Source organism: Mesorhizobium sp. B2-4-1 (assembly GCF_006442185.1).
GTDB lineage: Bacteria > Pseudomonadota > Alphaproteobacteria > Rhizobiales > Rhizobiaceae > Mesorhizobium.
On sequence record NZ_VFVN01000006.1, the window covers coordinates 1 to 56658 of the forward strand.

Below are 56658 nucleotides of genomic sequence, written 5' to 3' on the forward strand. Positions count from 1 at the left end.
GTGGTCGCCGTCTCGTCAAGCGCTACCGTAACGCCGGTGGCGGCGACAGCCGTCACCTTCGGCCCGTCATCGTCGAAACTGATCTGGCCCGAGACGTCGGCGCTGGCGCTGGCGGAGTCGCCATCGCTATCCGTGATCGTGACCTTCACGGCCAGCGAGCCGGAGGTGAGTGCAACCGTGTCGTCGGGATTACCGGTGTCGGAATGGTGGAGCGACAGATATTGCTCGACGGTCACCTTGCCGGTGGCCGGATCGATCGACAGCGCGAACGCGGCCTCGCCCTTGAACGCGCCGCCCTGCACGACTCCGACAACCACTCCGTTCGCAAGCGTCTGCAAGGTGATCGTTGAGCCGTCGGTGACGGTCAGGCCGGAAACGGCGTTCGTGACGCTCAGCTGATAGACGGTGGCGGTGCTTGCCGCCGGGCCGTCGCCGCCGAACAGCGCCGTCACATTGACCAGGGCGCCGTTGCTGGTGCCGGAGGTGATCGCCCCGGTACCGCCGATATCGGGATCATCGCCCTTGACGATGGTTCCTGTGTTGATCGCAGCCGCCATGCTCAAGGCCTGCGTTTCGTCGAGTGAGACCACGGCGCCGGCGTCGGCGACGACTGTCACCAAAGGTCCATCGTCGTGGAACTGGATCGCGCCGCCGATCTGGGCACCGCCGAATGCGCTGTCGCCATCGAAGTCGGTGACGGTCACCGAGGCTGTGATCTTGCCCGAGAGGGTCAGCACGTCGTCATGGGCAGCAGCGCTCGATCCATCGACAGTGTGCTCCAGCGGAGCGTATTGGGTGACCGTAAGCGTGCCATTGCCGTTGATGACGATGGTAAAGGCGGTGTGGGTGCCGCCGTTCTGATAAGTGCCGGTGACCGTCGTCGCATTGGTCTGCTGCAGCGTGATCGCAAAATCGCCAATGGCCGTCTTCAGGCCCGAATCGAGCGATGCGACATTGCCGGTCAGGCCCAGCGCATAGGCGATGCCGCCGCCGGCGGCGGCCCCGTCGGCACCGAAATTGGATGCAACGGAAATAATCGGGTTGGCGCTCGTCACATCGATCGGAAAGCCAGCCGGCGAACCGGCATTGGTTTCATCGAGCACCGCGGAACTGGCTGCCGTGTTGCCCACCGTCAGGGCAGGGCTGTCGTCCTCGACGATCACGGTCATGTTGGCCGTTGCCGAGCCGCCGAACGGATCCTGCACGGTAACCGGGACGACGATGGAGAGGTCATCCTCGAAGCCGGCCAGCGGGTGGTCGAGGGGACCGAGCAGGGCGATCTGGAAGGTTCCCGTGCTCGCATCCGTGATGGTGACGCTGATCACGACGTCCGATCCGACCCTGCCGACGAGATGCGTCGAATCGACCAGTTCCCACACGACGTCGGTGCCGTGCGAGGTAAGTGTCGTGGCAGGCACTCCGAGGCCGTAGGTCAGCGGATCGCCATTGGGATCCGTAGCGCCGAAGCTGCCGTTGATCACCGAAAGATTCGATTCGTCGAAGGGTGAGCCGGGATCGCCGTCCGGGTTTGCGCCGGAAAGCCCTTCTTCCGACACGCGGACGGTGAGATCGCCAAATTCCGGGTTCGCATTGGGAAGGAACAGTTCCCGCCTCTCGGCCTGCCCGAACTGCAGATCGGTCGGCGGCAAGAGCGTCGAAAGATCAAACCCATCGCCGATGCCGCCAGGAGGAATTTCAAAATTTCCACCGGCGCTCGAGGTCGAACCTCCAGGGCCAGCCGACATCGAACCATCGGCGCCGAAGGCGACATCCACATGGCTCGCCTCGAGCGCGGCGATCAAGGCGACGCGCGGTACCTCGACATCGCCAAGGACGAAGGTCGGCACGTTGAGCGCGCCGTCCTTGATCACGATAACCGAGCCGTCGGCCTGTTCGAGCACGAGATTGTGGCCGTCGACCTTGATGTTGTCGATAGAGACGTTCGCCGGAAGCTTCACGACGTTGCCGGCGTCGGCGACGTATTCGTGCGGCGCGGCTGCCGCCTGGGCCTTCGCCTCCGCGGGTGCTTCCGCCGGCGCGCCACTGCCCACATCGACCGGCACTGGTTCGGCCGCTGCCGGCGCGGCCTGTTGCGTCGAAGCCGCCTGTGCGACCTGGAACTCTGCCGGCGAGGTCTGGTCGTGACGTTCACTGGCCATGGAATGCTCGTCCCACGAACCCGAAACGGCGTCCAATTCGTTATTGATGGTCATTGCTTGTACCCCTCCGGCATTTCCCCGAAAGAGACAGCCGCAACCATTACTTTGCAACCGTCCGTCAATCTACTTTATATACCATTATATGCCTACAATGGCATTTTTTACGCGTGGTAAACTGGGAGCATATATTCTGTTATATAAGTCGATATGTGCCGGTGCGGATGAGGCCTCGCCCCCGGTTGCATGGTAAATAGAAGTATAAATTCAAATAAAATTTTACGAAAAATAGAGGAAACAAGTTTCGTCGCCATTATCTACCTTCATTGCCAATAATTTGAGACAAGATCGATACCGTCCACAGTCAAAAGGTGGGCGTTATGAAAAAAGAAAAAACCGCGCCGGGAACAGCCGGCCTCAAGCTACTCTTGCTGACGATCAGCCTCGCAGGCCTGCCGCAGCCATCGCTCGCGAGCGTCCATTTAGAGGACACCGCTTCGGTCGGCGGGCTTGTTGAAGACGTGCGGATGCCGCCCAGCCTGGGCGGCGTTTCCCTGGAAAGATTCCAGCCTTGGCGACCGGCGGTAGGATACCAGCCCGACCTGGTTTCCATGAGTTACACGATCGACGATGCCCAAGCGGGCGTTGCGCCGGCGCCTGCGAATGTCGGAATTGATCCCATCAAGACGGCAACGATTATCCCCGGCGTGTTCGGCTCGGTCGCGTTGTCCATGCATAACTTTCCCGTCGCCGCGCGGTGGGCACCGGTCTACCAGGCAATTGTCGGCTGCTCGGCGGGCAGTGCCTGCGAGCAGAAGAGCGCGGCTTTTGCCAGGCTGATCTCGTCGGCACAGGGCAAAGGGTTCAGCGAGAAACTGTCATTCGTCAACAGCGGCATCAATCACCTGATCGCCTACAGGAAGGACAGCGTCATCTATGGCAAGCTCGATTACTGGGCAAAGCCCACCGAGGTGCTCGATAAGCGCGCCGGCGACTGCGAGGATTTCGTCATACTGAAGATGACGGCGCTGCTGAGGGCCGGCATCCCCGCGCAAAGCATGGCGTTGGTTGTTCTCCAGGATCGCAGGCGGGGATTCTTCCATGCGGTCCTGTCGGTAAGCACGGCAAGTGGCGTGTTCATTCTCGACAGCCTCAACAACACCGTGCTGCGCGACAGCGATCTCCCCGATTATGTGCCGCTTTATTCCTTCAGCACGGACCGAGCCTGGATCCATGGTTCGAGATCGGGCAGCGCGCAGGTCGCGGAGATCAAGGGCGGTTTTGCAGGCGTCGCGCCCGGCGAGGGATTGCAGCCCGACACGGCTTCTGGAGCGCTTGCCCGTCGGTGAGCAACCGCGGTTCGCCGGCTTTTATGGAAAACGCCGAACCGCTCTATCTCTTTGTTTTGCGCAATTCCCAAGGGAAAGCGCTACACGCTTTTCCCGGGAAGCGTTTCGCACTTTTCCTGGAACTGCTGCTAGCCGCTGACGAATGCCATCAGCAGGTCCTGCCCGACCAGCGGTGCTCGCACGGCATTCAATTGGCCACGATATCGGCGTTCGCCGGCGCCGATGACGAACCCGCTGGCGACCGGAATCTCGCCATTGGCATCCAGCCGCGCGAAGATGTCCGCCACGTTGAGATCGAGCGCCAGCCTGAGATCCTGACGCCCGTCATCGCTCGGCGCCGTCGGCAATTGGCGCTTTACCAATTGTTGGAACGGAGCGTTGAAGGTCAGGATCTTTTTCGACGATGAAAGGGCGAAGGCGGGCGAGGGGCAGGCGACCAGTATCGCGGTGATCGTCCTGATCGACGCAAGCCTCTTCAACGTCAGGTTTTCTTCCGTCAAGCCACGAATGCAGGCAACCCTGATCGCCGATGTCAGATTGCCGGCCGGAGGCTGGCTCTCGGCGATCTCATCGACAAGCATGCCGATCGTGCATTTGCGGCTTTCCGCCATCTGCCTGAGCGACGTCCAGAACGTCCGCTCCAGGCGGATGCCGCGGCGGATGCCGCGGCGCGCGACAACCCGGAACTCCATGCCGAGGTCTTCCGTGGCCATCGGCACGAGCAACCGCTCAAGGACAGCGGGAGGCGTGGCGCTATCGTTCACTCATCGCCTCCTCTCGTGCCTTGTTTATGGGTTTCAGCAGGTAGGTCAGGATCGTCTTGCGGCCGGTCTTGATGTCGACGGAGCAGATCATGCCCGGGATGATCGAATAGGTCTTGCCATCCCGCGTCAGCGTCGACCTGTCGGTCGCGACGCGCACCTGATAATAGGGCTCGCCTGTCTTCTGGTCGACGAGACTGTCGGCGGTGATGTTCGAGACCTTGCCTTCGATGCCGCCGAAGATCGAGAAATCATAGGCGGTGACCTTGATCAGCGCCTCCTGGTCCGGCCGGATGAAGGCAACGTCGCGGGGCGAAACCCGCGCTTCGACCAGCAAGGTCTCCGAAGTCGGAACGATGCCGGCGACCACCGCGCCGGGCTGCACGAACGCGCCAACCGTATTGATGTCAAGCGTGTTGACGATACCGTCGACTGGAGAACGGATGTCGGTGCGGGCCACCTTGTCGGTCGCGCCGCGAATGGTTTCATCGACCACCGAGAGGTCAGCCAGCGCCTGCGTGAGGTCGCTCAGCGCCTCCTGTTGCAGCTGCAGGCCGAGCTCGTCGACCTGAAGCTGGGCCTCGGTGATAGCCGATTTGGCTTTCTTGGTGGTTTCTCCAGCAAGCGTCAGCTGCCCATTGAGCTCGGTCTGCTCGCGTTCGACCCGGAGTTGCTCGGTTCGCGCCATCAGGCCTTTCTTGACCATGGCTTCGACCAGCTTTGCCTCCTGGTCGCTGACGACCAGATTCTTCGTGAGGCGATCGGAATTGGCGGTCGCCTCGTCCAATTCCTTCTCGCGCTGATCGAGGCGCGACTTGAGAACCGACAGCTTGACTTCGAAGTTGTCGCGGCGGGCGACGAGCAGCTTCTGCTCGTTGTCGCAGATTTCCGGGGCGACCTTCTGGATTTCGGCCGGACATGGAAATTCGCCTTGCAGATCGCCGCTCTGCTCGAACTTCAGCCGTGCAATGCGGGTCTGTAATGCCCGTGCCTTGGCCTGTTGCTCGCCAAGGCTGGAGGTGTTGAACGTATTGTCGAGGCGGATGATGAGGTCGTTCTTCTTCACGACCTGCCCGATCTTGACGGCAATTTCCTGGACGACGCCCGGCTCGCTGGCCTGGATGATCTGCGTTTTGGAAGCAGGTATGACCTTGCCGTCGCCGCGTGCGATTTCATCCACCTCGGCAAAGGACGCCCAAGCAACGGAAGACACGAAGAGTGCACCTATGATAAATATGGACGCCGACGCAAAGAGCGGCGGCCGGTCTTCCCTTGCAAGCATTTCCCACGGCCCCAACGCATTGAATACTTTGATAGTTTTCGTTCTTCAGGTGCTTTTTTTCTGCAGCGCCTGTATCACTTGGTCCTTTGGTCCATCGGCAACGATCCTGCCTTGCTCGATGACGATAAGCCGGTCGGCAAGTTCGAGCATGCTGAAGCGGTGCGTCGAGACGATCAGCGTGGTGTTTCGATCGAAAGCCACTTTGAGCTGCTTGATCAGTTGACGCTCGGAAGCCAGATCCATCGAGCCGGACGGCTCGTCCAGGAAGACGACTTTCGGTTTCGTCAGCAACAGCCGGGCGATCGCCATCGTCTGTCTCTGGCCGCCCGAGAGATTGGTGCCGCGCTCGCCGACATTCATGTCATAGCCACGCGGGTGGCGGGAGACGAAATCGTCGACGCCGGCGGCCTTGGCCGCTTCGACGATCTGCTCATCGGTCGCCTCCGGACAGGCCATCAAAAGATTTTCCTTGATGGTGCCTGAAAACAGATCGTTCGCCTGCGCGACGATGCCGACGGCGGCGCGAACCTCGGAGGGGTGGTATTGACGGATGTCGATGCCGTCCAGCAGCAGTTCGCCGGAACTCGGCAAGAAAAGCCTGCCGATCAGCCGCCCCATCGTCGTCTTTCCCGATCCTATGCGGCCGATGATGCCGATCCGCTCCCCCGGCTTCACGGAGAAATTCAGGCCGGTCAGGACTTCGTTATCGGAGCCGGGATAGGTAAAGCCGACGTTCCGGAACACCATGGCGCCGTTGCGGATGGGCCGGTTGACGAAGCCCACAGTGTCCGGACGATCCTCCGGCTGAGCCATGATCGAATTCACCATCCGCAAAGAGAGCATGGCCTGGCGCAATCTGGACAAGGTGATGGCGATCTGCCCGAGCGGGGCCACAGCCCGGCTGGCCAGCATGACGGTGCCGATGATGGCTCCGGTGGAGACATGTCCTTCGGAGAAGGCGTAGGCGCCGGCCACCACCAGCGCGACGGTGACCAGCTGCTGGATGGCCTGCGTTATATTGCCGGCGGCGGCCGAAAGCTGCTTGATCTTCTCGGAGGTGTTGGAGGCGTTTTTGGAATGCTCTCCCCATTTTCGCAACAGGTAGGCTTCGGCGCGCAGCGACTTGATCGTCTCCAGCGTGGAAATGGATTCGACCAGCAGCGCCTGGCGCTGCGAGGCCTCGTTCATGGAGGCCGCCACACGCTTGCCGATGCGCCGCTGCGTGACCAGTCCGACGATCACCGACGCGACGAAGGCCAGCGCGGGTATCATGACCAGCCAGCCGCCTATCGCATAGATGACGAGGAGAAAAACAAACACGAAAGCCGTGTCGATGAACACGCTGATGGTGTTGGACGTGAAGAATTCGCGCACGAATTCATATTGGGTCACGCGATTTGCGTATTCGCCCGTCGAGCCCGGCCGTGCCGCCAGAGACGAGTTCAGCACCTTCTCGAACAGCATGTATGAAATGCGCAGATCCGCCTTGCGCCCGGCATAGTCGATGAGCGATGCCCGGGAGGTCTTTAGCAGCAGGTCGAACAGGATGACCGCGCCGATGCCGATGGCCAGCACCCAGAGCGTCGATATCGCTTTGTTCGGCAGGATCCTGTCGTACACGTTCATGGTGAAGATCGGCGAGGCGATGGCGAGCAGATTGATGAACACCGCCGACAGGACAACCTTCGAATAGGTGCGCCAGAACGGCCCCATCGTTCCCGTCAGCCAATGTCGCCGCTCGATTTTCGGCGCCGAGCCGACGCTCATGGCCTCCGTCGCGTTGGCGTAGGTGATCGAGAAGGACGCACCGCCGCTGATATAGCTGTTGGCCAGTTCCGACCGGCTGATCGTGGTGCGCCCGTCCTCCTGGGGAGCGGTGAAATATTCGCCGGCTTCACCATCGGCCAGCAGCGCGACCGGCAGCTGGCTGACGCGAAAGACGATCGCGGGGAGGTCGATGCGCCCCCGAACAAAGTCGCGATGGCTGAACTCGGTTATTTCAAGGCCGACGCGCTCGGCAAGATGCCGGATCGCGTCGATGTCGATGCGCGTTTCCGCCAGCGGCACGCCGGCAAAGAGCACGGTTTCGGCGCTGGGGCGGCCGAGATATGCGGCGACGGCCGAAAAGCAGGCCTTGAAAGCCTCTTTCGGTGACAGAATGTTGGGTTGCTGGTTCACGATCCGCCCGCGGGGACTCTCGATCGATCCTTAGGCCCGCCTATTTTTTCCTGACCGGTGCCAGAATATCGAACGGCACGTCGTTTTTCTGTTCCGAGGGCGTGCGCGCATAGGTTTCGGTGTCGGCCGTTTCCGGCGCGGCGAACTCGGTCCGCGCGTATGCCGTAGCCTGTTTTGGCGGGTGGACGTCCATCGTTTTCAGCAACTGCCCGGTCGCCGCCAGAAGCCGATATTGCGCGAAAAGGGATGCGTAGGACGCGGTGTCGGCCAGTGTCGCGGTGTTGAATCGCGTGTTCTGCGCATCGAGCACGTCGAGCAACGAGCGCTGACCGACCTTAAACTGTTCGCGATAGGACGCGACCAGCTTTTCGTTGGAGACTGCTTGTAGCTTCAGGGTCTTGGCCAGATCGGCCTGCCGGAAGCGACGATCCCATGACGTGCGAACGGCTTCCTCGATCTCTCGGAGAACCTGGTGCATCGCGAGCCGCTGCTCGCTGGTGCGGCGGATCTGCTCCTGCTCATTGGCCTTGTCGATGCCGCCCCGATAGAGATTCCAGCGCAACACCAGACGTGCCTGCAGATCGGATGCGTCTCCATTGTCGCCGTCAATGTCGTAGCCCGCCCGGGCAGAGCCTTCGGCAATGATCGAAGGGCCGTATTTCGCGCGCGCCGCGTCCACCAGCGAGGCCGCCGCGGCAATATCGCTGTTGGCCATGTGGACGCGCGGGTTGCTCTCGCGCGCAAGGCCCAGCGCATCGTCCAGCGACCTTGGCAGCGTGCCGGACACGTCGGCCGGCCTCGCTGCATTGGTCAGCGGCTTGCCGACGGTCTGGAAAAACCGTATCCGCGCGGCCTCCAGTTCCTCCGACGCTTCCTGCATGCGGGCCTTGGCCGCGAACAGCCGCTCCTCGGCCTGTTGCCGGTCGGCTTCGTTCAACCCGCCGCCGGCAATGCCTTCCTGGATGTCGTGGAGGATTGCTTGATGGAAGCCCAGGTTTTTCTTTGCCTCGGCAACAATCGAAGCCTGGAGCATGTATTCGAGGTAGTCCTGGACAACAGAGAGACCGATGAATTCCGACCGTTCCAGCACCCGAAACGACGCGCCATCGACGCGGGAGGCCTGGCGGTTCAATTCTGCGCGCCTTGCGCCGCTGTCATAGAGCGTCTGCGAAACGGTCAGGTCTGTTTCTGCCGGGTAAAGCGCGTCGTCCTCTATCGAGAGTGCGCGCCGTGATGAATTGTCGAGACGACGAGCGCCAGCCGACGCCTGCAGGTCGACGCTGGGCAAATAGAGGCCCTTTGCCTGACGCAATTCGAACTCGATCGCTTCGCGATTTTCTATGGCCTGGCCGATCTCCGGATTGGATTCGACCGCTACCGCCACCGCCTCCTTGAGCGTGAGGGCGTTCGCCCCCCCGCAAGTCAGCATCGTAGCCGCCATCAAAAGACCAAGGCGCTTGCCTATGGCCGACATGCCAGTTCTGTTCATTTAGCCCACCCGTTTCCCCAACGCCTTCCTCAAGGCGCTTAAGCGGGCCAACCCCAGGCCCACCATTGCCGAATTACCCGATATATTCAGAAAATACGTGAGCGAATATTAATTTAGGCGACTCTAAATGGGTTTTCCCAGTCATGAGCAGCGACATGTAGCAAAAATAACACATAACAACGGGGCCGATGGGGGTGGGAGAATGCCGATCGGCTGCAACGAAAAATGCCTTGGTTGGAGCGGTGAGGGCACTTTTTGAAAAATCGCGCAGTGGTTCCCAACAGTTGGACACGCTTGCCCGGGCCGAGACGGTGGCGCTGTTGCCGAACGGGGATGCCGGACGCGGACTATAAAACGGATGTAGCCTCCGATAAGTGCCGATAACGCGTCAATGGAATGCTGCCCATCCAGTCACAAGGATAAGGGCAAGCGTAACCAGCGCTCCCGAAACGTACAGAACCGTCCTGACACTGCCTCCCTTTGCGGCGTTTCCGCCACGTAGGTAGATTCCCAGATGAATCAGGCGTATCGCCAGGTGCAGCCCCACAAGCGCTGCCAAAGTGGTCGGTCCAACACCAACCATCATCGCCAGCACCGCGGGCACGACAAAGGGCGCCAGCGCCTCAACCGAGTTCATGTGGACGCGGTCGATCCTGTAGAGCCTGTTGTGGTCGTCCGCCGGGACTACCGGTCCTGAAAGTACCCCTGCAAATCCCTTGGACGAACCGGAATAGACCGCCAACACCACCGACAGTAAACAAAGCGTAAGCACGCCGAGGATGCTTAACCAATAGACTTCCATGTTGTCTCTGCTCCTGGAATCTCAGTGGGCGATACGGTGCTTGCGAGTCATACCCCATGAACTGCAACGCGGTTGTCAGGCTGTCCGATGGTTGAACAAGTCGTGGAACCGTTGCAGGTAGAGCGGCCAGCCCTGATCGCTATCAACTGCACCCCTCACGCCTACCCAGCCTTCCCCATGGCGCTCGAAATGCCGGTGCTCGATCTCAACCCGGGTTCTGTTCTCGGTCTCGGCCGTGAACCGGACCTCCCATTCGCTCGTCTTGTTCGGGTCGGTCTCGATCTGCCACCGAGGGCTGATGTCCCAGCTCAGAACCAGCCGGCTGGGCGGATCGTAGGCCAACACACGAGCCCAGCGGCACTCGCTGCCATCCACACCTCGGTCGTAAACGTGCCCTCCGACCCGGGGTTCGAAGATCGTTTCTGCGATCGGAACGGCAAGAAGATTGTGCTCTCGAGGTTTGAATCTCCCGAAATCCTCGGTGAAAACCTTGAAGGCACGCGCAATGGATGCCTCGACAACGACGAAATGCCTTACGGGCGCGAGTGCAGGGTCCTTACTCATGCTTGGTCCTTTTTTGGATACTCGACGGCTAATTTGTAGCCCGCCAGGGTCTTGCTCCAGAACTGGTCGATTTCCGCGCGCAGGCCTGCCAGCCCATCCTGATCGATACGGTATATGCGTTCCTTGCCCGAGCGCGTGTCGGCCACAAGCCCGGCAGCCTTGAGTATCTTCAAGTGCTGAGAGACGGCCGGCCGGGTTACAGGCAGGGCACGAGCAAGTCCGCTGACCGAACAGGGCTGTTCGACCAGCAGTTCGAAGATCGTGCGCCTTGTCGGATCTCCGAGCGCTGTCCAGTAGTTCGCGTTAGTGGCCACTAACGCGAACTTAAATCGATGGCCGCGACCTGTCAATATCGGGAGGTCAACGATGCGTCGTCCAAGCCCCCGTCCGGCTCCGCGGGATTAAAGGAAACCATTCAGCGACCTGCGCCGTCTCGTGGCGTGAACCATGCGGCCGTCGCAGGGAGTGCCCGTTGCGCTTTGACGGTATCGGCATACCGAATTGCATTTTTTGAATTGGTCTTTGCCGACCTGCCTTGGCATTTATCGAGCAGTCAGTTGATGCTGGGATCGAGGATGGCCAAAGTGGCGCAAGTCTATTGCAATCGGCGTTACATGCCCGAAGACGAGGCGCGCATCGGTCTCTTCGATCGGGGGTTCCTCTTTGCAGACGCGGTCTACGAGGTGACCGCCGTGATGGGCGGCAGGCTGATAGACAATGATTTCCATCTCAATCGTCTCCAGCGGTCGCTTGCCGAGATATGTATTCCCATGCCCGTGACGCTGCCTGAGATAGAAGCCATTCAATTGGAACTGATCTCGCTCAACGGATTGGATGAAGGAACGGTCTATCTCCAGATTTCGCGCGGCGAAGCCAAGCGCAATTTCCTGTTTCCCGATGATCTTGAGCCGACCATGGTCGCCTTCACAAGCGCCCGCAAACTCGTAGGAACCAAGGCTCAGGCCGAAGGCGTCGCCGTCGACCTGGCGCCTGATCCGCGCTGGGCGCGGCGCGACATAAAGACCGTCATGCTGCTGGGGCAGGTTCTGGCAAAGCATGCTGCAAGCGAGAAAGGCTTCGATGATGTCTGGTTTGTCGAGGGTGGACAGGTGACCGAGGGCGCATCGGCGACGGCTTTCATCGTTACGCACGACGGCCGTGTCATCACTCGCGCCAATTCTCAAGCCATCCTGCCCGGCTGCACGCGGCGAGCAGTGGCGCGTCTATGTGAAGACCAGGGCATTTTGTTTGAAGAGCGTGCGTTCTCGCCAGAGGAGGCGTTTTCGGCGGCGGAAGCGTTCCTGACCTCCGCCTCCAGCCTGGTCACCCCCGTCATCCGTATTGCCGGCCACAGGATCGGAAACGGCCAACCTGGTCCATTGACACGCCGCCTGCAGGAAATTTACGTCCAGACAGCTTTTGCAGAGATGAACGGGCATGCGGCCGGAAGAGCGGCCCTTGCTTGATGAGTGGGATGTGAAAATGGGCGCGGCACGGCGTTTAGGCCTTTGCATGGGGCGGCTGCCGCCCGGCCCGAACAATGCGATCACGGACGTGCCGGGTGTCCTGGTCGGCCATAAGACGATCATCGCCGACGGACTTGCGACAGGCGTCACCGCCGTCTTGCCCCATGGCGGCGACCTGTTCAGATCCAAGGTCAGGGCGGCGGTCGATATCATCAACGGTTTCGGCAAGTCCGTCGGGCTCATGCAATTGTCCGAACTGTGCACGATCGAAACGCCGATCCTTCTGACCAACACGTTCTCGGTCGCACCATGTGCGGAGGCGCTGATCAAGCGTGCCATTGCCGCCAACCCGGAGATCGGGCGCAAGACCAGCACGGTCAACCCCGTCGTTTGCGAATGCAACGACGGCGGCATCAATGATATTCAGGCAATGGCGGTCACCCGGCATGACGCCGAAGCGGCGCTGGATGCCGCGAGCGCCGGTCCGGTCGAACAGGGCAGCATCGGCGCCGGCACCGGAATGACGTCGTTTGGCTTCAAGGCGGGTATCGGCAGCGCGTCCAGGTCTGTCGAGATCGGGTCTCGCGCCTTCACGCTTGGCGCTCTGGTGTTGTCCAACTTCGGCAGGGCAGGGGATCTTGTCCTCCCGGATGGCCGCAGTGCCGATCCCAAAGGGCTCGGCGAGCCTGAAAGCGGGTCGATCATCATCATTCTCGGCACGGATATTCCTCTTGACGACCGGCAATTGAACCGTGCCGCCAGCCGGGCCGGCGCCGGCATTGCCCGCCTCGGTTCGTATTGGGGACACGGCAGTGGCGATATCGCCATCGCCTTCACGACCGCCGATCCTCTGCCGCACGTCTCGCCTTCACCGTTCATTTCGATTTCGCGTGTCGATGACAGATACATCGACCTCGTTTTCGAAGCGGTTGTGGAAACCACGGTCGAGGCCGTTCTGAACGCCCTGTGCGCCGCGCAAGGCGTGGCTGGACGAAATAGACGCAGGATTCCGGCGTTGACCGACTGGCTGAAGGAGCCCCTTTGAGCATGAAGATTTTCATTTCGGCCGATATCGAAGGCACCTCGGGCATTCAATCCTGGGACGAGGCGGAAAGAACGCATGCCGACCACAGGGAATTCCGCGAACTGATGACCGGGGAGGTCCTGGCCGCCTGCGAAGGAGCGCGAGCCGCTGGCGCCACCGAAATCATGATCAAGGATGCGCATGACAGCGGGCGCAACCTTATTCTCGAACGCATGCCGCCTTTCGCGCGCATCGTGAGGGGCTGGTCGGGACATCCGGACGCAATGATGTTCGGGATCGATGAAAGCTTCGATGCCGCGCTTTATACCGGCTACCATTCCAAGGCCGGCGTCGAGGACAACCCGCTTGCACACACATCGACATTGCGAATATCGCGGCTGATCCTGAATGGCGAAACAGCGTCCGAATTCACATTGAATGCGTTGTGCGCCGCGCGCTATGGCGTGCGCTCGGTATTTCTTTCCGGCGACGAAGGCATTTGCGCCGACGCCAGAGCCCTCGTCCCGGGGATAGCCACTGTCGAAACCCTCAAAGGCATCGGCGCGGCCACCATCTCCCTGGCGCCTGCGTCGGCGCGCGGCGCAATATGCGAGGGCGTTGAAAGGGCGTTGCGCGACAGGGCGCGGCAAGCTTTGCCGTCAATGCCGGAAAGGGTCGAGATCATCATCGAATTCAGCAATCCCGTCGATGCCTATCGCGCTTCCTGGTATCCCGGAGTGCGCCGGCACGGGCCACGTGCCGTCGCCTTTGCATCGAACGACTATTTCGAGGTGCTGCGCGCCTTCCGCTTCATGAAGAGCTGAAGGTCGCCGTGCCCGCGGCTGGCGCGGCGGGCTTCAACGTTTGCGCCAGCGCCTTGGATGATTGCCAAAGAGCCTCTACCATGGTGCTTCGCGTCTTCTCCGAGCTGCGATACAATCGTATCTCGAGATCGAGCGTCCATGTGCTGTCATTCGAACAGATGACAAGGGCTCCATTGGAGATGTCGTTCTCGACGAGGCTTTCTGGCAGCCAGCAGATGCCCGCGCCGGTCAGCGCAAGTTCCTTGAGTCCGGCGCTTATTGTGCTTTCATGCACTGTCTGACGCCGGAACGGCGAGTGCTTCGAGAACAGTTTTCCGAGGGCGACACCAAAGAAAGAGCTGTAACCATAGCCCAGATAGGGCAAAGCTCGCTTTGCCGTTTCCGGACTGTCCAGAATGCCCGCCGCGGGCACGGTCGACTTGTCGAAGCGCAGTTCCGGCGCCGCGACCGGGATGAGCCGATCCGATCCGATAGCCAGATGAGAAAACTTGTCGCGATCCAGGTGAAACGGCACTTCACGGTGCGCATAGGTCAGGAAGAAGTCGGTTTCGCCATCGGTCAGTGCAGCCAGGTTCGCCTCGATGCCACCCCTGTCAGCCATGAAGGATGTGCCGAAGGTGCGAGTGTTCCGCTGCACCTCCCGCAGCCAAACCGGAAAGAACGTGATGGTCAATGTGTGAAGGGCCGCAAAGCGTACAAGCCCCTGTTCCGCAGGCGGGCGCAGAGACTCGCGCACCGAATAGAACATCCTGATGGCGTCTTGCGCCATCGGAAGAAAATTGCGTCCGGCCGATGTCAGTTCGGCCGGCATGGTGGCGCGACTGATGAGCGGTGCTCCGAGCCACGTCTCAAGCTGCTTGATGCGCCGACTGAAGGCCGACTGGGTGACATTGCGGATTTCGGCTGCCCGCGAAAAGCTCGAGGTTTCTGCAAGCGTCACGAAATCTTCGAGCCATTTGATTTCCACGCGGCCTCTCCTCCACTGCGTTCGAGCATTGATCCAGCCGCAATGGGAGCATATTTCATTATAATTGCAATGTTATGCAAATTTTGCATGCTTGATTGCGAAAACCGAATTGGCCTTGTGATCGCCGACGCCCCAACGTCTGCAAAACGAAAAAGCTGGCAACTGGAGCCGGTGGCAGGGGAACGTGACGTCGAGCGCGGGAGAAGAATCTGACCGCACACGAAACGGAATGCCACTCAAAGTCAAATCTATGTCGGCGACGTCCGTGAACGCCGGGGGAGAAGAAAAGGCAGCATGAATTCGCAGAACCAAGCCGATCTCGTTTTGCATGGCGGCAAGATTTGGACCGGTTACGGAAATCCGATCGCGGAGGCGATTGCGGTCTTGGGCAACCAGGTCGTGGCCAGTGGCTCCAACGCCGATATCAAGCCCCTGATCGGAAAGGGCACGAGGGTCGTGGATCTGGCCGGGCGCTTCGCAATGCCCGGTTTGAACGATGCGCACCTGCATCTGATCTCGACGGGGCTCCTGCGTGGCAAGGTCGATGCGACGCCCGATGCCGCGCCGACCCGCGGCGCGCTGATGGCTGCGCTGCGGGCACGGGCCGCCGAAACGCCCAAAGGCGCATGGGTGACCGCGCGCGGTTTTGACCAGACCCGATATCCGGACGCACTGATGCCGACCGTGAAGGAGCTGGACGCCGCCCTGCCGGATCATCCCGTTTCGGTCACGCGCGCCTGCGGCCATGTCACTGTCGTGAATTCGCTGGCGCTGGCGCTGGCGGGAATCGATATCGACACGCCCGATCCGGATGGTGGCGTCATTGGGCGCGAGGCCGGGCAACTGACCGGAATGCTGGCTGAGAACGCCCAGAACCTCGTCTACGACGTCCAGCCGACACCCTCTTTCGCCGAGATACTCGATGCTATCGAAGCGGGGGGCCGTGACCTCCTACGGTTCGGCATAACGTCCTGCATGGACGCGGCCACTGGCCAGATCGACGGTATGACCGAGATCGAGGCTTATCATGAGGCCGAGCGCAGCGGCCGGCTCCCGGTACGGGTCTGGGCAACACTTCTGGGCGACCCCGGTTCGTCCATCGTCGAGCCTTGCCATGCCGCGGGTCTCGTTACCGGGGTCGGCAGCGACATGTTCCGCATAGGCGGCGTGAAGATATTCACGGACGGCTCGGCCGGCGGACGCACGGCCTGGATGCGCCAGCCATATATTGGCCAGCCTGACAATTTCGGTGTCCGGATGCTGCCAGACGCTCAATTGTTCGAACTGGTCGACCGCTACACCGCAATGGGCTACACCATGGTCTGCCATGGCATTGGCGATGCCGCCATCGACCAGCTCGTGCGCGCTTATGAACGTGTGCGCGCCGCCAGGCCGGATCACAAGCACCGGCACCGGATCGAGCATTGCGGTTATGTCGATGGTGCCATCAATCAGCGGATGTTGAAGGCAGGCATCCTGCCTGCGCCGCAGCAGGCCTTCATCTATGATTTCGGCGACGCCTACGTCTCGGTTCTCGGGCCGGAGCGCGGGTTGCGCTCCTATCCGATCGGAACCTGGGATCGCCTCGGCATGAAGCCGTCCACCGGCAGCGACTCGCCGGTCTGTTCGCCCAATCCCTTCCCGGACCTCTACGCCATGCTGACGCGCAAGACGCACAAGGGCACGGTAATGGACGCTTCCGAAAAACTGACGTCCGAACAGGCGTTGCGCGCCTATACCGAACACGGTGCCTACTCCCAGGGCGCGGAAATGGTGAAGGGCCGGCTGGAGCCTGGAATGCTCGCGGACATCGCCGTGTTCTCCAACGACCTCCTGACGGCCACACCGGAGACAATCCTGCGTGAAACGCGCTGTGAGATGACAATTCTGGATGGGCGCATCGTCCATGAAGGAAGTTGAGGCGGGATGCCGGCTGGGCCCGTCTCTGACAGGAAATCAACAACGAACCACAGGGAGGAATTGAGGGATGTTGAACAGACTTGGCTTGATCGCGGCGCTTGCGCTTGGAACGGCGACCGCCGCGCTGGCGCAGGACGCCACACCGAAGGATGGGGGGAAATTGGTGTTCACCGCGCCCTATGGCAACTCCATCACATCGCTGGACATCACGGCGACACCGCATACGCAAGACGAGATCGTGGCCAAAGCGATCAACCGCTCCCTCTACAAATGGAACCCGGAAAGCGGCAAGCCTGAGCTCGACCTCGCCGAAACGGTAGAGAAGTCGGCGGATGGCAAGACCTATACCTACAAGCTCCGGGAAGCGACCTTTCACAATGGCGACAAGCTCGACGCCGATGACGTGATCTGGTCCTACAACCGTCTTGCCGATCCCAAGAAGGCCCTGCCGGGCGCCGAGCAGATGTTGCAGATCGCCGGCGTCGCCGAATTTCAGGCAGGCAAGGCCGATCATATTTCCGGGTTGAGGAAGATCGACGACAGGACCATCGAAATCACCTTCATCAACCTGGCCGATCCGGGCTGGAACCTGATGTCCAACTATGCGCCGATCTACTCCAAGGACTATCCGGAGGATCAGCTGGCCTCCAAGCCGAACGGCCTTGGCCCGTTCAAGCTCGCCAATTACGTTGCGGGCTCGAAGGTCGAACTGGAGAAGTTCGACGGCTATTATGAGAAGGGCAAGCCGCATCTCGACAAGCTCGACATCATGCTGATGGGCGAAGCTTCGGCTCGCGACGTCGCCTTCCGCAACGCGGAGATCGATACCAACGTTCTCGGCCCTGTGCAGTATGAGGCCTACAGCCAGGATCCGGCGCTGAAGGATCACATCCTTGAGGTGGCCGAAGTCTACACCCGCAATATCGGCTTCAATCCGAAGGTCGAGGCATTCAAGGACAAGCGCGTCCGGCAGGCGATCAATTATGCGATCAACAAGGACCTGATTGTCGAGAAGCTCTTGAAGAACAAGGCTTATCCCGCGGTCTCCTGGCTGCCGATTTCATCGCCGGCCTTCGACAAGGACGCCAAGCCCTATGCCTATGATCCGGAAAAGGCCAAGGAACTGCTGAAGGAGGCAGGGTTCGAGACCGGTCTGAAGTTCTCGGTCACCGCGACCTCGAACGAAAGCTGGGGCCTGCCGATCGTCGAGGCGATCATCCCGATGCTGGCCAAGGTGGGCGTCACCGTGACGACCGACCCGGTGGAAAGCTCGGTCCTGTCCGACAAGATCCTGTCCGACAATTTTGATGCCTTTATCTGGTCGAACTCGTCGGGCCCGGATCCGCTGAAATATCTGAACTGCTTCTATTCGAAGACATCGCAAACCGCCTGCAACTACGTCAAGTTCAACAATGCCGACTTCGACAAGCTGATCGAGCAGGCAGGCAACGAAACCGATCCGGCCAAACAGAACGATCTTCTGAGGCAAGCCAACAACCTGCTGCAGGACGAGGCTCCGGTCTGGTTCTTCAATTACAACAAGGCCGTCATGGCCTACCAGCCATGGGTCCACGGGCTGAAGCCGAACGGCGCGGAACTGGCTATCCAGGATTACGAGGACATCTGGATCGACGACAGCGCACCCGCATCACGCAAGTAGCGCGATGGCATAGCTGGCGGGCGGGACCGGTTTGTACGGCCCCGCCCACCGCATGGCGCCCACTCCTCGCCCGCCGCATGGCGCCCAGTTGTTGAAAGGCAGGATTCGCGGATGTCGCGCTTCATCTTTCGTCGCACGCTGCAGATGATCCCGACCCTGCTGGCGGTCGTGCTGATCATTTTCGTGATATTCAGCGTCGTCCCCGGCAGCTTCATATCGAGCCTGATGTCGGAGGGGCGCAACGCCACGAATGCCGATGTGATGGCGCATCTGAACGAGCAGTTCGGGCTGGACAAGCCTCTGCCGGTCCGCCTGTGGGACTATCTGTGGGGGCTGGCGCATTTCGACCTTGGAATTTCCTACCGCACCCGCGAACCGGTGTGGAACGTGATCGAGCCGCGGCTCTGGCCTTCGATCAAACTGGCGCTGGCGGCGATGGGCTTTGCCGCGGCAGTCGGTATTCCTCTGGGATTTCTGGCCGCGCTGAAGCCCGGCAGCGTGTTGGACACCGGCACGATGATGCTGGCGGTTTCCGGCCTGTCGGTTCCCGAATTCTGGCTAGGTTTGCTGCTAATGTACGTCTTTGCGCTGCAGCTCGGTCTGCTGCCGAGCTTCGGCTACCAGCCCGGCGGCATCCGCTACATCATATTGCCTGCCATCGCGCTCGGCGTATCGCCGATGGCGCTCCTGGCGCGAACCACCCGCGCTGGCGTTCTGGACGTGATGAACGCGGATTTCGTGCGAACGGCGCGAGCCAAAGGGTTGACCGAACCGCGTCTGGTGCGCAGTCACGTCACCCGCAACGTGCTGGTGTTGATCCTGACCACGCTTGGCCTTCAGATCGGTTCGCTCATGGGGCAGGCGATCGTGATCGAGAAACTGTTTTCCTGGCCAGGGATCGGGTCGCTTCTGGTCGACAGCGTGTCGGCACGCGACATTCCCGTGGTTCAGGGTACGGTCATCGTGATCGTGTTGTGGTTCCTTGTCATCAACATGCTGGTCGATATCGCCTATGCCATGATCGACCCGCGCATCAAGGTGGCCTGATCCATGCGGTTGCGTTTCAATTTCGCCCTTGGCCTGGCGCTGGCGTTGCTCGTGGTCGCCGCAGCCGTCAGCGCCGGCTGGATTGCCCCGTACAACCCGATATTCGACGCCGACCTGATGAATTCTGAAATGCCGCCGAGCTGGGACCATCTTTTGGGCACGGACGGGCAGGGTCGCGACGTCTTTTCCCGTATCCTCTACGGCGCCAGGGTGTCGCTGACCGTCGGCCTCGTTTCGCAGTTGATCAACTCGTGCATCGGTATGGCGCTTGGGGTTTCGGCCGGTTATTTCGGAGGCTGGTGGGACGACCTGGTGAACGGGCTGACCAACGTCATGCTGGCGATCCCATCCCTGGTCTTCGCGCTCGCCATCATGGCGGTGTTGGGACCCGGCTTGCCAAGTCTCCTGATCGCATTGGGCCTGACCAACTGGTCCTGGACCTGCCGCATCGCCCGCAGCTCCACCTTGTCGCTCAAGAATCAGGGCTTCGTGCAGGCCGCCAGGGCGGCCGGCTTCAGCGACGCCAACATCATGCGCACGCAGATACTGCCGAATATCGTCGGTCCGGTGCTGGTCATCGCGACACTTGGCATCGGCGGCGCGGTTCTGGCGGAAGCTGCACTGTCTTTCCTCGGCGTCGGCATCCGGCCACCACAGCCGAGCTGGGGGAACATGCTGACCGACGCGCGCGAACTGATCCGCACCGCCCCCTGGGCCTCGCTGTTCCCCGGCCTCGCAATCTTCGCCACGGTCCTTGGCTTCAATCTGCTCGGTGACGGGCTGCGCGACATGCTGGATCCGCATATGAGGATAAGGCAGGCATGAGCGGCATTCTTCCCGACCCTGTTCTGTCCATCCGCGACTTGCGCATCGGCGTCGGCAAGCGGAACGAAATCCTTCACGGCGTGTCTTTCGATATCCTGCCTGGGGAAACTTACGGACTTGTCGGCGAATCCGGTTCGGGCAAAAGCATCACCGGCCTTTCGGTGATGGGGTTGCTTAAACGCCCGCTGGAGGTGACCGGCGGCTCGATCTTCTTCCGGAGCCAGGACGTGTTGAAGCTTGGCAGCCGCGCCAGGCGCCGTCTGCGCGGCGACCGTATGGCGATGGTGTTTCAAGAGCCCATGACGGCGCTCAATCCGCTGATGGCGATTGGCCGTCAGATCGCGGAAATGTTCGTCGTTCACAGGGGCTTCGGGTGGTCGGATGCGCGCAGGAAAGCCGTCGAGGCACTGGAAAGTGTTCGTGTGCCGGCGCCCGAGGAACGCGCCCTGTCCTACCCCCATCAACTGTCGGGAGGGATGCGCCAGCGCGTCATGGTCGCCATTGCACTGGCCTGCCGTCCCGACCTGCTGATTGCGGACGAGCCGACCACCGCACTTGATGTGACGGTCCAGGCAGGCGTCCTGGAATTGCTTGCCGAGCTTTGCACGGCTGAAGGAACGGCCGTGCTGCTGGTCAGTCACGATTTGGGCGTGATCGCCAATATGTGCCGGCGCGTCGGGGTCATGGACCGGGGGCGGCTCGTCGAGGAGCAGGACACCAAGGCTCTGTTCGAAAATCCGCTGCATCCCTATACCCGAGGCCTGCTCGCGGCACGCCCTCGCCTGGGGTCGCGAACGCTGGTTGGACGCGCCCGCCTGACCGAACTGGACCAGGTCGTGGGCAGCGAGGAGCGTGGACGCGACGCACCGACGCTGACCACGCCGCGCGGCCTTGGTCTGGAGGCGACCGCATGAACCAGCCTCTTCTGGAAATCCGCGACCTCAACGTCCATTTCCCGCTGCCGCGTCGCTCGCTGTTGGGGCCAAAGCGGACGCTTCGTGCCGTTCAGGGCGTGAATCTGACCCTGAACGACGGAGAGTGCCTGTCCATCGTCGGTGAATCCGGCTGCGGAAAATCCACCACCGCGCTGACCGTGATGGGTCTGCAGGAGCCGACTTCGGGAAGAATCCTGTTCCAGGGCAAGCCGTTGACAGGCCCTGGCGCTCCCGCCCGCAAGGAGCGCGCGCGCATCGCTCAGATGGTGTTTCAGGACCCGTATGCGTCGCTGAATCCGCGCCAGACCATCGGCCGCATGCTGTCCTCGCAGCTTTCCCTGCATGGAATTGCCAAGGGAAGCGAGGCCAGCCACCGCGTCGCCGAGATGCTGACCCGCGTCGGCCTGACGCCCGATCACGCCGACCGTTATCCGCATGAATTCTCCGGTGGGCAGCGCCAGCGGATCGGCATCGCGCGGGCGTTGATGCTTGATCCGAAGATCCTGGTGCTGGACGAGCCGGTGTCGGCATTGGACGTGTCCATCCAGGCGCAGATCATCAACCTGCTGATGGACCTGCAGGAAACGCTGGGCTTGAGCTACATCATGATCTCCCACGATCTGAGCGTGGTCGAGCATGTCAGCGACAGGGTTGCCGTCATGTATTTCGGCCGCGTGGTGGAAGAGGGTGACTGGCATTCGATTTTTAGTCGCCCGACGCATCCCTACACGCGTCGCCTGATCGGTTCGGTTCCCGATCCCGACGCGATCCTGACCGGGGCACGCGCCTTGCCGGATGCTGCCTTCGTCCCAGACGCCGCCCGCTTTTCGCCCGACATTTCGCGCCGTCCGGACCCCGACGAAGAACCCGAGTCAAGCGAGCTTGTCGAGATCGGCCGCGGTCATCGCGTGCGTCTCGCGCAATAGGAATTGCCCATGACCTTCAATGTCCTTACCTGCGAATTCATGCACGAGAGCAATACGTTCTCGCGCTTCCGTACCGACTTGCCGCAGTTTCAGGTGGACACGCTTCTCCTTGGCGACGACGCGATCCGCGCCCGGCGCAACGCCAATACCGAACTTGCCGGATTCATGGATGTGGCGGAACCGGCGGGCTGGAACGTGATCCACGCGATTTCGGCACATGCCGTGCCCGGGGGGCGGGTGACGAAAGCTGCCTATGACCACATCGCCGGTATTATCCTGGAGGCAGCGCGTTCGAACAAGAGCCGCCTCGACGGAGTGCTGCTTGGACTTCATGGCTCGATGGTGCCTGAGTTTTGCCCGGACGGGGAAGGGTATCTGCTAGGCCTTCTGCGGGCCGAACTTGGAACGGACATTCCTGTCGCGGTAACGCTCGATCTTCATGCGATGGTGTCGGAAGACATGGTCCGGGACGCGCAGATCCTTGTCTCCTACAAGACCTATCCGCATGTGGACATGCGCGAAATCGGCGCGCATGCCGCCCGTATCCTGGATCGCGCAATGAAAGGTGAAATCGCGCCCCGGACCGTCAGGGCGCATGTGCCGATGCTGGACGAAGCGAATTCCGGCCGCACCGACATTCCCGAGACGCTGGCCCTTTATGACCGCGCCCGCGAGGCCGAGGCCGAGGGCTTGCTCGCGGTTTCCGTCAATGCAGCCTTCACGGGCGCCGACGTGTCCTGCGTCGGTCCCACCGTGCTCGCAACCTATGACAGCCGTGATCCCGGCGCCAAGCCAGCCGCCATGCGTGTGACAGAGGAACTTGCGGACAGGATCTGGCAGGGCCGGACCAGGAAGCGCAATGTTTTCATCGAGGTCGACGAGGCTGCTGCCGAGGCGCATGCCTGGCGCGGCGACAAGCCACTTGTTATCGCTGATTACGCCGACAATCCCGGCGCCGGCTCCTACGGCGACTCGACCGCGCTGTTGAAGGGCCTGCTTGATGCAGGGGTAAAGGGTGCGGTTCTCGCGCCGATGATTGATCCTCAAGCGGCAAATGAATTGCACCGTCACCGGGAAGGCGAGACTGTGACGGTGACGATTGGCGGCAAGGGCGACGCCAACTTCGGCGGTGGCCCGCTAACGGTGACGGGTGTGCTGACCAGGCTTTCGGAGGGCAGCTATGTCGGCGACGGACCGATTCAGGGCGGGCTCACCCATAGTTTCGGACCCACCGCCGTAATCGATGTCGACGGGATCGAAGTCCTGGTCGTTTCAGAAGCGCAGCAGATGGTCGACCTTCAGCAATTGCGCGCTTTCGGGATAGAACCGACGGCTCGCCGCGTGTTGGTCCTGAAATCGATGCAGCATTTCCGGGCGGCATTCGAGCCGATATCGGGCAAGGTCATCGTCTGCGATGCAGGCGCGCTGGCAACGCCGCGGGCAGAGCGGCGCCCCTATATCCACGCGCCGCGCCCGCTCTGGCCGCTCGACAAGGATTTCGAGCGCTTCGTTCGTCCCTTGGTCGACACATTCTAAATTACCAAAGCGGGCCAGTGCAGACGGCCCCTTCCTGGATGCGAATGCTGACAGCGAGCGCACTCTTCGCAGGCCCTGCGTGGCGACGGCGGTGCGATCGATCATCGACCGTCAAGTCACAGACATCGCCGATACGCTTCAGCTCATCTATTCGCTCCGGCCTGCGGGCCTGCCCGGGCCGTTCTTCGAGGCTCGGAAAACGGCGGCGTCCGCGCTGCATCGTGACGCGCGCCGTCCCGGTGCCAGAAGTCGAGAACGGCTGCGGTGATAGCCTCTGGCGCGTCCTCCTGAACAAGATGCTTCGCATCCGGTACGACAATGAATGGAGCGTTTGGGATGCGCCGCGCGAGTTCTTCACCATCTTTCAACGGGATAAATTCATCCTCGGCGCCCCAAAGAATGCTCACGGGGCAGCGGATTTCACCGTAGCGGTCCTCGACCTCTTCGCTGTACTTGTCGTCCATCTGCGCCACCTGGCGCCAGAACGCCTTCTTGCCCTCCTCGCTAAGCCAAGGCTGGAGATAAAGCCGCATCTCCTCTTCGCGCAATTTGTGCTTCGCTGCGGCACCGATATACGCGCGCAGGACGGCTTCATGGATATAGGCTGGAAGACCGGCAAAAACGTCTTGGTGCGTCTTGGCCGCCTGCACCAGCGCGGATCCCTGCGGGCTGATTGCGACAGGATCGATCAGCATGAGGCTGCTGTAGTCGATGCCGTCCATGAGATGGGCGCGCAGCGCGGCAGACCCGCCAAAGTCATGCGCGACGACGTCCGGGCGCTCTATACCCCAGTGCTTTACCAGCGCCGCGAAAAGTCCATTCTGAAGACCGTGCAGAACGTCGGTATCCGGCTTGTCGGACTGCCCGAAACCTACCAAATCATAATAGAAAACCCGACGGTGCCGCGCGAGCCACGGTGCAATTCGCCGCCACACCAGCGAGGAAAATGGCGAGCCGTGCAAGAGGACCGCAGCCTGTCCCTCGCCGAGCGTGCCCCAGGCGATCGCATGACCGCGGTAGATGAAGCGTTCAGGCAGAGTCCAGTTCGCAATCATCTCGTCCTCCGTATCCAGAGACTTGTCGAGGAATCCGACAGGAAGCGGGTCGGACCGAAACTCTCAGCCATGGTGCGATGGTGCGAATTCCGGCCCTGGACAATCTCTCGGCGACAGAAACCCAGGTGGTAGCGTCGTCAGGCCAGCCGTGCAGCAGCAAAGCCGCTGTGTCATGCTTCGCGCCTTCCTCCAGAAAGGCGATGTCGAGCATTTGTGGCCGCGGTTGACGGCATGATGAAGCGCGCGTGGGTCTGCATCCCTGCCCAACGAGGACGGCGCGATCGGGTTCCTTGGCATGCGACCATCAGGCCGCTCTTGTCGACCTCCGTCCGAGGCAGCCCGTTCACGGAAAGCCTTCCCCTATCCGAGCCGGACTTGCTTCATGATCCTGTTCCTCAGATGACCCCGCCATTCGCTCGGACGATCTGGCCGTTGATCCAGCCGCTGTCCGGTCCAACCAGCAGGGAGACGACGCGCGCGATGTCGTCGACCTCGCCCAGACGGCCGAGCGGGTTCATCTGTTTGATACGATCGAGCGTAGCCTGATCCTTGCCTTCGAGAAAAAGCTCGGTGGCCACCGGCCCCGGCGCAACCGCGTTGACCGTGATGGCGCGGGATCCCAACTCCTTCGCCACAATGTGGGTGAGCGCTTCGACCGCGGCCTTGGTGGCCGCATAAACGCCATAGGTCGGCTGATAGAGTCCGACGACGCTGGTCGAGAAGTTCACGATGCGGCCGCCGTCGCGCAGGCGCCTCGCCGCCTCGCGAAGGCCGTTGAACGTGCCCTTGAGATTGATCGCGATGGTCTGATCGAAAGTCGCATCATCAAATTGAGCGACCGGTGCGAGCTTCATGATGCCGGCATTGTTCACCAGCACGTCGACGCCGCCATGGGCCGCTTCGGCGGAATCGAACATCCGTCTCACAGCTTGCGGGTCGCTGACATCGGCCTGGAAGGAGGTGGCCCGACCGCCGGCCTTTTCGATCTCATCCACCAGCTTGGCGGCCGCTTTGGTGCTACCTGCATAGTTGACCACGACCGTGAGGCCGTCGCTCGCCAGCCGGCGGGCGATGGCCGCTCCGATGCCGCGAGAGGCTCCCGTGACGATTGCAACCCTATTCGTTGAGGTGGTCATTGTGGTTGTTCCTTTGCCGTGTTGTTGCCGATATCAATCCTTCGCTCGATATTCCTGCGGGATCACGAAGACCTCGTCGGCGCGGGCGTAACCGCCGTCCTTGACCTCCTCGATCAGGACCATGGTATGCGGCCGAGCGGCCTCGGAGAAATATTCCACGAGCATCGCGGTGGCCCGATGGACGATCTCTTCTTTCTGGGCCCGGTTCAGCGCCGCCTCGGGGACCTTGAAATTGACGAAAGGCATGATCTTCACTCCTGTCGATCTGAGGACTTGAATGGTGTGAAGGTAGCCGTTTTTAAAACCAGCACTAGAAAGCCGATTTCAACATCACCATTTCAAAAACCATAACAATCGACTACGAGATGGTCATGGATCGTATCGACGTCATGCGGCTCTTCGTCAGGATCGTCGAGCGTGGGAGCTTTGCCCAGGCCTCGCGGGACCTGCAGGTTCCGCGGCCCACTGCCACTCATGCGATCCAGCGCCTGGAAGCGGATCTCGGCGTTCGGCTCCTCGAACGGACAACCCGAAATGTGAGGCCGACGCTCGATGGCGCACTCTACCATGAACGCTGCATCCGGCTCCTTGCGGACCTGGATGAGGTGGAGAGCGTCTTCAGGAATGCTGAATCCAAGGGTCCGCTTCGTGTGGATATGCAGGGGACCATCGCGCGGTTTTTCGTCATGCCCGCCTTGCCCGAGTTCATCACGCGCTATCCCGGCATCTCGCTCAGCCTCAGCGAAGGCGACCGGATGGTCGACCTCATCACTGAAGGCGTCGATTGCGTCGTGCGAGCCGGCGAGCTGTCCGACTCGTCTCTGATCGGTCGCCGAATAACCGCATTCGAGCAACTCACCCTGGCGAGCCCAGCCTATCTTGAACGTTACGGCGTCCCTTCGACACCGGATGATCTCGGCGGCCATCACATGGTTGCCTATACCGCCTCCGCGACAGGGCAGCCGTACCCGCTGGAATTCGAGATGGACGGCGCGGCAAGGGAGGTTCCACTACCCTACGATATCGTCGTCCGGGGCGCCGAAATCTACACGGCCTCCGGCGTCGCCGGGCTCGGGTTGATACAGGTCCCGCGTTATCGCGTAGAGCATCAGATCGCCACCGGGCAATTGGTTCCGATACTGGAAGCCTTCCCACCACCGCCGATACCCGTATCCGTGCTCTATCCCCAGAGCCGCCATCTGTCTTCGCGGATCAGGGTGTTCATTGATTGGCTGGCGGAGGTTTTTCGGGCCCCTCGCGGCGTTGCCGGGAGTTCCTCTCAGAAGGGCTCGGTCGAGATATCAAGCTGAGGCAGTTCATCGTTGCACGGAAAGGCGGAACAGGTCCGCCACGCTTCGGCACACCGTCTCATGGCCTGCCCCTTGACACGAATGTGAGATGCCTCTGGTGCCTTCTCAGGCCAAGGCGTCTGGCGAGCAGAAGCGCCAGACCAAGCACAAATACGATGCCGCCCCCCACCAGCCCCTGGGCCGCCAGAACCAGCACCGTCTGCTCTGTCGTCGAGCCTGCCCGCATCTGGCGCACATCGGCTGCCGTGACGCTGACTTGCGGGTTTCCGAAGCGCGCTGTCACATAGTTTGCAAGGGCCGCCACCTGGCCGTCGTCCAGCCAGCCGTCAAAGGCCGCCATCGATTTGCGGCCCGCGACACCGCCTGCCTTGACGCCTTCAAGGATGGTCATGACGACATTCTCAGGCGAGGTTACGCCGAGAGTGCTGTTGTTGGTCAGTGATGGATAGGTGCCATCCGCCGATCCGCCTCCATTCAGGCCATGACATCCCGAGCAGAGCGACCGGTAGAGATCGTCGCCCACCGCGACCCCGCTGCCCTCCACGCTGGTCTTCGTCCCGGCATCGCGGGCGGCTGCGGGCGGATTGGTCCACGCGAAGCGCGGCCGCTTCTCGTCTCCCGATTGGGCGGGCACGGTCCTGAGATAGGCGACGATGGCATGAATGTCGTCGTCCGAAAGATATTGCAGACTGTTCATGACCGTTTCCGCCATCGGACCGCCCGCATATGCCTTTCCAGGCATGGCGCCGGTCTTGAGAAACCGAAACAGCTCCTCATCGCTCCAGCCGCCTATGCCCGCGATCTTGTCGCCGCTGATGTTGAACGCCTGCCAGATACCGGCGCTGCCGCCGGCAAGCTTGCGATCTTCATCCATGCCGAACGTCGTATTCCTTGGAGTGTGGCAGGCGCCGCAGTGGCCAAGCACCTCCACCAGGTAGGCGCCCCTGTTCCATGCGCCGGTTCGGCTTGGATTTGGTCCGAAGCCGCCGGCGTGGAGGTTGGCAAGTTTCCACAACCAGAGCGTCCAGCGCTGGTTAAATGGAAAGGGCAGTATGTTTGGCGGCGGCGGCTGAGAAATCGGCGCGGTCGTGAGCAGGTAGGCTCGGATCGCGAGCACATCCTCGCGATTCATCCCGACGAAGCTGTCATATGGCATGGCGGGATAGAGATCGGCCCCGTCGCGTCTGACGCCTTTCTGCACGGCTCGCACGAATTCGTCGGCGGAATAGCGCCCGATGCCTGTGTCGAGGTCCGGTGTGATGTTGGTGGAATAGACATCGCCGAACGGCGTCGGCACCCGATAGCCTCCGGCGAAAGGCCGGCTCGGATTGGACGTGTGGCAGCCGACGCAATCGGCGGCTCGGGCAAGATATTCGCCTTTCTGGATCTCGTTCGCCCGCAGCGGCGTGCCAGGCGCCAGCGACGCCATGACGGCCGCGACTACACGTAGGAGAACGGCGAGGAACGGAACGCTCGCAGCAGGCCACCGCAAACGCTGCCCATGGCGGATGACCGCTCGTCGGCTCCGCTGCACAGTCACAGTTCGCATCCGCTGAAGATCAATCCGGCCGCCATTTGCGCCAGCATGACGAGCGTGAACAGGGCCCCGATGCCTACCGAAGTCCTGGCCAGAAACGCGCGCGTGCGCGCCTTCAGGGGCGGGCTCGTGCCGTGCCCTGGATCATGAACGGCGCGCCATGACGACAGGACGCCCAGCGCCGCGACGGCGGCGCCTGTCAGCGAGAACAGAACAGTGGGCCGAAACCCGGCGTCGCATTGCCAATATGCGATTGAATAGTCGAGCTGCAGCGATATCGCCCACGCCGTTGGTCCGGTGGCCATGCCTGCCCAGGAAACGCCCGTGCGGATCGCCTGCATGTTACATCCTCGGAACCCAGTAGATTACGAGATAGAGCACGACCCATGAGACGACCACGAAGTCCCAGTAGAAGGCATTGTCCGACACGTCGCTGAAGTGGCGTCCGGTGTTGCCTTTCTTGGTGAACATGAGAACCGCGAGCACGATCGTGTCCCCGACATCGGTGAGGAGGTGTGTCGTGTGCAGGCCGAGCAGGAGCCAGACGATCGACCCGTAGGCGTTCTGGTCCCAGGAGATCCGGAGCGCGGGAAATTCCCAGATGCGCACGATCAGGGGAAGAATTCCGGCGATCGACATGACGACGATGCCGATGCGCACCTTCACAAGGTCCTGCCGCCGCGCCCAAAGATCGATCAGACGGTTGGGGACGGCGCTGGCAAGCAGAATGATCAATATTGCCGTGCCCGGCAGGAGATCGGGTGCCGGCGCTCCGATCGGCCAATGCCGCGCCTGCACAGCCAGGTAGAAATAGGTACCGATCGCCAGGGCAAAACCGGTTGCTTCAAGGGCGATGAAGGCCACCGTTCCCCACCAGATCGGGCTTGCCGATCCAAAATCATAGGTGGGCAGGTGGCTGACGTCGACGGTTGGCCGGTGTCTCATTCTTCGTCCTCCGGCTCGCCTTTCGGCCAGAACCAGCAGATAAAGCCGATCGAGACCGGTATCGCGCCCCAGACCACCGCCCATGGCGTGTATATTGAGCCCAGAAACGCGCCACCCACGGCGATGGCCGAGAGCAGCGGCCGGATCGAATTGTCGGCCGATGGCACGCGCAGTTGCGGCACCGCATCGGCGACCGTGCCGGCAAGCACTTCGCGCGCATCGACGCGCAGGCCCTCGACCACCGGGAGTATGTCGGGTTCGGCCCAGAGCGGCTCGCGATGGGTCACCACTGGCAGGCGCGAAAAATCGTAGGAAGCCGGCGGTGACGTCGTTGCCCATTCCAGTGTGCTCGCCCCCCAGGGATTGTCTCCCGCGAGGCGACCGTTGCGAAGGCTGAGCAGCATGTTCAGGACGAGAAGCGCGAAGCCGGCGAACACCACCAGCGACGAGATGCTGATGAACAGGTTCGTGCCGCCCCAGCCGCTCGCCGGCGGATAGGTGTAGACGCGCCGCGGCATGCCTTGCAAGCCAAGGATGTGCATCGGGAAGAAGGTGAGATTGAAGCCGATGAAGACAAGCCAGAAATTCCAGCGGCCGAGCCTCTCGGACAGCATGCGGCCGGTGATCTTGGGAAACCAGTAGTAGACGGCGCCGAGCAGGGGGAAGACGGCGCCTCCGACCAGCACATAGTGGAAATGTGCGACGACGAAATAGGTATCGTGCACCTGCAGGTCGAGCGGCACCGAGGCGACCATGACCCCGGTCAGCCCGCCGATCACGAAGGTGAAGATGAAGCCGAGCACGAAAAGCAGCGGCGTGGCAAAAATCGGCCGGCCGCCCCAGATCGTCGCGATCCAGCAGAAGATCTGGATGCCGCTCGGAATGGCGATCATCATCGAGGAGGCGGTGAAGAAGCTTTCGCCGAGCTGCGGCAGGCCCGTGGCGAACATATGGTGCACCCATAGTCCAAAGGATAGGAAGCCGATCGCAACCAGCGACAGCACGATCCCGAGATAGCCAAAGACCGGACGGCGCACGAAGCTCGGCAGGATAGCCGAGACGAAGCCGATCGCGGGAATGAAGATGATATAGACCTCCGGGTGGCCGAAGAACCAGAACAGGTGCTGCCAGAGCAGTGCGTCGCCCCCCGCCGCCGGGTCGAAGAACCTGGTGCCGACCAGCCGGTCGAGGATCAGCATGGTGCTCGACACCATCACCGCGGGCATGGCGAACAATATGATGAAAGCCATGACGAGGACTGACCAGACATAGAGCGGGATGCGATCGAGCGACATGCCAGGGGCGCGCTGCTTGAACACAGTCGCGATGATCTCGACGGCGACCGCGAGTGCGGACACTTCGGTGTAGGTCACCATCTGCGCCCAGAAATCGGGGCGCTTGCCGATCCCATATTCAGGTCCGGCGAGCGGCACGTAGGAAAACCAGCCGGCATCCGCGCCGGTGTCGAAAGCGAAGGCGATCCAGATCATCAACCCACCGGAGAGATAGACCCAGTAGCTGAAGGCGTTGAGCCGCGGGAAGGCGACGTTTCGGGTGCCGATCATCAGCGGCACCAGGTAGATGGCGAACGCTTCCATGACCGGTACGGCGAACAGGAACATCATCGTCGTGCCATGCATGGTGAAGAGCTGGTTGTAGAGATCGGGGCCGATATGGCGTGCCTCCGGCGTGGCAAGCTGGAACCGCATGGCAAGTGCCGACAGGCCTGCAAGGGCGAGGAACAGGAAGGCCGTCACCATATAGCGCCGGGCGATCAGCTTGTGGTCGACCGTGACCAGCCAACCATAGAGGCCGTTCGGCGTCCGCCAGGCATGCGCCAGATAGTCGTGCAGTCTTGCCTCGTCGAGCCCGGTGTCGCGGATGCCTTTCAGGGCCGCTTCCTGTTTTCGCCTAGCCGTCTTCCCGGCAACGCCACTCATTCAAGACTTCCAAGATAGGCGACGACCGCACGAAGATCGTCGGCGCTGAGAGCAATGCGCGGCATCTTCGCGCCGGGTTTTATGGATTGCGGATCGGCGATCCACGCGGCGAGCGCGCCGGGTGTCATGGCCAGCGTGTCGGCGGCCAATGCACGCCGGTGTGCGAGATGGGTAAGGTCGGGCCCGACCGCTCCCTTGGCCGGCGTCCCCCTTATCGTGTGGCAGAGCGCGCAACCGGTGGAAAGAAAAGCCCGCTGGCCGCGGCGTTCCTCCTCGCTGGCAGGCGCGATGGCGGCGGCGTCTTGTCTGGACCGCCATGCCTCGAACGCTTCGCGGCTTTCCGCGATGACGGTGACGGCCATGTGAGCATGCTGGTAGCCGCAGAACTCGGCGCACTGGCCGCGATAGATACCAGGCCTGTCGGCAATGAGGGTGATCTCGCTCGGCCGGCCCGGAATGAGGTCCCTTTTACCGGCGAGGCTTGGCACCCAGAAGCTGTGAATGACATCGGTCGAATCGAGTTCCACCTTTACCCGTTCGCCGACGGGAAGATGGATCTCGTTCGCCGTGACAATCATGCGCGACCGATCATCGTTGGGATAGCGTATTTCCCACCACCATTGATGCCCTGTGATGCGGATGGTGAGCGTCTCCTTTCCGCCCAGCGAGGCAATGGATTTGCCGGCGAAGAAGCTCGTTATCGTCAGCGCCGCGAGAACCAGCACGGTCGCCGCGACGGCGCTTCCGACCGCGCGGCTAAACCTGTGCTCCTGATGGCTGTCGATGACTAGCGGCGGGGGTCCTGCTTGTGCCCGGCGCTGATGGAAGAGCGCCATTGCCAGGGCCAGCATGACGAGCAGCCAGGTGATGGTCGCCACCGCGCCAAAAGACCAGAGGAGATCGAGAATCGCATGGGCATTCGCACCATGTGCGTGGAGTGCGGATTGCCAGCCGCTGCACCCGCTCAGGACCGGTGCCGAGACCACTGTAGACGCGAGGCGAGCCATTTCAGGACGCCTGGAAGACGGCTGCCGGACGTGCTTCGAGCTGGACGTGCAAAGGCGGACGCAATGGGCCATTGCCGCCGTTGCCGCAGGCGGATGGACGGGCCCGTGCATCTTGCCATGTGAAATCCCCATGGATGCCAAGGCGATAACGCGAATCGCTGTAAAAGGATGCTTGGCAACGATGGCCGGCTTTTCTCCGCCATGCGATTGGCGCCGGGCCGATGCTTGCGCGCCGGGAGCGCAACCAAATGGCGGATATGTCCGTTTCTCCAGGCAAAGGCGCGGGACGCGCATCGGACGGTTCCACGTCGCGAAAGCTTAGGAACTAGCCATGAGCAACACAGACAAAACGGCCGGCGGAAATCGAAGCGTCGCAGGCAAGGACGATCGCAGCCAGGACGCGACGCGCAACGACCGCCGAGGCAGGGAAGAGACGCGGCAGGAACAGGCTGCGGACAGCCATCCGGAAGAGGATCCGGCGGAGGGCTCTCGCCAAACGGTCGAGCACGAGTTGGACAGGCTGGATCGGTCGGGGCGCAGCGCCTCGCAATCCGCGGGCGAGGGCCAGGTGGAACGCGCGCGTGAGGAGCTGCGGAAGCAGGTCAGCGAAGAGACGCAATTACCGGGACGAGGTTCCGCCTGACAGCGGCTGTGGATCGCCCCGCGGTTGGCTTTTTGTTTCGATTCTTCGGTGTCAGACGGCACGCAGGTCGTGTCGGGCCTGCCGTCTTCCGCTTTCCCGGATCCAGAGGGTCGCCATGAGCAGCGCCGCCCCGCCATAGATCAGGCCGGCGAGGGGAAGGTGCGGGTGAAGAGCCTCACCGCACTCTTTTCGACCGTCGGTCCCAGGCATATCCATGTCGATCTTCAAGGCGATGCGGCTCCAGCCGCATCAACGGCCAAGGCGGGCGCTGCGTTTCATTGGCGGTTGGCTTCCACAGGAACAAAAAGCTTGACCGGAGGTTCGAACCTCAATCTCGGCATCGGCACTTGGTCGGAACAATCGACATGATTTTTTCCCGTGTGGTCTCGTTGGACACGCATCTCCCATGAGTGGAGCAGCTGACGATGCCGGCCGAAGCGAGGGAGAGCGAAAAGACGGCGGCATCACACGCGCTCTCGGGCTCGGACTGATCACTGGGGCGGCTGACGACGATTGCTCGGCCATTGGCACCTATGCGAGTGCCGGAGCCCGGTTCGGGCCCGACCTTTTGTGGACGGCTCCTGTCACTCTCCCGATGATGTACATCGTCGTCTATCTCTCGTCCAAACTTGGCCAGGTGTCGGGCCGTGGTCTTTTCAAGGTCATTTCCGATTTCTATCCGCGTTGGCTGCTGTGGTCCGTGCTGGTGGGCGTGCTGATCGGCAACACGATCGAGGCAGCCGCCGACCTTGGCGCGATGTCGGCGGCTGTCGTGCTGTTCGTTCCGCTGCCTTCAAACTCGGTCGTCATCGGTGTCGCGATGATTATTCTTGCCTTGCAGATGTTCGGATCCTACAAGCTAATCCGCAACATATTCCGATGGTTGGCACTGGCCCTGCTCGCCTATGTGGTCTCCGCTGTGCTCGCCAAGCCGGATGTGGTCTCGGTGCTGCGCGGCACCTTGCTGCCGAAAATCGAGTTCAGCCGCGAATATCTGTCCATCATCGTCGCCATCATCGGCACGACGCTGTCCGCCTATCTCTACACCTGGCAGTCCAATCAGGAGGTGGAGGAGGAGATCGCCAAGGGCAGGACGAGCCTCGAAGAGCGCAAGGGAGCCACCGAGGGTGAACTCCGCCGGTCCCGGCGCGATATCCTGATCGGCATGATCTTTTCCAACCTGATCATGTATTTCATCATCCTTTCGACCGGATCGACGCTGTACGAGGCGGGGCATACCCAGATCGAAACGGCAGCGCAGGCGGCCGAAGCGCTGCGGCCGCTTGCGGGCGACGCGGCGGGAATTCTCTTTGCGGCCGGGGTGATCGGCGTCGGTTTCCTGGCGGTGCCGGTCATGACGGCCGGCGCCGCTTTCGATTTCGCCCAGGCCATGGGGTGGAAGAATGGCCTGAACGCCAAGCCCCGGCACGCGCCCAAATTCTACATCGCGACGGGAGTGATCACCTTGGTGGCGGTCGTTCTCAATTTCTTTGGCTTCAACCCGATGAAAGCCTTGGTCTGGTCCGGCATCGTGCAGGGTTTTTCAACGCCACCTCTGCTGTTTCTCATGCTCATCATGACCAACAATCGCAAGATCATGGGCGACAAGGTCAACAGCAGGGCCACCAACATTCTGGGTGGCGTGACGACCATAGCGGTCTTTGCGGCGTCCGCGGGACTGGTGGCGACCTGGTTCATGTAGTTCGCCGGCGCGGAAAGGACGTTCAGGCGCAGTGGAACATCCACGGTCAACTCTCGTTGAAATGCGTGTGAGAGAAAGGGCTGTCCATGTCAAAGCTCCAAGCCGCCACTCAAGAGCATTTAGAGCAACTGAGACTCGAGGCTTCGGCTCGTTTCGCCCCGATGATGCTGCATGAGGCATTGTTGCGTCTTTCCCGGGCCTGCGGGGGTGATAGCCTTGCCCGGTTCGAGAAAGCCATGGTCGATCAGATCGAGGCGACCAAGGACGATCGAGCCGATTTCGAGGCAATCAAGGAATTCGCGATCGAACAGCTTTATGCCTGGATCAGGAACGCGAACGAATCGCCGGATAAGAAGCAACCGCTGGAAAAGATAGAGGACCGCAGAACCCCCGGCCGCTCGGAAGAGCCGCAAACGCTGGAGGATCAGCTGCAGGCCGGTCTGGAAGATTCCTTTCCCGCAAGCGACCCGCCAGCGGTGGTGTCCACCTCCATTCCAGGCGGAGCCAAGAAGCTGGTCGGAACCGACGAAGTGCTGAGAAAACAGCGGGAGGCCAAGGAGCAAGACCGCCCCTAGCCCGCACCGACTGGAATCCCGCTGGCCGAACCGCCGCTCACGGACGGGAATCCGTGCCGGTCGATAGCGTCACAGCTTGACGGCCGCTTCCCGGGCCCACAGCCGCAGCTTGCGGCAAGCCTGCACGAATGTGTTGGCGGAGGCTGCGGAGTCCAGCCGCATCAATCCCTCATCGGCATCGGCTGCGACGCCTGCCTTGGCCAGGAGAGGCGCGGCTCCCGGTGTGAAGCCGATGAATTTGCAATGCGCAAAGGCATCCGACACGAAGTCCTTCGCGGCTGCCTCCTTGACCAACAACTCGGCGCCCGGCTCGGACAGGAGCAGTACCACGGCGTCGAACAGGACCGACGGACCGCCGTCGATCATGTGTCTGGCTTCGATGTGGGTGCCGTCTGCGGCCTCGACGCCGCCCACCTTGGGCGCTATCACCTCCATGACCGCGCCTTCCGTTTCGATGGCCGAGCGAAGTTGTTCGAAAAGGGCCGTGTCGGCCCCGTCGCTCAGCAAGACGCCGACCTTGCGGCCTTTGAAACTGTCGGGGCCGTTCTCGATAATGCTGAGAGCCGGAGACGGCGGCAGGTCGTCGCGCGGCGGGACGGCGGCCTCGGCGGGGTCGGGCATGTTTCGAATGCCAAGCTTGTCGGCGACTTGAGTCGCCAGCGTTTCGTCTATGTTCAGCAGATGCGCCACCATGCGTTCGCGGATCGCCGGTGCCTGCACCTTGCTCAATTCGAATGTCAGCGCCATGGCGATATGGCGTTGCTCCGGCGCTGTCTGGCTGTTGAAGAATTGCCGCGCCTGGCTGTAGTGGTCGGCGAAGCTCTCCGCCCGCAGACGCACCTTCTGCCCCTCTTCGGCGTCGGCGAAAGAGCGGAAGCCGCGTTGCGGATCCTCGCGGGGACCCGAGCCCCACGAATTCGGCTCATAGTTGGCGCGGCCGACCGGGTTGTGCATGGCCATGTGCCCGTCCTGCTGAAAATGTGCGAAGGGGCATTTCGGAGCGTTGATCGGAATATGGGTGAAGTTCGGGCTGCCCAGCCGCTTCAACTGGGTGTCGAGGTAGGAGAAGTTGCGGCCCTGCAGAAGCGGGTCGTTGGAGAAGTCGATCCCGGGCGGCACGTTCTGGGTCATGAATGCAACCTGCTCGGTCTCGGCGAAGAAATTCTCCGGCATGCGGTCGAGCACCAGCCGCCCGACCGGGATTGGCTCGATGATCTCTTCAGGGATGATCTTCGTGGCGTCCAAGATGTCGAAGTCGAAGCTGTCGGCAAAATCCTGGTCGAACAATTGCACCGTCAGCTCCCATTCCGGGAAGTTTCCTGACTGGATCGCTTCCCACAGGTCGCGGCGGTGGAAGTCGGGATCGGCGCCATTGATCTTGACCGCTTCGTTCCAGATCACCGACTGCATGCCGAGTTTCGGCTTCCAGATGAATTTGACGAATGTGGATTCGTCGTCGGCATTGACGAGGCGGAACGTATGGACGCCAAAGCCTTGCATGAAACGGAAGGAGCGCGGTATCGCTCGATCCGACATGATCCACATGACCATGTGCATCGATTCCGGCATCAGGCTGATGAAATCCCAGAAATTGTCATGTGCGGTCTGGGCCTGCGGGAAAGCCCGGTCTGGCTCCTGCTTGGCAGCATGGATGAGGTCCGGAAATTTGATGGCGTCCTGGATGAAGAACACGGGAATATTGTTGCCGACGAGGTCCCAATTGCCTTCTTTGGTGTAGAGCTTGACGGCAAAGCCGCGCACGTCTCGGGCGAGGTCGAACGAGCCCTTGTTGCCGGCGACCGTCGAGAACCGCACGAAGGCAGGCGTCTTTTCGCCGGCGCGCTGGAAAATGTCGGCACGCGTGTATTTGGCCAGCGATTCATAAGTCTCGAAATAGCCATGAGCGCCGTAACCACGGGCATGCACCACCCTTTCCGGGATGCGTTCGTGATCGAAGTGGAAGATCTTGTCGCGAAAGTGGGAGTCCTCGATCAGAGACGGTCCGCGCTCGCCAATCCGCAATGTGTTCTGGTCGTCGGAGACAGGCGTTCCCAGGGCAGTCGTGAGAACAGGCGTGTCGGCTTTCGCGATCTGGTGCAATTCGCCGCCATTTCCGCGCGCGGCATTCTGATCGTGCATAGGCGCCGATTTGGGAACTGAACGGTGTGCGGACTTGGCCATGATTTTTTCCTCGATTGACGCCCGTGGGCTGACTTGGCTCAAGGCGCCGAACTGCCGGTGCATGGCTTTGTTCCCGCACAACGGCGCGTCGCGCCTATCCTAAGCCAGCGCGAACACGCTGGTGGACGGCGCGCAAGGGGGGCGCGGCCGCAGCAGGATCGTTCGGCCGCATCAGAATTTTCTGGAGAGTTGTCTTCAACGCCCGGAACGATACAAACGTCCATGCATTTAGCTGGGGTCTGCATTCATACTTCTTTCTGGGAGCTGGACCATTGTCAGGCGAAGGCTATCTTTTGGCCGACCAGGAAACCCATGAAGTTTCCATCGTTGACCTGATACCCGCGCTACGGGCTTTCGCGCGCACCTTCTGCCGTATCCCCGACGATGCCGACGATCTGGTGCAGGAGACGTTGACGAAGGGCCTTGCCAACATCGACAAGTTCGAACCCGGCACGCGCATGAAGTCGTGGCTCTTCACCATCATGCGCAACACCTACTACACCCGGGTCAAGGTCGCGGCCAGGGAAGCGCCTGGCCTGCTCGACTGCGCGTCCTCGAGGCCGATTTCGGAAGCCACACAGGAATGGACCGTTCAGAGCAAGGAAGTTCACGGCGCCATCCAGAGGCTCCCTGAACACCAGCGCGAGGTGCTGATGCTGATCGGCGTCCTAGGTGTCAGCTATGAGGAGACGGCCGAGATATGTGGCTGTGCGGTGGGAACGGTCAAAAGCCGGCTCAACCGTGCCCGCGCCGCCGTTCTTGAGTTCCTGGGGGAGAGTTCGCTGCAGACGCTGATGGAAAGACGAAATCATCTGTCGGACGGGCAGATCGATATTGATGCCGACAGCCGCAGATAGTCAGTTCTTTATGTCGCGCCGGCGTTTCGCAAGGAGCGCGTTTTGCAGTTCGATCGCCAGTCTGGTCAAGCGATCAGGAACCTTTTCCTGCTCGATCGCGATCAGCAGAGAGGCAATCTCCTGATCCATCGCCATTCCTGCGCGCGGGTCCATTCTATCATCGCTCGAACGAGACATCGTATTCCCTGGCTGGATGGATGGCAGTCCGTCATCCTATTGTGATGACAAGCAACCGCCATTACAAGGAGATGCCCGGTGCCGAAACCGTTGCCGGCAGCCCTTGCACAGGTTTTTCTTCCACTCTCGATTGCCGAGGTCACAGATCCACTGCGGCGCTTTCAGTCCTTCGGCAATCGATTTGCGGCATGATCCTGATATTGATCGGACTTGATCTGATTGCCGTCCAGGCCGCGTTCCTCGCTGTGCTGCTTCTTGTCCCTGTTGGATAAAACGGCATTCTCTTCGATCTTGTCCTTGGCCAGTTCGGTCATTGCTCCGGCGCCGGCCCCTTTGCCGTGGCTGCCACGGCCGATATGTTTCTTGCTGCCGGATGCCATGCTGTCCTCCTTCGAATTGGCGCCGCTCTTCAGCGTCGCTGTGTTCGACGCCCGAACTGGCATTGGCTGGTAATGTTCCGTCACGCCGGCAAGCAGGAAGGCGTCGCCGTCCCACAGCCGAAACGCTTTTTCGCCATCGATGACGACCTGCAATCCGTGACGTTGCGCCAGGTGACGGATATCGGAGCGGTCCAAAAACAGTGATTCGCGATATGAGTAGTTCAGCAAGGCCAGCCTGCCCGGCCTTTTGAGGACGCGCGCAATTTCGCCGAAATGCCGCTCCGCCACGCCGGCTAGCACCAGATAGGGGAAACTGTCGACCGCCAGAACGCAGTCGAAACTCGCGTCGCCGAACTCCGCCAGATCCAGGCCTGAGGTCCGCCGCAACTCTACATTGCCAAGCGCTGCGCATTGCTCACGGGCGATCGAGACCATCCTCGACGATATGTCGATACCGACGACCCGCCCACAGGATGCCGACAGCGCGCGTTCGAAACGCCCGATGCCGCAACCGATGTCCAGAATGTTGCGTCCAGCACCGGTGAAGTCTTGCGCTGTCAGCCATGCAACGATTTCGTCGGTCGTGGCTGCCAGCCTTTCCTCATCGCCAAGGGAAGCCAACTGGACACTCGCCACCCGGGAAATCGCTGCCGCGGCATCAAAGCCCGAGGCCAGCCGCGTCACGACATCTGCATCCGTCTCGTCGTCGTCGCGTTCGTGACGAACGGCAGAACCCGTTTTCTGCAACGTGGCAAAAACCTTCGATCCGCGGCGAAGCAGCCCGGCTATCTGCTGGAGCCTTTTCCTGTCTCGAGTATCGACCGGATCGATCTCCGCCACGATCTCCGCCAATTCGACTGCCCCGATGCCTGGGTGGAGATGCAGCGCCAGCCTGGCGATGACGGCCTCGGCACTGACAGCGTCCGCCATACAGTCCTCGACCGCCAGCCTGACCGCTATCCGGCGGCGCACGGATGTTGGTTCCATCGAAACCATGGTCTCATTTCCGCGTCCAAGTCCTTCGCATCGTCCACCTGTCGCCAGCGCCCCAGCCATATTTGTACGGCTCCTGGCCGCGCAGGAAGTCGAACTCGCGCGCACCTTCGCGGATCGATTCGGCGATTGCGTGGCCGACCAGGATCGCGCCTGGACTTTCCTCGGCATAGGCAGGATCGAAACCGCCAAGATAGGCATAGGCACGGCCGCGATGGTGAAATCCGTAGTAGGCGCCGATTGGCTTGCCGTCGATGGCGAGCACCCAGCGTCGGGTCAGATCTCGAGCGTCGAGCAGGGGAAGCGAGCACCTGTGGAATTGCTCGACGGCGGGGTCGGCCAGCACGCCGCCTCCGTTTCCGGCCCAGCGCGCGCCGTGCAGGCCTATCAGGTGGTCGAGGAACAGTTGAGGATCGCCTCGTGCCGGCGACAACTCGACCCGGCCGCGTCTGGATGCGGCGCGGCGCGCCCGGCGCAACTGGCGTCTGCGCCGGGCAGGGACGCAGCCCGCCAGCGTTTCATCGCCGTCGGTGGCAAGCACGGGACAAACGGCGTGGCCGACCAGTCCATCGGCTTTCAATTCGGGATGTTCGATCGCCAGACCGGCACTGCCTTGCGGCAGATCCGGCAGGATCCACTGCGACCACTCGATCGAGAGTATCTTCTCTGCAAGGGCAGTGGCGACCTGGGCCTCGCTGCCGGGCACACACAGCACGTCCAGATAGTCGCTGAGGGAAATGCCGATCGGAAGCAGTTTCGAGCCTTCCGTGCCATGTTCGAGATAGAGCGGCGCCAGGCCCACCAGATCGTTGCCGCGCCAGATGGCGACCGTCGCCAGCTCCCCCGGAGCGAATGTGCGCCACCACGGCAGCAGCCAGGCGGGACATTGAAAGGGCGTCGCCGACGAACTCTGCTCCCACAGGTTCCACCAGTGCGGCGCCAGTGCATGCAATTGCTCTGGATCGCCGATGATCTCGCTGCGCAGCATCTGCTCTTTCACCGCACCGCGGCGAGACGCCTGCGGTCGGCGCCGAGCCGGGCCAGCGCCAGATAGGCGCTCATGTAGGACGAGACCATGCGCTCGAGCGAAAACCGCCGGCGCGCCTCGCTTCGGCACGTCTCGGCATCAAGGCTGGGTGCCGCGACAATTGCTTGCGCCATCTCGTCGACATTGTTGACGATAAAGCCGGTCTTGCCGTGCTCGACCACTTCGGGAAGCGCACCATTTGGAAAGGCGATCACCGGTGTGCCGCAGGCGAGTGCTTCCATCGCGACCAGCGAACTGGTCTCGGCGGCGAGGCTCGGAACGACTAGGCAGCGTGCTGCATTGAGCAAGCGCCGCTTGGCGGCGAAGCCGAGCGGACCGAGGAAGCGGCGCCGGCCGTCGAGGCGAGGTTCGACCTCATCGCGAAAGTACTGGATATGCGTCTCGTAAGGATAGACCCGCCCGCCGATGACCAGCGGCACATCAGCCTGCCTGGCGGCATCCAATGCCAGGTGTATGCCCTTTTCCGGGCAGATGCGGCTGAGCACGACGGCGAAGTCGCCCCTGGGCCGCGGCTGGTTCAGCGCGTCGATATCGACACCATTCGGGATCGGGGCAACCAAGCTTGCGTCCGGCGGTGCGGTTCTTTGCTGGGCTGACGAGACGGCGTGAAGCCAGAGATCGTCGCGCCCTGGGCGCAGCGCCCCGGCCGGGTACCAGTCGAGCGGCAGGTGAAGCGTCACCAGGGTCGGACCGTCGGCAGGCAGGTAGGCGTCGAAGTCGATGCCATGCAGGTGAACCACGTCGATCGGCCATTGGGCGCGGGCAGCGGCGATCGCGGCGCGATGGGACTCCTGTGCCCGGTTTTTTGCTGACTGGTCGAGCACGCCGGCTTCGGCGGGCGTTTCCACCAGAATGCCGCTTGCACTGGAACCCTGGCAGCCGATGACGATGGATCGGTGACCGGCGCGGGTCAGGGCCTGATCGAGCATTGACAGCACCTGCTCGGCGCCGCCAACGGCGTTCGGTCCCACCGGCGCGAGAGGATAGGCAACATTGAGCACTGTGAGCGTCATGGCTGGTCGAGCCGGAGCGCCTCGTGAGCACGGGCGCTTGCATGCAGCCAGGTGCCGGGCTCGAAACCCAGCGGCAGCGATTCATAGTAGAGCCTGCCATCGTTGGGCAGCTTCAGGAAATCATAGGTCGGCGCCAGCCGGAAACGCTCGGTGCGGGTCGAGAACGGCGCCAGCGTCCGCTGCTGCGTCAGGTGGCTGGCCAGCATGCGCTGCTTTTGCTGAAAGGCCGCTTCGGTCAGGCAGACCTCTATGCAATCACTGCCGGTGCCGCTGGCGAAATCCTGAAATACCGGGCCGTCCGGGCCAGCCGAATAAAAGGCCATTTCGATGATGGTGGGCACGGGCCGGCGGTCACGGCGCAGAAGATGGCAGGCCGCGTGAACGGCAAAAGCGGTCGCGTCGTGGTCGGGATGGCCTCCCTCGAAAGGATGTGTGCAGACGAAGCGGATGTCGGGTTCGCAAACAAGGCAGGCGAGTTCCTGCGCGAGCGCCACGAGATTCGCCGCAGCCTCCTTGTCGGGATAGCCAAGAGCGGTCAGGCCCGATGGCGATATGCCGGCCGCGGCCAAGGCTTCCGTCAGTTCCGCACGGCGGGCATCGGCATAGTCCTGCCATGTCTCGAAACCATGCGCTTGCGCGTCGGCAAGATCGCGTGGTGCTCCGTCCGTGACATGGACGATGCGGCATGACCGCAGTCCGGCAAGATGCCCGCCGATGCCGATCGTCTCGTCGTCCGGATGCGCGACGACGACCATGATCGCGGAACCATGTGCTGCGTCACTGCCCGTCAACAGGGCCGCGAATTCGCCCAGGGTTGCCGACGGTTGATGCATGGGAGCCTCACGCTGCCGAGGCTCGCCGCTTCGACGTGGAAGCCACGCCGGGCGCGTAGCGGCGGATCATGGTTGCACAGAATTCGGCGAATTCCTCCGGCACCAGCGGCGGACTGGTGTGGTGAGGCATCATCCCGCGATGCTCTGGCGTGAAGCAGAAGGTGACGGTCACGTCGAAATCGGCGAGCGCTTCCATCTGTCGGTCGAACCAGTTCAATGCATTCGGCCTGAAACTGTCGGCCCAGGAAAGTCCGGTCCGCATATTGGTGACCCCGAGCCGCTTCATCCAGGCGACGGCGTCGTCCAGCCGCGGGTCCTCGAAATGAAACCACTGCACCAGCCCCATCTCGGGCGTATGGCGCAGGAATTCCTCCAGTGCCGGTTTTGGCGTGCCGTCCTGGCGCAGCAGCCCCATATGGAAGTGACGATAGTAGGAGGAGCCTTCCGCTTCGCGATGGCGCGTTGTTGCTTCCCATTCGCGCGGGAGATCATAAAGGCTGTACCACTGGATGCGCGGAGCGTTGCCGAGCAGCAATTCAGCGGTGCGCCTGAGGCCCCAGACCTGGATCTCGTCGGCGCCGAAGGTCGATACGCCAACTTCGCTGACCCAGATCGGGAGATCGGTGACGGCCGCGATCTCACCGATCTTCTGTGGCCATTCCTGGATCTGCCACAGGTTCCAGTCGAGCGGAAAGCCATGTACCGCGACGGCATCGACGTGGTCCAGCAATCTGAGTTCCTTCATGCGCGTGACGAAGCCGGGGTCGATCGGAGAGATGCCGCCGAGCACCTTGGTCAGGGCCGGGTTCTCGGACGCTATCGCATCCGCCGACAACATTGCCATGGCGGCGAAGCGGCTCCAATCGGGGTCGAGCTCGGGATCCCAATGCGATTTGTTGTTGGGCTCGTTCCAGATCATCGCGGCTTCAATCATGGATCTGTCCTTTCGACGGGTAGACGGCGCCGCCGCCGGCCGGATCGCCGGCGGAACGGCAAAAATAAACCTCCTGCTCGGGGTGCAAAAAAATCTCGAAGCCGGCGCTGCGCAACATCGCTTCGGTGCAGGCGCGGTTGGGAATCCACCAATTGGTCGGATCGTCGGCATATCGATGTTCGATGAAATGCAGTTTCGGAAATTCCGGCCGCTCGAACAGGTCGTGCGTCCAGAAATGATAATTCTGCTCAAGCGCAGGCAGATCGGCGCTGCCGCGTTGCATGGACTGGAAGATCATCAGGTCGCCGGCGACATGCCCGCGGATCAGGTCGAGCGCGAGCAGGGGATGGCGCAGGTGGTAAAGAACCCCCATGAACAGCACGATGTCGAATGTCTCGCGCAGGGCGCCGACGTCATAAACCGAAAGCTTCTGGAACTCGATGTCGCAGTCCGCGATCTCGGCGGCAAAGCGCGCCTGTGCCAGATAGGCCTCGTCGAAATCGATGCCGAGGACGCGACCGGCGCCGCGCCGTTTCATTTCGATGGAATAAAAACCGGCATTGCAGCCGATATCGAGCACGGACTTGCCGGACAGGTCGGCTGGAATGGCATAGGCGAACTTGCGCCATTTGACCAGCGGGTAGTTACCGAGAAAATGGTCCGGAGCAGTTTCGACGCCGGCTAGTTCCATGTTGTGGAACCATGGGCCGAGGGCATCGATACGGCGTTGGATTTCAGCATGGGAATGCAGCATGGCTAAGCTCCTTCGCCCGGAACGGCATGCGAATGTGCAGTAGGCGCGATCATCGTGGGCCGGTGCTGTTTGGACGCAGCATCGTCGTCGAGCAGCCGAAGGGCCGCGCGATAACCGTTGAAAGTGCCGACATCGACGTAGGCGGCCCCTGCCTTCACCCCATACGCCTGACCGCCCGCCGTCAGGTAGGCGTTGATCAACGTGCCGATATATTCGTCATAGCAATCCCGCTCGCGCCAGAGTGCCGCGAGCTGGTGCAGGACATGGCCCGGCATCTTGAACGCGCCCCATATCCAGTTCGTCGCCGCGTCCTGCCGCTTGACCTGGATTTCCCGCACCCGGCCCTCCTCGTCGAGAACCACGGCATCGAAGAATTCCGGCCGATCCACCGGGAAGAGCAGGAATGACAGCCGGTCGTCCGGCAGACGGCAGAAGCCGTCTTCGGGAAACCAGATCGTATCGGGAAGCCCGATCAACACCGTCTCGTCCGGTGCGACGAGGGGTGCTGCCCGGAAGATGGCGTCGCAAAGGCCAACGGGGTTGGGTTGTACCACGAACAGAGCGGTCGCCGCTCCGTAGCCCGCGGCATAGTATTCGAGAATGTCGGATTTACCCGATCCGATGATGAAACAGACCTTGTCGACGCCGGCGCGCACCATCCGCCGCACCAGGTACTCGCTTACGGCACATGGGCGCTCTGTCTGTCCATCGATCCGGCTCCCGACCGGCAGCAGCTCTTTCGAGAAGCCGAGCGGTTGAATGCGGCTGCCGCGTCCGGCAGCGGGCACGATGCCCAACATCAGACTGCTTCCTTCATCGGTTCGCCGGCCGACCTCTGCAAGGCTTCGTTCAGGATGCGATCCAGTTCCGCCGCGCGCCGCGTGGATGTGTGTTCGTCCAGAACCCGTTCACGCGCACGGCTTCGAATTGCATCGAGCTCGTGCGATGGCAGTTTGAGCGCCGCGATCACGTCGTCTGTGTCGTACGCCAGCAGGATCTCGCTACCGGGTTCGAAGAAACTGCTGAGGCCCGGCCAGGTGTCGGTGACGATCGGTACGCCGCATGCCGCTGCTTCGAACAGCCGGCCCGAAGGGCACCACCCCTTTTGCGCCATCGCCTCGCGCGTCACATTCAGCGTCAGGCGGGACGACGAAAAGAAGGCTGGATGATCTGCCGGCGGAAGATGCCTGACGAAGAAGATGTTGTCGCTCCACGGGAATTCCTGTGGATATTGTGCACCGCCGATGATGAAGCGGTGGTCAGGCAGGAGTGCGGCCGGACGGACCAGCAGTTTCTCGACGCCGGCCTGGCGATCTGCCGCATAGGTCCCGAGATAGGACAGATCGCCCGCAAATTCCGGCCTAGGTACTGCCGGCCGGTGTTGGTCGGGATCGACATGGCCATAGAGCGGCACCACGTGGCGTGCACCGAGGACCGACTTGAGTGCATCGATTGCCGAGCCGCCCGTGTAACTCAGGACGAGATCGAAATCGGCAAGGCCCTCGGGCCCGAAATAGGGTGGGCGTTCACCTTGATCGAGGCGCGCCAGAGTGACCGGAGTGTCCAAGTCGTAAAAGACGCGCAGCCCGCGGCATGCCTGCTGCGCCAGGCGCGAAGCGTCCACGGCGTCGGGACAGTAGGAGGTAATGATGACGACGTCGGATTGCTTGATCGTCTGCTCCGCGACCCTCCGGATGTCCTCCCAGTCGGGGTAGAGCACGATATTGCCGCCATCCAGTTGATCGAGGTCCCGCGCACCGGCATAGTAGGGGGTGTTGCGCTCGAAAAAGGTGATGGACCAGCCGTGCCGGGCCAGCGCGCGGATCAGGCCACGCCACAGGGTGGCGTGGCCGTTTCCCCATGAAGACGTGACGGTGAGACCGAAAATGACCATCTGCATCCGGCAAGTCCTCGTCAGGCAAGTTCGTTCAGACGGATGAGCTTTGCTCCCCAGTCTCCGGACACGATCGTCGTGATTGAGGCGGGGTCGATATCGAAGCGAAAACTGTCGCCGACGGGCAGACCAAGCACATGGCAGATGGCTGTCTTGATCACGTCGGCATGGCTGATCAGCGCGACGCATTGATTCTGATGCCGCTCGCGAGCCTGATCCATCAGCGAGACGATACGCTGTTGGACATCCAGCATGGTTTCGCCGCTTGGGGTGCTTGCTTCCTGCCGCCGGCTGTTCCACGCCTGCCAGCCGGCATCGCCGTTCAGTTCCTCGAACGTCTTTCCCGACCAGATGCCGAAGTCGATCTCGTCGAGTTCAGCGCAGATCGCGATTTCGCCGACACTACAGGCAGTCGCGATCGGCTTGGCGGTTTCCTGCGTGCGCTCGCGTGGGCTGCACCAGATAGCGGCAATCGGCTCGCGGGCCATGCGGCGGCCAAGATGCGCCGCCTGAGCCCTGCCGGATTCGCCAAGGCGAACTCCGCCCATCCGTCCGGCCAGATAGGAGCCGACATTGTCGTGTGCCGCGTGCCGGATCAGGAAGAAGGTCGTCGTCATTCCGCGGCATCGAGCATAGGCTCGTCCCTGCCTGTGATGAATGCGAGCGTGCGCTGCCGAGCTTCGGCATCGGTGAACTGCTCAGGCGGAGACTTCATGAAATAGCTGCACGGACCGGTCAGCGCGCCGGCGATGCCGCGGTCAAGCGCCAGCTTGGCGCAGCGCACGGCGTCGATGACCACGCCGGCCGAATTGGGCGAATCCCAGACTTCCAGCTTGAGTTCGGCGTTGAGCGGCACTCCACCGAAGGTCGTGCCTTCAACCCGGATGTAGGCCCATTTGCGATCGGTGAGCCATGGCACATGGTCACTGGGGCCGACATGAATGTTGCCCGGCTCCAGGGGAACATCGAACTGGCTGGTCACGGACTGCGTTTTCGAGATCTTCTTCGATTCCAGCCGCTCGCGTTCCAGCATGTTGAGGAAGTCGGTGTTGCCGCCGAAGTTCAACTGATAAGTGCGGTCGATGCGGACGCCGCGCTCGCGGAAGAGATTGGCCAGCAACCGATGCACGATGGTCGCGCCGACCTGGCTCTTGATATCGTCGCCGACCAGCGGCAGCCCGCGTTCCTGGAAACGCAGGCGCCATTCGGGCCGTGACGCGATGAAAACCGGTATGCAGTTGACGAAGGCGCAGCCGGCCTCGAGGGCGCATTCGGCATAAAAGCGCGTCGCTTCCTCCGACCCCACCGGCAGGTACGAGACCAGCACATCGGCACCGCTGTTCCGCAGGATTTCGCTGACATTGGCAACCGGCTCCGGCGCTTCCTCGATTTCCGTGCGCAGATATTTGCCGATGCCGTCCAACGTGGGGCCACGCTCCACGCGAACCCCGGTTGCAACCGCATCGGCAAAACGGAACGTGTTGTTCGGGGCGCTGTAGATCGCATCGGCCACGTCGCACCCGACCTTGCCCTTGGCGACATCGAACGCACAGACGACCTCGATGTCGTCGACGTGGTAGCCGCCGACATCGGTATGCATCAGCCCGGGGATCGGCTCATTGCCTTTTGCGTCTCGGTAATAGGAAAGGCCTTGCACCAGGGAGGATGCGCAATTGCCTACACCGACGATACCGACACGAACTTTCTTCGATCCCACGAAACTGCCGTCCTGTGCTGTCCAAGGTAAGTTCCTGGGCCCGAACCGTCAGCTTGCCGGAATGTTCCTTGGCACGTGGAAAAATTGCGCGCGGCAGGATGGATCAAAGCCGCGCATGCCGCGTTGGCGCACGGCGAGCTTGGAATCGGTGGATGATCGTCTACGGCGACCACAAACGAACAGAAGACGCGCGACAGCTTCGCGAGGCTGCAAGCGAAATGGCTGAAAGCCTCGATTGCAGGCCCTGCGGCATTCAACGCCACGCTGCGCTGGTAGGGTTGTTCGTCAAGGTCTCGGAACTGGTCCAGGCACTGGCCGATGTCGAGTTCGAGGCCCGCGGCGGGGACACCCCTTCGCCGAGGCAGCGGCAAGGTGCCAAGCTGCTGGTCGGCCTTGCGGCGGAAGTGGCGAGGTCCTGGCGAAGCGGCTTCACAGTGACTGGCGCCGTCGATCCCGTGCTGAGGCATATGCTGGCCGCGCTCGACTGCCGGGGCAAGGTTCTTACCGGCACGGCCGAGGGATACGCCCATTATGCGCTCTATCCTGAAAGCTACCTCGGCGCGGGGCGGGCATCAGGCCTCGACGCGAATACATGCGTCATCGGCATCCGCAGCATTGGCCTCGGGCTTGCCGCCTTGGTCGCCGCGGCGATCGACGCGCCGGCACCCATCAGCGTGCGCCCGATCGGCCATCCTTTCCGCAGGTATGTCAACGCCGACCCGGAATTGATCGGCGCCTGGAGGGGCAAGCCGTCGGCTTGCTTCGCTGTCGTCGACGAGGGCCCCGGCCTGTCGGGCAGTTCAATGCACTCCGTCGTCGCATGGCTGCGGCGGCTGGGCATCGATAGGGATCGCATTCACCTGTTCCCCAGCCATTCCGGCGGCCCGGGTGCCGAAGCCTCTAAGGAGGTTCATGAGACATGGTCGGGTTGCCGCAAACATGTGGCGCGGGCCTTCGAACGCACCTTCCCGGGCGGCGCGCAAATGCCGACGCTACGCGATTGGGTGGCGGAGGCTGCCGGCAGCCCGCAATTGGCCCTGACCGAAATATCCGCTGGAGAGTGGCGAAACCTCCACTACGCCGAGGAGAGGCTCTGGCCGCCGAGTCAACGCGGCATCGAGCGGCGAAAATTCCTGGCGTCCGCGGGACGCGATCGGTGGCTCGTCAAATTTGCCGGCCTCGGTCAAACCGGGCAGCGCAAGATGCAAACCGCGGAGATGCTGCACGAAGCCGGCTTCGGACCGCAGATCGTCGGGCTTTGTCACGGTTTTCTGGTTGAACGGTGGGTCGAGGGAAAGACAATGGATCAGGTAAACCTGTCCAGAGACAGGCTTGTCGCGGAGCTCGCACACTATCTCGCTTGGCGTGCGGCCAATCTCAGAACTCCGGAACTGGGTGCTGGATTGCCGGAACTCGCTGAGATGGCCGTCCACAATGGCGCCGAAGCCCTGGGTGAGCGGCGCGCGGCGGAGCTGCGGAACTGGTTCTCGAAGCGTGCCCCTGCGCAAGCGCTGCCACGGGTCGAGATCGACGGAAGGCTTCACCCGTGGGAGTTTCTCGTTTGTGCCGACGGGACGTTGATCAAGACGGATGCCGTCGATCACTGCCGGGGACATGATTTGATCGGCTGCCAGCCCATAGAGTGGGATATTGCCGGCGCTCGCGTCGAATATGGATTTTCCGACAGCGAGCTAGCGACGTTGGTCCACCGCATGGAAGCCGGGGAGCGGCTCAATATCGATACCGGCCTCATTGACTGTCTCGAACCTTGCTACCTGGCGTTTCAACTGGGACTCTGGGACGTTGCTGCCCGATCCGAGCATGGCCCGGAGAAGCCAAGGCTGGTAGCTGCGGCAACGCGGTACAAGAAAGGGCTGCTACGCTTCCTGGAGAGGTCCGGGCCGTGACGATCAGTCCAGTCTCCGCAGCATGTCCGCTTCGCGTTCGAGAATGGTGGCCACTTCCTCGCGCTGCAGATGCGTCATCATTAGGCTGACGCAGCACTCGAGATAGGTGATGGAGGCCCGTCGCAGAAAGGCAGCCGTCTCTCTTTCCGCAATCTGCTCGATATCCTTTGCGGATCGTTTGGGTTGCACAGGTCCGTTCTCCATAGCGGGATCTCATCGTCAAACCCCGAGCTTGCCAGGATGTTCCGCGCAATCCGCAAAAGTGCGGCAGGAGGCATGACCGTGCTTGAGCGGTCATACCGGAACACGTGGCTGCGGCGGCCTGGCCTCAGGCCGGAAGGTTCTGCAACCTGCCCGATCTTGCGTTTGTCGCAATAGCTGTCATCCGGCCGTCGATCCCGCTGGTTTCGAGATTGGAGAAGTATCCGATCGTCTGCATCAGCCCTTGCCTGAGCGGCACTTTCGGCGTCCAGCCGAGCAGCGCCTTCGCACGCGAGATGTCGGGCTGCCTCCGGCGGGGATCGTCTTGCGGCAAGGGCAGGAATTTCAGATCCGATTTGGTTCCGGTCATGTCTCTCACCATGGATGCCAGTCGCATGATGGTGAATTCTCCGGGATTGCCCAGGTTGACAGGTTTTCCGGGATTGGGGTCGAGATCCATCAGGCGCATCATACCTTCGATCAGATCGGAGACGTAGCAGAAGGACCTTGTCTGCAACCCATCACCGAATATCGTCATCGAGCGCTTCTCAAGCGCCTGCATGATCAGGTTCGAGACGATGCGGCCGTCGGCGGGGTCCATCCTGGGACCGTAGGTATTGAAGATGCGAGCCACGCGAATATCGGCTTTTGCTGCTCTCAGATAATCGAAGCAAAGCGTTTCGGCGGTGCGCTTGCCTTCGTCGTAGCAGGCGCGCGGGCCGGTGAAGTTCACATGGCCAACATAGTCTTCCCGTTGCGGATGTTGTTCCGGGTCGCCATAAACTTCACTTGTCGACGCCTGCAGGAATCGCGCATTGTTGCGGGCGGCGAGTTCGAGCAGGTTGAGCGTTCCGATGACGCAGGTGCGTGTCGTGTGTATCGGATCGGCCTGGTAGCGCGGCGGCGAAGCAGCGCATGCCAGGTTGAAAACGCGATCGACCGGCTCGCCGAGGTTCAGCGGCCGGCAGATATCCTGCTCGATCAGCCGGAAGCGCGGCTGGTCCATGATCGAGACGATGTTGTCCATGCGGCCGGTAAGGAAATTGTCGACGCAGATCACACGCCAGCCGTTGCGGAACAACGTTTCGCAAAGATGCGAGCCGAGGAAACCCGCGCCGCCGGCGACAAGCACTGTCTTCGCCCTTCGCGCTTTTCTTGTTTGCCGCATCGCTGTTTTCTCCTGTCTTTCAGTCATGCTGCGGTTCCGATATCGAGATCGATCATCGCCGCTCTCGGTCGTGTCAGCAGCGACACGAATTCGCGGGCCCTGGCCGCACCGGTATGTGCTGCCAGGACGAGTTCGCGCGCCCGGCCGGCCATGGCGAGCCGGGCGCGCTCGGATTCCCTGAGCAGGATATCGACGATGTCATCCGCCTTGTCGGCCGTGCGGATCGCCGAAGCAGGAAAGAAGCTGTCGAGACCCGGCCAGCGATCGCTGATAATCGGCGTGCCGCAAGCGGCAGCCTCGAAAAGCCGTACGCTGGGCGACCATCCGGCGGCGATCATCGATCTGCGCGTGACGTTCAGCGTGTAGCGCTGGCGGCTATAGAATGCGGCATGGTCGGCCGGCGGCAAATGTTCGATTCGTTCGACATTCTCAGGCCAGACGATGTCGGACGGATATTGCGAGCCGGCGACGACGAAACGGCGCTCCGGCATGCGCCGTGCGGGCTCGAGCAACAGCGCGTTGAGCGTTGCCTGCCGGTCGGTGCTGTAGGTGCCGAGATAACCGAGGTCCCAGCCGACTGGGTCGGCGGTTCGGTGATGCCGTTGCGGATCGACCGAACAGTAGAGCGGTTCGGCACGGCGCGCACCGAAATCCTGCGCCAGTCGGCCAAGCGTCGGCCCGCCGGTGAAGGAGAAATAGACATCGAAATACGGAATCTGCCGCCGACTAAGATAGTCGCATTCATCCGTCGAAAGCTTTGCCAGGGTCACCGGCGTGTCGATGTCATAAAAGCAGAGCGCCCCTTTGCAGAGCGCCACGGCAATGTCGATGACCGCGCGCCCCTCCGGAACGAAGGACCCGACGACCACGACATCGGCCTGTTGCAAGCATCGTGCCCAGTCCTGTTGCAACTCCTGCGTCGTTTCGTAGTAGCGCAGAGTGCAGAAATCGGGATCGCGCAAGTCGCGGTGATTGGCATACCACGGCACGTTGCGCTCCAGGAAGGTCACGCGGTGACCGAGTTCATGCAGGCCTTTCAGCAGGCCTCGAAATGTCGTGGCGTGGCCGTTTCCCCAGGACGAGGAGAGGGACAGGCCGAGAAAGACGATGTTGAGCCGCTTGGTCATTACGCCGCCTCCACGGTCCCGCGCTCGAAGTGCCGCCTCAAGACCGTATCGGTCACGGCCGCTCTCATGGCGTAGGTATGTTCACCGCGGACGCGGCGCAGCGCGGACGCGCCGATCGCCTTTGCCCGATTGGGGGTCAAGGTGCGCATGATTTCGGCGACATCGCCGCCGTCGCGTGCGACCAGGATCTCCTCGCCGGGTTTCAGGAACAGTTCGACGCCCAGCCACGCATCCGTGATGAGGCAGGCACCGGCGCCCGCCGCCTCGAAAACGCGGGTGGCGGGCGAAAAGCCGTTTGCGGCCATGCTGTCGCGGCTGATGTTCAACACGGCCTTCGGGGTGACGTTGAAGGCGTTGTGGTCACGGGTGCCGACGTGGCCGAGCCAACCGACATTGGCGGGAAGCGGCTTGTCGCCCCAGCCCGATCCGCCAAGCAGGAAACGCTGCTCCTGCAAACGGCTGGCCGGATCGAGAAAAAACGCCTCGACGCGCGCCTCACGGTCCGGCAGCCGGTTTCCGAGGAAAGCGAGGTCGCAAGCAAAACGCGCCTGACTGGCGACTGGATAATGCGTTTCAGGATCGAGCGCATTGTAGATCGGCACGCATTCCTTCGCTCCCATGGCGCGATAGGCCCAGACCACGGGGTCGCCGCCGCCATAGGTCAACACAAGATCGATTTGCCGCAGCGCGGCATGCAGCGGATGGTCCGGTTCATCGCGCAATTGGCCGAGCGTCGCTGGAGCATCCACGTCCCAGAACACGACGAGCGCGTCAGGACGCGCGTGATCGAGCACGGCGCGCAGCAGCGCCTCATCCTCGAAACCGACGCCGCTCGCCTTGACGACGATATCCGCCTCGGCGGCGCACGCCGCCACCTGCATCAGCGCGTGCTGGGTCGCCTCGTACACGACGACGGCGCACCAATCCGGCGCCTCGATGTCGCGGTTGTTCCGGCGGTCATAGACGTCAGGTTCATAGAAGGTGATTTCGTAGCCGAGTTGGGAAAGCGCCTTGAGCAACCCACGGTAATAGGTAGCGGCGCCGTTCCAGTAGGACGACAACAGGCTCGATCCATAAAAAGCGATCTTCATTCAGCAGCTTCCTTTGCGGCGGTCGGATTGGTGATGTGTTGAGGTCCGCATTCGGCGAGCACGCCGAACAACTCGTCCACGCGGTGCCGGCATGTGTGCCGCAGGCGGATGGTCTCGAGACCAGACGCCGCCAGGGAGGCAGCGAAATCCGCGTCGCCGAGTACGGCCCGGAGGTGTCGCCGCATCTGGGAGCCATTGTCCGCGAACAGGAAATCGACGCCTGGCCTGAACAGTTGCTCGGTGTCGGACCACGGGGCCGAAATCAGCGGAATGCCGCAGGCGAGCGCCTCGAACACGCGGATGGTCGGAATGCCGGGCAGGCCTTCCCGATAGGGGCGGCGCGGAACATGCACCGTGACACGATGCGCTGCGAACGCCTTCGGCACGTCGGCATTGGCGATCCAGCCTTCATGGCGCAGGCCGGCGGCTGCGAGATCGGCGAGCGCCTGCCTGGGGTAGCGCACGCCATGGACGGTGGCATCGAGGCCGAGTTCGTGCACCGGCTCGATCAGAAATTCCTTGAGCTCCGCGGTACGCTCGTCGTCGCCCCAGTTTCCAATCCAGATCAGATCGGAGGTCGGGCGGATCTCAGGATGCGGTCTGAACAGGCGGTCGTCAGCCGCCTCGTGCCAGGTGAAGACGCGTTTGCCCCACCCGGCGCGCAGGTAGCTCTCGCGCAGGGCTTCGCCAAAGGCGAGGACGCCGTCGTAATGCTCCAGCCGGAGCGCCGAGATCGCCTCGGTCGCCGACACGGCGCGGTGGTGGGTGTCGTGAAACAGGAGGATAAAGTTGCCGCCGTTGGCCCTGGCGCGACCAAGGCGCGCGACGAGGTCCGGCTCGGTCCATTCATGGACGACCACCACGTCCGCATCGGCGATCCAGGCCTCGTGGTCGAAGCCGGCATCGTAGGTCACCGGCATCAGCTCGGGGAAATCGTTCCTGAAGCGCTCGATGGCGAAGGAGCCCTTCTCGGCCAGCAGATTCGAGCGGCTCCAGCCGTCCGCCGGCTCCAGCGCGATCGCCTGATGCTGGCGTGCGACCAGCTCCCGCATGACGCCGCGCACGAAATGTGCGTTGCCGTGGTTCCAGTCGGAAACGACCGAATGGGTATAGAACAGAAAGCGCATGATCAGCGCTCCGCCATCGCTAGGGCCGCTTTGTCGTAGACGTCGCGCATGGCCGCTGCCTGCCTCGCCAACGAAAACCTGCGGCTCCGGCGCAGGGCTGCCCGTCCGAGCTCCCGCCTGTGCTGCGCATCCGCGGAGAGACGGTTGATGCAGGCGGCGAGATCATGCGGATCGCGCGCGTCGTAGAATAACGCGGCCCCGTCCCATAACTCGCGGTAGGTGGCGATGTCGGATAGAACCAGCGGCGTCGCCGACATGGCCGCTTCCAGCGTCGCCAGGCCGAACGGCTCGTAGAGCGATGGCGACACGAAGATTCCGGCGCGCGCCATCAGGGAGCGCATCTCATCATGCGGTAGCGCTCCGAGAGCGACGGCATGGCTGAAGCCGGCGCGCTGGCCGTCCGGACCTTGCGTGGAACCGGCTGCAAAGACGGGCCATTGCGTTATCGACGCGGCCTGGTCGATCACCATCGCGTTCTTGGCTTCGTCCCACCAGCGGGCGGCGGCGAAGACGAGCGGTTGACGCTTTTCGGCTTTCGCTACCGGGCGGGCGCCGTTGGCGACGACATTAAGACGCGCGATTTGTCCATAGCAGGTTTCGAGCATGCCGGCGTGGCTGTGGCTCGGCGCGATGACGGCGTCGGCCGTGTCGAAGCCGCGCCTGTTGCGCTGCTTCTGCCAATCCCATGCGCTGTCCACCGCCTGTCCCTTGACGGCATGGAACCATGTGACCACGCAGGAATGCGAGACCACCACGATAGGGCAGGGCGCATCGAGCCCCACTGCCTGCGTCGGGGCATTGAGATGAACAAGGTCGATGGCGTGGTCACGAATGGGCGCATGCAACTCCCCCGGCAACGCATCGAGGTCGCTGGCATTGCGGGTCATCCAATCCGGCGGCGTGTTCAGCCAGGTCAGTGTCGCCAAGGACTGTGCTTCTTCGGCCTGTTGCGTGGATGGTTCCGGACCGAGACCGGCGAGCAAAACGCTGTCCCCGCCGTCCACGAATTCCCGCGCCAGATCAAGCGCGTACCGCCACACGCCGCCCACGGCATCGACCGTCATCAGGATGCGCCGCGAACGCGGGGTCAGTGTCCGCAACATGTCGCCTCCAGTTCCGCCAGCGGACGCGGGCGCTTCTCCTGGATGTCGCTGAATTTTTGGAACGAGGCGAGATAGTGTTCATGCGCGCGCTCCCACGCGATGTCATCGGGCTCGCCCCAAAGCTCGCGATAGCTGGGCGAACTCGGGTAGGGATAGAGCGGTACCGGCTCATTGGCCCATACGCCGTTGTCGATCAGGTGGTTTCGCCAGTAGTCGACCAGGGCAGGGTCATCTTCGACCACGCCGATCAGATTGGCCTGGACGAACGGAACATGGCGTCTTGCATCGACGAGCAGCGCGGCGAGTTCCTCCGTGCCCAGGCGGCAGCGCTTGGCCAGCATGGCCCGGCCCTCCACTGTCAGGCTTTCGAGGCCCGCTTCGATTGACACGCAACCGGCCGCGCCAAGCAATTCCAGCAGTTCGGGCTTCCACAGGTCGATGCGGGTCTGTACGCCGAATTTCACGTCACGGTCGACCAGTGCCTCTAGCAAGGCTTTCTGCGGCAGGAAAATCTCGTCGATGAAGTAGATATAGCCGACACCTTGGGCGATCAGCCGGTCTATTTCCGTCACGACCGCCTCGTGATTTCGGC

Annotated in this window: 55 protein-coding genes and 1 pseudogene (1 of these 56 only partly in view); 17 read left to right on the plus strand and 39 right to left on the minus strand. The window is 62.0% G+C overall.

What is annotated here, in order from left to right; all coding sequences use genetic code 11:
- Positions 1-2213 (minus strand): DUF5801 repeats-in-toxin domain-containing protein (locus FJ949_RS16445; RefSeq protein WP_140497311.1); only part of this gene is annotated, 2213 nt, incomplete at its 3' end.
- Positions 2214-2536: 323 nt separating this feature from the next.
- Between FJ949_RS16445 and FJ949_RS16450 the strand changes: the two genes are divergently transcribed.
- Positions 2537-3505: a transglutaminase-like cysteine peptidase gene (locus FJ949_RS16450; protein WP_140497314.1), complete on the plus strand. Its 969-nt coding sequence runs from the start codon at positions 2537-2539 to the stop codon at positions 3503-3505.
- A 128-nt stretch (positions 3506-3633) separates the two neighbouring features.
- Here FJ949_RS16450 and FJ949_RS16455 read toward each other — a convergent pair whose 3' ends face one another.
- The 7 genes from FJ949_RS16455 to FJ949_RS16485 all read right to left on the minus strand — a co-directional run bounded on the left by FJ949_RS16455 (position 3634) and on the right by FJ949_RS16485 (position 10895).
- The gene (locus FJ949_RS16455; RefSeq protein WP_140497316.1) at positions 3634-4269 is read right to left on the minus strand and encodes a ribbon-helix-helix domain-containing protein; all 636 of its coding nucleotides are present in this window, start codon (positions 4267-4269) and stop codon (positions 3634-3636) included.
- Positions 4259-5548, minus strand: a complete 1290-nt coding sequence (locus FJ949_RS16460) for an HlyD family type I secretion periplasmic adaptor subunit (RefSeq protein ID WP_140497322.1) — start codon at positions 5546-5548, stop codon at positions 4259-4261. Before FJ949_RS16460 ends, FJ949_RS16455 begins: the two co-directional genes overlap by 11 nt.
- A 45-nt stretch (positions 5549-5593) precedes the next feature.
- The gene (locus FJ949_RS16465; protein ID WP_140497324.1) at positions 5594-7726 is read right to left on the minus strand and encodes a type I secretion system permease/ATPase; all 2133 of its coding nucleotides are present in this window, start codon (positions 7724-7726) and stop codon (positions 5594-5596) included.
- Positions 7727-7766: 40 nt separating this feature from the next.
- The gene (locus FJ949_RS16470; RefSeq protein ID WP_140497326.1) at positions 7767-9215 is read right to left on the minus strand and encodes a TolC family protein; all 1449 of its coding nucleotides are present in this window, start codon (positions 9213-9215) and stop codon (positions 7767-7769) included.
- A 388-nt stretch (positions 9216-9603) separates the two neighbouring features.
- Positions 9604-10017, minus strand: coding sequence for an MAPEG family protein (locus FJ949_RS16475; protein WP_140497328.1), 414 nt, complete (start codon positions 10015-10017; stop codon positions 9604-9606).
- A gap of 75 nt (positions 10018-10092) precedes the next feature.
- Positions 10093-10581, minus strand: a complete 489-nt coding sequence (locus FJ949_RS16480) for an SRPBCC family protein (protein ID WP_140497330.1) — start codon at positions 10579-10581, stop codon at positions 10093-10095.
- On the minus strand, positions 10578-10895 hold the full coding sequence (locus tag FJ949_RS16485) for a metalloregulator ArsR/SmtB family transcription factor (RefSeq protein ID WP_210239498.1): 318 nt from the start codon (positions 10893-10895) through the stop codon (positions 10578-10580). The genes FJ949_RS16480 and FJ949_RS16485 overlap by 4 nt, the downstream gene beginning before the upstream one ends.
- Positions 10896-11156: 261 nt before the next feature.
- Here FJ949_RS16485 and FJ949_RS16490 point away from each other — a divergent pair, with 261 nt between their 5' ends.
- From FJ949_RS16490 to FJ949_RS16500, 3 genes are read left to right on the plus strand one after another with little or no spacing between them, the layout of a single operon-like run.
- Entirely contained in the window at positions 11157-12047 is an 891-nt protein-coding gene (locus FJ949_RS16490) for a D-amino-acid transaminase (RefSeq protein ID WP_140498074.1), read from the plus strand.
- 16 nt (positions 12048-12063) lie between these two features.
- Positions 12064-13092 (plus strand): P1 family peptidase, encoded by a 1029-nt coding sequence (locus tag FJ949_RS16495; protein WP_140497334.1) that lies wholly within the window; start codon positions 12064-12066, stop codon positions 13090-13092.
- 2 nt (positions 13093-13094) lie between these two features.
- Complete coding sequence (locus FJ949_RS16500; protein WP_140497336.1) at positions 13095-13895, plus strand: M55 family metallopeptidase; 801 nt, start codon at positions 13095-13097, stop codon at positions 13893-13895.
- Here the strand turns inward: FJ949_RS16500 and FJ949_RS16505 are convergent.
- Together FJ949_RS16505 and FJ949_RS30665 are read right to left on the minus strand one after the other, a co-directional pair.
- Complete coding sequence (locus tag FJ949_RS16505; protein ID WP_140497338.1) at positions 13882-14862, minus strand: LysR family transcriptional regulator; 981 nt, start codon at positions 14860-14862, stop codon at positions 13882-13884. The genes FJ949_RS16500 and FJ949_RS16505 overlap by 14 nt on opposite strands.
- Before the next feature lie 72 nt (positions 14863-14934).
- A complete protein-coding gene (locus FJ949_RS30665; RefSeq protein WP_224519091.1) occupies positions 14935-15372 on the minus strand; it encodes a hypothetical protein in 438 nt (145 codons plus the stop codon).
- On the opposite strand from FJ949_RS30665, the gene FJ949_RS16510 reads away from it, so the two are divergent.
- From FJ949_RS16510 to FJ949_RS16540, 7 genes are all read left to right on the plus strand, one after another.
- A complete protein-coding gene (locus FJ949_RS16510) occupies positions 15343-16782 on the plus strand; it encodes an amidohydrolase (RefSeq protein WP_246680013.1) in 1440 nt (479 codons plus the stop codon). The genes FJ949_RS30665 and FJ949_RS16510 overlap by 30 nt on opposite strands.
- A gap of 67 nt (positions 16783-16849) precedes the next feature.
- A complete protein-coding gene (locus FJ949_RS16515) occupies positions 16850-18442 on the plus strand; it encodes an ABC transporter substrate-binding protein (RefSeq protein WP_140497342.1) in 1593 nt (530 codons plus the stop codon).
- Between the two features lie 111 nt (positions 18443-18553).
- Positions 18554-19489 (plus strand): ABC transporter permease, encoded by a 936-nt coding sequence (locus FJ949_RS16520; protein ID WP_140497345.1) that lies wholly within the window; start codon positions 18554-18556, stop codon positions 19487-19489.
- 3 nt (positions 19490-19492) lie between these two features.
- Positions 19493-20314: an ABC transporter permease gene (locus FJ949_RS16525; RefSeq protein ID WP_140497347.1), complete on the plus strand. Its 822-nt coding sequence runs from the start codon at positions 19493-19495 to the stop codon at positions 20312-20314.
- On the plus strand, positions 20311-21228 hold the full coding sequence (locus FJ949_RS16530) for an ABC transporter ATP-binding protein (RefSeq protein ID WP_140497349.1): 918 nt from the start codon (positions 20311-20313) through the stop codon (positions 21226-21228). The genes FJ949_RS16525 and FJ949_RS16530 overlap by 4 nt, the downstream gene beginning before the upstream one ends.
- Positions 21225-22175 carry an ATP-binding cassette domain-containing protein gene (locus FJ949_RS16535; RefSeq protein WP_140497351.1) on the plus strand — a complete coding sequence of 317 codons (951 nt, stop codon included), beginning with the start codon at positions 21225-21227 and terminating at the stop codon, positions 22173-22175. The genes FJ949_RS16530 and FJ949_RS16535 overlap by 4 nt, the downstream gene beginning before the upstream one ends.
- Positions 22176-22184: 9 nt before the next feature.
- Positions 22185-23711 (plus strand): M81 family metallopeptidase, encoded by a 1527-nt coding sequence (locus FJ949_RS16540; RefSeq protein WP_140497353.1) that lies wholly within the window; start codon positions 22185-22187, stop codon positions 23709-23711.
- A 143-nt stretch (positions 23712-23854) separates the two neighbouring features.
- On the opposite strand, the gene FJ949_RS16545 is transcribed toward FJ949_RS16540, so the two are convergent.
- The 3 genes from FJ949_RS16545 to FJ949_RS16555 form a co-directional block, all read right to left on the minus strand.
- On the minus strand, positions 23855-24766 hold the full coding sequence (locus FJ949_RS16545) for an alpha/beta hydrolase (RefSeq protein WP_140497355.1): 912 nt from the start codon (positions 24764-24766) through the stop codon (positions 23855-23857).
- A gap of 395 nt (positions 24767-25161) precedes the next feature.
- The gene (locus FJ949_RS16550) at positions 25162-25902 is read right to left on the minus strand and encodes an SDR family oxidoreductase (protein WP_140497357.1); all 741 of its coding nucleotides are present in this window, start codon (positions 25900-25902) and stop codon (positions 25162-25164) included.
- A gap of 33 nt (positions 25903-25935) precedes the next feature.
- Positions 25936-26148, minus strand: a complete 213-nt coding sequence (locus FJ949_RS16555) for a 4-oxalocrotonate tautomerase family protein (RefSeq protein WP_140497359.1) — start codon at positions 26146-26148, stop codon at positions 25936-25938.
- Positions 26149-26273: 125 nt separating this feature from the next.
- On the opposite strand from FJ949_RS16555, the gene FJ949_RS16560 reads away from it, so the two are divergent.
- Positions 26274-27212 (plus strand): LysR family transcriptional regulator, encoded by a 939-nt coding sequence (locus tag FJ949_RS16560; RefSeq protein ID WP_140497361.1) that lies wholly within the window; start codon positions 26274-26276, stop codon positions 27210-27212.
- Positions 27213-27270: 58 nt separating this feature from the next.
- On the opposite strand, the gene FJ949_RS16565 is transcribed toward FJ949_RS16560, so the two are convergent.
- The 5 genes from FJ949_RS16565 to coxB all read right to left on the minus strand — a co-directional run bounded on the left by FJ949_RS16565 (position 27271) and on the right by coxB (position 32641).
- On the minus strand, positions 27271-28641 hold the full coding sequence (locus FJ949_RS16565) for a cytochrome c (RefSeq protein ID WP_140497363.1): 1371 nt from the start codon (positions 28639-28641) through the stop codon (positions 27271-27273).
- A gap of 107 nt (positions 28642-28748) precedes the next feature.
- A complete protein-coding gene (locus tag FJ949_RS16570; protein WP_140497365.1) occupies positions 28749-29090 on the minus strand; it encodes a hypothetical protein in 342 nt (113 codons plus the stop codon).
- A gap of 1 nt (position 29091) precedes the next feature.
- Positions 29092-29694 carry a cytochrome c oxidase subunit 3 gene (locus tag FJ949_RS16575; protein WP_140497367.1) on the minus strand — a complete coding sequence of 201 codons (603 nt, stop codon included), beginning with the start codon at positions 29692-29694 and terminating at the stop codon, positions 29092-29094.
- Positions 29691-31634, minus strand: coding sequence for a cytochrome c oxidase subunit I (ctaD, locus tag FJ949_RS16580; protein ID WP_140497369.1), 1944 nt, complete (start codon positions 31632-31634; stop codon positions 29691-29693). Before ctaD ends, FJ949_RS16575 begins: the two co-directional genes overlap by 4 nt.
- Positions 31631-32641, minus strand: coding sequence for a cytochrome c oxidase subunit II (coxB, locus tag FJ949_RS16585; RefSeq protein WP_140497371.1), 1011 nt, complete (start codon positions 32639-32641; stop codon positions 31631-31633). The genes ctaD and coxB overlap by 4 nt, the downstream gene beginning before the upstream one ends.
- Positions 32642-32972: 331 nt before the next feature.
- Between coxB and FJ949_RS16590 the strand changes: the two genes are divergently transcribed.
- A complete protein-coding gene (locus FJ949_RS16590; RefSeq protein WP_140497373.1) occupies positions 32973-33284 on the plus strand; it encodes a hypothetical protein in 312 nt (103 codons plus the stop codon).
- A gap of 51 nt (positions 33285-33335) precedes the next feature.
- Here the strand turns inward: FJ949_RS16590 and FJ949_RS30670 are convergent, their stop codons facing one another.
- On the minus strand, positions 33336-33512 hold the full coding sequence (locus FJ949_RS30670; RefSeq protein WP_224647138.1) for a hypothetical protein: 177 nt from the start codon (positions 33510-33512) through the stop codon (positions 33336-33338).
- 178 nt (positions 33513-33690) lie between these two features.
- Here FJ949_RS30670 and FJ949_RS16600 point away from each other — a divergent pair, with 178 nt between their 5' ends.
- Positions 33691-34986, plus strand: coding sequence for an Nramp family divalent metal transporter (locus FJ949_RS16600; RefSeq protein WP_140497374.1), 1296 nt, complete (start codon positions 33691-33693; stop codon positions 34984-34986).
- Positions 34987-35072: 86 nt separating this feature from the next.
- Entirely contained in the window at positions 35073-35561 is a 489-nt protein-coding gene (locus tag FJ949_RS16605) for a hypothetical protein (RefSeq protein ID WP_140497376.1), read from the plus strand.
- 69 nt (positions 35562-35630) lie between these two features.
- Here the strand turns inward: FJ949_RS16605 and FJ949_RS16610 are convergent, their stop codons facing one another.
- Positions 35631-37742 (minus strand): catalase, encoded by a 2112-nt coding sequence (locus FJ949_RS16610; protein WP_140497378.1) that lies wholly within the window; start codon positions 37740-37742, stop codon positions 35631-35633.
- Between the two features lie 293 nt (positions 37743-38035).
- Here FJ949_RS16610 and FJ949_RS16615 point away from each other — a divergent pair, with 293 nt between their 5' ends.
- On the plus strand, positions 38036-38599 hold the full coding sequence (locus FJ949_RS16615) for a sigma-70 family RNA polymerase sigma factor (protein ID WP_140498076.1): 564 nt from the start codon (positions 38036-38038) through the stop codon (positions 38597-38599).
- Here the strand turns inward: FJ949_RS16615 and FJ949_RS16620 are convergent, their stop codons facing one another.
- The 12 genes and pseudogenes from FJ949_RS16620 to FJ949_RS16670 all read right to left on the minus strand — a co-directional run bounded on the left by FJ949_RS16620 (position 38600) and on the right by FJ949_RS16670 (position 48342).
- Positions 38600-38752, minus strand: a complete 153-nt coding sequence (locus tag FJ949_RS16620; protein WP_181165412.1) for a hypothetical protein — start codon at positions 38750-38752, stop codon at positions 38600-38602.
- A gap of 185 nt (positions 38753-38937) precedes the next feature.
- Positions 38938-39156, minus strand: coding sequence for a hypothetical protein (locus FJ949_RS30675; RefSeq protein ID WP_224519089.1), 219 nt, complete (start codon positions 39154-39156; stop codon positions 38938-38940).
- Positions 39157-39369: 213 nt separating this feature from the next.
- Positions 39370-40212, minus strand: a pseudogene (locus tag FJ949_RS30680) (methyltransferase domain-containing protein); the annotation flags it as partial.
- Entirely contained in the window at positions 40157-41137 is a 981-nt protein-coding gene (locus FJ949_RS16630; RefSeq protein ID WP_181169760.1) for a GNAT family N-acetyltransferase, read from the minus strand. The gene FJ949_RS16630 and the pseudogene FJ949_RS30680, both read right to left, overlap by 56 nt.
- An 8-nt stretch (positions 41138-41145) precedes the next feature.
- Positions 41146-42210 (minus strand): glycosyltransferase family 4 protein, encoded by a 1065-nt coding sequence (locus FJ949_RS16635; protein ID WP_140497386.1) that lies wholly within the window; start codon positions 42208-42210, stop codon positions 41146-41148.
- On the minus strand, positions 42207-43043 hold the full coding sequence (locus tag FJ949_RS16640) for a PIG-L family deacetylase (RefSeq protein ID WP_140497388.1): 837 nt from the start codon (positions 43041-43043) through the stop codon (positions 42207-42209). Before FJ949_RS16640 ends, FJ949_RS16635 begins: the two co-directional genes overlap by 4 nt.
- A 7-nt stretch (positions 43044-43050) precedes the next feature.
- The gene (locus FJ949_RS16645; RefSeq protein WP_140497390.1) at positions 43051-43977 is read right to left on the minus strand and encodes a beta-xylosidase; all 927 of its coding nucleotides are present in this window, start codon (positions 43975-43977) and stop codon (positions 43051-43053) included.
- Positions 43970-44731, minus strand: a complete 762-nt coding sequence (locus FJ949_RS16650; RefSeq protein ID WP_140497392.1) for a TIGR04290 family methyltransferase — start codon at positions 44729-44731, stop codon at positions 43970-43972. Before FJ949_RS16650 ends, FJ949_RS16645 begins: the two co-directional genes overlap by 8 nt.
- 2 nt (positions 44732-44733) lie before the next feature.
- A complete protein-coding gene (locus FJ949_RS16655; protein ID WP_140497394.1) occupies positions 44734-45531 on the minus strand; it encodes a sugar phosphate nucleotidyltransferase in 798 nt (265 codons plus the stop codon).
- Entirely contained in the window at positions 45531-46631 is a 1101-nt protein-coding gene (locus FJ949_RS16660; RefSeq protein ID WP_140497396.1) for a glycosyltransferase, read from the minus strand. Before FJ949_RS16660 ends, FJ949_RS16655 begins: the two co-directional genes overlap by 1 nt.
- A 14-nt stretch (positions 46632-46645) precedes the next feature.
- A complete protein-coding gene (locus FJ949_RS16665; RefSeq protein ID WP_140497398.1) occupies positions 46646-47242 on the minus strand; it encodes a histidine phosphatase family protein in 597 nt (198 codons plus the stop codon).
- Complete coding sequence (locus tag FJ949_RS16670) at positions 47239-48342, minus strand: inositol-3-phosphate synthase (RefSeq protein ID WP_140497400.1); 1104 nt, start codon at positions 48340-48342, stop codon at positions 47239-47241. The genes FJ949_RS16665 and FJ949_RS16670 overlap by 4 nt, the downstream gene beginning before the upstream one ends.
- Before the next feature lie 14 nt (positions 48343-48356).
- Here FJ949_RS16670 and FJ949_RS16675 point away from each other — a divergent pair, with 14 nt between their 5' ends.
- Positions 48357-50249 carry a hypothetical protein gene (locus FJ949_RS16675; RefSeq protein ID WP_224647136.1) on the plus strand — a complete coding sequence of 631 codons (1893 nt, stop codon included), beginning with the start codon at positions 48357-48359 and terminating at the stop codon, positions 50247-50249.
- Positions 50250-50252: 3 nt separating this feature from the next.
- Here FJ949_RS16675 and FJ949_RS16680 read toward each other — a convergent pair whose 3' ends face one another.
- The 7 genes from FJ949_RS16680 to FJ949_RS16710 form a co-directional block, all read right to left on the minus strand.
- Entirely contained in the window at positions 50253-50438 is a 186-nt protein-coding gene (locus FJ949_RS16680) for a hypothetical protein (protein WP_140497402.1), read from the minus strand.
- A 139-nt stretch (positions 50439-50577) separates the two neighbouring features.
- Positions 50578-51618, minus strand: coding sequence for a UDP-glucuronic acid decarboxylase family protein (locus FJ949_RS16685; RefSeq protein WP_140497404.1), 1041 nt, complete (start codon positions 51616-51618; stop codon positions 50578-50580).
- A gap of 23 nt (positions 51619-51641) precedes the next feature.
- Entirely contained in the window at positions 51642-52745 is a 1104-nt protein-coding gene (locus FJ949_RS16690; RefSeq protein WP_140497406.1) for a glycosyltransferase, read from the minus strand.
- On the minus strand, positions 52745-53836 hold the full coding sequence (locus tag FJ949_RS16695) for a glycosyltransferase (RefSeq protein WP_140497408.1): 1092 nt from the start codon (positions 53834-53836) through the stop codon (positions 52745-52747). The genes FJ949_RS16690 and FJ949_RS16695 overlap by 1 nt, the downstream gene beginning before the upstream one ends.
- On the minus strand, positions 53833-54963 hold the full coding sequence (locus FJ949_RS16700) for a glycosyltransferase (RefSeq protein ID WP_140497410.1): 1131 nt from the start codon (positions 54961-54963) through the stop codon (positions 53833-53835). Before FJ949_RS16700 ends, FJ949_RS16695 begins: the two co-directional genes overlap by 4 nt.
- A gap of 2 nt (positions 54964-54965) precedes the next feature.
- The gene (locus FJ949_RS16705; protein ID WP_140497412.1) at positions 54966-56066 is read right to left on the minus strand and encodes a glycosyltransferase family 4 protein; all 1101 of its coding nucleotides are present in this window, start codon (positions 56064-56066) and stop codon (positions 54966-54968) included.
- Positions 56051-56658 carry the final stretch of a TIGR04295 family B12-binding domain-containing radical SAM protein gene (locus tag FJ949_RS16710; RefSeq protein ID WP_140497414.1) on the minus strand. 685 nt of this gene lie beyond the right edge of the window, so only the last 608 of its 1293 coding nucleotides appear in the window; its start codon lies off the right edge, out of view; it ends in the stop codon at positions 56051-56053. The genes FJ949_RS16705 and FJ949_RS16710 overlap by 16 nt, the downstream gene beginning before the upstream one ends.

Excerpts from the sequence above, each read along its gene's own strand:
- FJ949_RS16560 (WP_140497361.1), top strand. The coding sequence starts at position 26,274 with ATGGATCGTATCGACGTCATGCGGCTCTTCGTCAGGATCGTCGAGCGT.
- FJ949_RS16650 (WP_140497392.1), bottom strand. The coding sequence starts at position 44,731 with ATGCTGCATTCCCATGCTGAAATCCAACGCCGTATCGATGCCCTCGGC.
- FJ949_RS16635 (WP_140497386.1), bottom strand. The coding sequence starts at position 42,210 with ATGACGCTCACAGTGCTCAATGTTGCCTATCCTCTCGCGCCGGTGGGA.
- FJ949_RS30665 (WP_224519091.1), bottom strand. The coding sequence starts at position 15,372 with ATGCAGGTGCGCATCGTTCAAACCGGGCATTGCGAAGCGCCCGGCCAG.
- FJ949_RS16500 (WP_140497336.1), top strand. The coding sequence starts at position 13,095 with ATGAAGATTTTCATTTCGGCCGATATCGAAGGCACCTCGGGCATTCAA.
- FJ949_RS16690 (WP_140497406.1), bottom strand. The coding sequence starts at position 52,745 with ATGACCAAGCGGCTCAACATCGTCTTTCTCGGCCTGTCCCTCTCCTCG.
- FJ949_RS16630 (WP_181169760.1), bottom strand. The coding sequence starts at position 41,137 with ATGCTGCGCAGCGAGATCATCGGCGATCCAGAGCAATTGCATGCACTG.
- FJ949_RS16530 (WP_140497349.1), top strand. The coding sequence starts at position 20,311 with ATGAGCGGCATTCTTCCCGACCCTGTTCTGTCCATCCGCGACTTGCGC.
- FJ949_RS16705 (WP_140497412.1), bottom strand. The coding sequence starts at position 56,066 with ATGTTGCGGACACTGACCCCGCGTTCGCGGCGCATCCTGATGACGGTC.
- FJ949_RS16525 (WP_140497347.1), top strand. The coding sequence starts at position 19,493 with ATGCGGTTGCGTTTCAATTTCGCCCTTGGCCTGGCGCTGGCGTTGCTC.
- ctaD (WP_140497369.1), bottom strand. The coding sequence starts at position 31,634 with ATGAGTGGCGTTGCCGGGAAGACGGCTAGGCGAAAACAGGAAGCGGCC.
- FJ949_RS16575 (WP_140497367.1), bottom strand. The coding sequence starts at position 29,694 with ATGAGACACCGGCCAACCGTCGACGTCAGCCACCTGCCCACCTATGAT.
- FJ949_RS16535 (WP_140497351.1), top strand. The coding sequence starts at position 21,225 with ATGAACCAGCCTCTTCTGGAAATCCGCGACCTCAACGTCCATTTCCCG.
- FJ949_RS16545 (WP_140497355.1), bottom strand. The coding sequence starts at position 24,766 with ATGATTGCGAACTGGACTCTGCCTGAACGCTTCATCTACCGCGGTCAT.
- FJ949_RS16660 (WP_140497396.1), bottom strand. The coding sequence starts at position 46,631 with ATGCAGATGGTCATTTTCGGTCTCACCGTCACGTCTTCATGGGGAAAC.
- FJ949_RS16480 (WP_140497330.1), bottom strand. The coding sequence starts at position 10,581 with ATGAGTAAGGACCCTGCACTCGCGCCCGTAAGGCATTTCGTCGTTGTC.
- FJ949_RS16590 (WP_140497373.1), top strand. The coding sequence starts at position 32,973 with ATGAGCAACACAGACAAAACGGCCGGCGGAAATCGAAGCGTCGCAGGC.
- FJ949_RS16490 (WP_140498074.1), top strand. The coding sequence starts at position 11,157 with ATGGCCAAAGTGGCGCAAGTCTATTGCAATCGGCGTTACATGCCCGAA.
- FJ949_RS16495 (WP_140497334.1), top strand. The coding sequence starts at position 12,064 with ATGGGCGCGGCACGGCGTTTAGGCCTTTGCATGGGGCGGCTGCCGCCC.
- FJ949_RS16510 (WP_246680013.1), top strand. The coding sequence starts at position 15,343 with ATGCCCGGTTTGAACGATGCGCACCTGCATCTGATCTCGACGGGGCTC.
- FJ949_RS16685 (WP_140497404.1), bottom strand. The coding sequence starts at position 51,618 with ATGCGGCAAACAAGAAAAGCGCGAAGGGCGAAGACAGTGCTTGTCGCC.
- FJ949_RS16570 (WP_140497365.1), bottom strand. The coding sequence starts at position 29,090 with ATGCAGGCGATCCGCACGGGCGTTTCCTGGGCAGGCATGGCCACCGGA.
- FJ949_RS16540 (WP_140497353.1), top strand. The coding sequence starts at position 22,185 with ATGACCTTCAATGTCCTTACCTGCGAATTCATGCACGAGAGCAATACG.
- FJ949_RS16565 (WP_140497363.1), bottom strand. The coding sequence starts at position 28,641 with ATGGCGTCGCTGGCGCCTGGCACGCCGCTGCGGGCGAACGAGATCCAG.
- FJ949_RS16605 (WP_140497376.1), top strand. The coding sequence starts at position 35,073 with ATGTCAAAGCTCCAAGCCGCCACTCAAGAGCATTTAGAGCAACTGAGA.
- FJ949_RS16460 (WP_140497322.1), bottom strand. The coding sequence starts at position 5,548 with ATGCTTGCAAGGGAAGACCGGCCGCCGCTCTTTGCGTCGGCGTCCATA.
- FJ949_RS16600 (WP_140497374.1), top strand. The coding sequence starts at position 33,691 with ATGAGTGGAGCAGCTGACGATGCCGGCCGAAGCGAGGGAGAGCGAAAA.
- FJ949_RS16555 (WP_140497359.1), bottom strand. The coding sequence starts at position 26,148 with ATGCCTTTCGTCAATTTCAAGGTCCCCGAGGCGGCGCTGAACCGGGCC.
- FJ949_RS16470 (WP_140497326.1), bottom strand. The coding sequence starts at position 9,215 with ATGAACAGAACTGGCATGTCGGCCATAGGCAAGCGCCTTGGTCTTTTG.
- FJ949_RS16550 (WP_140497357.1), bottom strand. The coding sequence starts at position 25,902 with ATGACCACCTCAACGAATAGGGTTGCAATCGTCACGGGAGCCTCTCGC.
- FJ949_RS16610 (WP_140497378.1), bottom strand. The coding sequence starts at position 37,742 with ATGGCCAAGTCCGCACACCGTTCAGTTCCCAAATCGGCGCCTATGCAC.
- FJ949_RS16695 (WP_140497408.1), bottom strand. The coding sequence starts at position 53,836 with ATGAAGATCGCTTTTTATGGATCGAGCCTGTTGTCGTCCTACTGGAAC.
- FJ949_RS16475 (WP_140497328.1), bottom strand. The coding sequence starts at position 10,017 with ATGGAAGTCTATTGGTTAAGCATCCTCGGCGTGCTTACGCTTTGTTTA.
- FJ949_RS16450 (WP_140497314.1), top strand. The coding sequence starts at position 2,537 with ATGAAAAAAGAAAAAACCGCGCCGGGAACAGCCGGCCTCAAGCTACTC.
- FJ949_RS16665 (WP_140497398.1), bottom strand. The coding sequence starts at position 47,242 with ATGACGACGACCTTCTTCCTGATCCGGCACGCGGCACACGACAATGTC.
- FJ949_RS16645 (WP_140497390.1), bottom strand. The coding sequence starts at position 43,977 with ATGATTGAAGCCGCGATGATCTGGAACGAGCCCAACAACAAATCGCAT.
- FJ949_RS16655 (WP_140497394.1), bottom strand. The coding sequence starts at position 45,531 with ATGTTGGGCATCGTGCCCGCTGCCGGACGCGGCAGCCGCATTCAACCG.
- FJ949_RS16515 (WP_140497342.1), top strand. The coding sequence starts at position 16,850 with ATGTTGAACAGACTTGGCTTGATCGCGGCGCTTGCGCTTGGAACGGCG.
- FJ949_RS16640 (WP_140497388.1), bottom strand. The coding sequence starts at position 43,043 with ATGCATCAACCGTCGGCAACCCTGGGCGAATTCGCGGCCCTGTTGACG.
- FJ949_RS16700 (WP_140497410.1), bottom strand. The coding sequence starts at position 54,963 with ATGCGCTTTCTGTTCTATACCCATTCGGTCGTTTCCGACTGGAACCAC.
- FJ949_RS16520 (WP_140497345.1), top strand. The coding sequence starts at position 18,554 with ATGTCGCGCTTCATCTTTCGTCGCACGCTGCAGATGATCCCGACCCTG.
- coxB (WP_140497371.1), bottom strand. The coding sequence starts at position 32,641 with ATGGCTCGCCTCGCGTCTACAGTGGTCTCGGCACCGGTCCTGAGCGGG.
- FJ949_RS30675 (WP_224519089.1), bottom strand. The coding sequence starts at position 39,156 with ATGGCATCCGGCAGCAAGAAACATATCGGCCGTGGCAGCCACGGCAAA.
- FJ949_RS16620 (WP_181165412.1), bottom strand. The coding sequence starts at position 38,752 with ATGGACCCGCGCGCAGGAATGGCGATGGATCAGGAGATTGCCTCTCTG.